49 protein-coding genes and 5 pseudogenes (1 of these 54 running past the window's edge) are annotated in these 56,798 nt (G+C 69.3%); 21 read left to right on the top strand and 33 right to left on the bottom strand.

All coding sequences use genetic code 11. The features are described from left to right. The 4 genes in view from AMK22_RS33480 to AMK22_RS33465 are tightly spaced (at most 51 nt apart) and all read right to left on the bottom strand, a layout consistent with a single transcriptional unit that may run on beyond the window. Nucleotides 1-1,573, bottom strand: the 5' portion of a protein-coding gene (locus tag AMK22_RS33480) for an aldehyde dehydrogenase family protein (RefSeq protein ID WP_242434262.1). It extends 56 nt beyond the left edge of the window; only the first 1,573 of its 1,629 coding nucleotides appear in the window; its start codon is at nt 1,571-1,573; the stop codon falls past the left edge of the window. After that, nucleotides 1,515-2,543, bottom strand: a complete 1,029-nt coding sequence (locus AMK22_RS33475; protein ID WP_073791175.1) for an NAD(P)-dependent oxidoreductase — start codon at nt 2,541-2,543, stop codon at nt 1,515-1,517. The genes AMK22_RS33480 and AMK22_RS33475 overlap by 59 nt, the downstream gene beginning before the upstream one ends. 28 nt (nt 2,544-2,571) lie before the next feature. Next, nucleotides 2,572-4,164 carry an FGGY-family carbohydrate kinase gene (locus AMK22_RS33470; protein ID WP_073791173.1) on the bottom strand — a complete coding sequence of 531 codons (1,593 nt, stop codon included), beginning with the start codon at nt 4,162-4,164 and terminating at the stop codon, nt 2,572-2,574. A gap of 51 nt (nt 4,165-4,215) precedes the next feature. Further along, entirely contained in the window at nt 4,216-5,535 is a 1,320-nt protein-coding gene (locus tag AMK22_RS33465; RefSeq protein ID WP_073791172.1) for an MFS transporter, read from the bottom strand. Nucleotides 5,536-6,064: 529 nt separating this feature from the next. On the opposite strand from AMK22_RS33465, the gene AMK22_RS33460 reads away from it, so the two are divergent. The 3 genes and pseudogenes from AMK22_RS33460 to AMK22_RS33450 all read left to right on the top strand — a co-directional run. After that, nucleotides 6,065-7,030 carry a sugar-binding transcriptional regulator gene (locus AMK22_RS33460; RefSeq protein ID WP_073791170.1) on the top strand — a complete coding sequence of 322 codons (966 nt, stop codon included), beginning with the start codon at nt 6,065-6,067 and terminating at the stop codon, nt 7,028-7,030. A gap of 19 nt (nt 7,031-7,049) precedes the next feature. After that, the gene (locus tag AMK22_RS33455; protein ID WP_073791168.1) at nt 7,050-7,685 is read left to right on the top strand and encodes a class II aldolase/adducin family protein; all 636 of its coding nucleotides are present in this window, start codon (nt 7,050-7,052) and stop codon (nt 7,683-7,685) included. A gap of 363 nt (nt 7,686-8,048) precedes the next feature. After that, nucleotides 8,049-8,351: pseudogene (locus tag AMK22_RS33450) on the top strand (helix-turn-helix domain-containing protein); the annotation flags it as partial. Between the two features lie 137 nt (nt 8,352-8,488). Here AMK22_RS33450 and AMK22_RS42500 read toward each other — a convergent pair. Both AMK22_RS42500 and AMK22_RS41490 read right to left on the bottom strand, forming a co-directional pair. Continuing rightward, nucleotides 8,489-9,339: pseudogene (locus tag AMK22_RS42500) on the bottom strand (carbohydrate ABC transporter permease). Next, complete coding sequence (locus AMK22_RS41490; RefSeq protein WP_242434261.1) at nt 9,336-9,659, bottom strand: hypothetical protein; 324 nt, start codon at nt 9,657-9,659, stop codon at nt 9,336-9,338. The pseudogene AMK22_RS42500 and the gene AMK22_RS41490 overlap by 4 nt, the downstream one beginning before the upstream one ends. A gap of 245 nt (nt 9,660-9,904) precedes the next feature. Between AMK22_RS41490 and AMK22_RS41485 the strand changes: the two genes are divergently transcribed. Continuing rightward, nucleotides 9,905-10,159: a hypothetical protein gene (locus AMK22_RS41485; protein WP_242434260.1), complete on the top strand. Its 255-nt coding sequence runs from the start codon at nt 9,905-9,907 to the stop codon at nt 10,157-10,159. 81 nt (nt 10,160-10,240) lie between these two features. On the opposite strand, the gene AMK22_RS33435 is transcribed toward AMK22_RS41485, so the two are convergent. The 8 genes from AMK22_RS33435 to AMK22_RS33400 form a co-directional block, all read right to left on the bottom strand. Beyond that, a complete protein-coding gene (locus tag AMK22_RS33435; protein ID WP_073791167.1) occupies nt 10,241-11,533 on the bottom strand; it encodes an extracellular solute-binding protein in 1,293 nt (430 codons plus the stop codon). A 233-nt stretch (nt 11,534-11,766) separates the two neighbouring features. After that, a complete protein-coding gene (locus tag AMK22_RS33430; RefSeq protein ID WP_079186545.1) occupies nt 11,767-12,486 on the bottom strand; it encodes a Scr1 family TA system antitoxin-like transcriptional regulator in 720 nt (239 codons plus the stop codon). A 29-nt stretch (nt 12,487-12,515) separates the two neighbouring features. After that, on the bottom strand, nt 12,516-12,902 hold the full coding sequence (locus AMK22_RS33425) for a DUF6879 family protein (RefSeq protein WP_338014205.1): 387 nt from the start codon (nt 12,900-12,902) through the stop codon (nt 12,516-12,518). Nucleotides 12,903-13,010: 108 nt separating this feature from the next. After that, on the bottom strand, nt 13,011-13,265 hold the full coding sequence (locus tag AMK22_RS33420) for a hypothetical protein (RefSeq protein ID WP_073791165.1): 255 nt from the start codon (nt 13,263-13,265) through the stop codon (nt 13,011-13,013). Nucleotides 13,266-13,528: 263 nt separating this feature from the next. Further along, on the bottom strand, nt 13,529-15,013 hold the full coding sequence (locus tag AMK22_RS33415) for an AMP-binding protein (RefSeq protein ID WP_073791164.1): 1,485 nt from the start codon (nt 15,011-15,013) through the stop codon (nt 13,529-13,531). Next, entirely contained in the window at nt 15,010-16,236 is a 1,227-nt protein-coding gene (locus tag AMK22_RS33410) for a thiolase family protein (protein ID WP_073791162.1), read from the bottom strand. Before AMK22_RS33410 ends, AMK22_RS33415 begins: the two co-directional genes overlap by 4 nt. Continuing rightward, nucleotides 16,233-17,165, bottom strand: a complete 933-nt coding sequence (locus tag AMK22_RS33405) for a fumarylacetoacetate hydrolase family protein (protein WP_073791161.1) — start codon at nt 17,163-17,165, stop codon at nt 16,233-16,235. The genes AMK22_RS33410 and AMK22_RS33405 overlap by 4 nt, the downstream gene beginning before the upstream one ends. A gap of 53 nt (nt 17,166-17,218) precedes the next feature. Next, a complete protein-coding gene (locus tag AMK22_RS33400) occupies nt 17,219-18,010 on the bottom strand; it encodes a cyclase family protein (RefSeq protein ID WP_073791159.1) in 792 nt (263 codons plus the stop codon). 142 nt (nt 18,011-18,152) lie between these two features. On the opposite strand from AMK22_RS33400, the gene AMK22_RS33395 reads away from it, so the two are divergent. Then, the gene (locus AMK22_RS33395; RefSeq protein ID WP_073791158.1) at nt 18,153-18,761 is read left to right on the top strand and encodes a TetR/AcrR family transcriptional regulator; all 609 of its coding nucleotides are present in this window, start codon (nt 18,153-18,155) and stop codon (nt 18,759-18,761) included. A 603-nt stretch (nt 18,762-19,364) separates the two neighbouring features. On the opposite strand, the gene AMK22_RS33390 is transcribed toward AMK22_RS33395, so the two are convergent. Further along, complete coding sequence (locus AMK22_RS33390; protein ID WP_199883381.1) at nt 19,365-20,558, bottom strand: MFS transporter; 1,194 nt, start codon at nt 20,556-20,558, stop codon at nt 19,365-19,367. Between the two features lie 145 nt (nt 20,559-20,703). On the opposite strand from AMK22_RS33390, the gene AMK22_RS33385 reads away from it, so the two are divergent. The 3 genes from AMK22_RS33385 (at nt 20,704) to AMK22_RS33380 (ending at nt 22,108) form a co-directional block, all read left to right on the top strand. Then, nucleotides 20,704-21,279 (top strand): TetR/AcrR family transcriptional regulator, encoded by a 576-nt coding sequence (locus AMK22_RS33385; protein WP_079186542.1) that lies wholly within the window; start codon nt 20,704-20,706, stop codon nt 21,277-21,279. Nucleotides 21,280-21,703: 424 nt separating this feature from the next. Next, nucleotides 21,704-21,871 (top strand): hypothetical protein, encoded by a 168-nt coding sequence (locus tag AMK22_RS39770; protein ID WP_158072112.1) that lies wholly within the window; start codon nt 21,704-21,706, stop codon nt 21,869-21,871. A gap of 15 nt (nt 21,872-21,886) precedes the next feature. Further along, nucleotides 21,887-22,108, top strand: coding sequence for a hypothetical protein (locus AMK22_RS33380; RefSeq protein WP_073791154.1), 222 nt, complete (start codon nt 21,887-21,889; stop codon nt 22,106-22,108). A 365-nt stretch (nt 22,109-22,473) separates the two neighbouring features. Here AMK22_RS33380 and AMK22_RS33370 read toward each other — a convergent pair whose 3' ends face one another. Next, nucleotides 22,474-22,707: an ATP-binding protein gene (locus tag AMK22_RS33370; RefSeq protein ID WP_338014208.1), complete on the bottom strand. Its 234-nt coding sequence runs from the start codon at nt 22,705-22,707 to the stop codon at nt 22,474-22,476. Nucleotides 22,708-23,049: 342 nt separating this feature from the next. Here AMK22_RS33370 and AMK22_RS33365 point away from each other — a divergent pair, with 342 nt between their 5' ends. Beyond that, nucleotides 23,050-23,970 (top strand): NADP-dependent oxidoreductase, encoded by a 921-nt coding sequence (locus tag AMK22_RS33365; RefSeq protein WP_199883380.1) that lies wholly within the window; start codon nt 23,050-23,052, stop codon nt 23,968-23,970. Between the two features lie 255 nt (nt 23,971-24,225). On the opposite strand, the gene AMK22_RS33355 is transcribed toward AMK22_RS33365, so the two are convergent. The 6 genes and pseudogenes from AMK22_RS33355 to AMK22_RS37890 all read right to left on the bottom strand — a co-directional run bounded on the left by AMK22_RS33355 (nt 24,226) and on the right by AMK22_RS37890 (nt 30,675). After that, entirely contained in the window at nt 24,226-25,260 is a 1,035-nt protein-coding gene (locus tag AMK22_RS33355; RefSeq protein ID WP_073791150.1) for a hypothetical protein, read from the bottom strand. Nucleotides 25,261-25,420: 160 nt separating this feature from the next. Beyond that, nucleotides 25,421-26,143: an HAD family hydrolase gene (locus AMK22_RS33350; RefSeq protein ID WP_073791148.1), complete on the bottom strand. Its 723-nt coding sequence runs from the start codon at nt 26,141-26,143 to the stop codon at nt 25,421-25,423. Continuing rightward, nucleotides 26,143-27,006: an SDR family NAD(P)-dependent oxidoreductase gene (locus tag AMK22_RS33345; protein WP_073791147.1), complete on the bottom strand. Its 864-nt coding sequence runs from the start codon at nt 27,004-27,006 to the stop codon at nt 26,143-26,145. The genes AMK22_RS33350 and AMK22_RS33345 overlap by 1 nt, the downstream gene beginning before the upstream one ends. A gap of 394 nt (nt 27,007-27,400) precedes the next feature. Next, nucleotides 27,401-27,694: a hypothetical protein gene (locus AMK22_RS37895; protein WP_079186540.1), complete on the bottom strand. Its 294-nt coding sequence runs from the start codon at nt 27,692-27,694 to the stop codon at nt 27,401-27,403. A 799-nt stretch (nt 27,695-28,493) separates the two neighbouring features. Beyond that, nucleotides 28,494-29,423 (bottom strand): hypothetical protein, encoded by a 930-nt coding sequence (locus tag AMK22_RS33335; protein ID WP_073791145.1) that lies wholly within the window; start codon nt 29,421-29,423, stop codon nt 28,494-28,496. Between the two features lie 588 nt (nt 29,424-30,011). Then, a pseudogene (locus AMK22_RS37890) lies at nt 30,012-30,675 on the bottom strand (transposase). A 202-nt stretch (nt 30,676-30,877) separates the two neighbouring features. Between AMK22_RS37890 and AMK22_RS33315 the strand changes: the two are divergent. From AMK22_RS33315 to AMK22_RS33305, 3 genes are read left to right on the top strand one after another with little or no spacing between them, the layout of a single operon-like run. Next, the gene (locus AMK22_RS33315; RefSeq protein ID WP_073791144.1) at nt 30,878-31,603 is read left to right on the top strand and encodes a FadR/GntR family transcriptional regulator; all 726 of its coding nucleotides are present in this window, start codon (nt 30,878-30,880) and stop codon (nt 31,601-31,603) included. Further along, entirely contained in the window at nt 31,594-32,847 is a 1,254-nt protein-coding gene (locus tag AMK22_RS33310) for a CynX/NimT family MFS transporter (protein ID WP_073791142.1), read from the top strand. The genes AMK22_RS33315 and AMK22_RS33310 overlap by 10 nt, the downstream gene beginning before the upstream one ends. Nucleotides 32,848-32,852: 5 nt before the next feature. Further along, on the top strand, nt 32,853-33,968 hold the full coding sequence (locus AMK22_RS33305) for a hypothetical protein (RefSeq protein ID WP_073791140.1): 1,116 nt from the start codon (nt 32,853-32,855) through the stop codon (nt 33,966-33,968). Between the two features lie 229 nt (nt 33,969-34,197). Here AMK22_RS33305 and AMK22_RS33300 read toward each other — a convergent pair whose 3' ends face one another. Genes AMK22_RS33300 through AMK22_RS33290 form a run of 3 tightly spaced genes read right to left on the bottom strand, consistent with a single transcriptional unit; the run spans nt 34,198 to nt 35,875 of the window. Continuing rightward, a complete protein-coding gene (locus AMK22_RS33300; protein ID WP_073791139.1) occupies nt 34,198-34,647 on the bottom strand; it encodes an SRPBCC family protein in 450 nt (149 codons plus the stop codon). A gap of 57 nt (nt 34,648-34,704) precedes the next feature. Then, nucleotides 34,705-35,205 (bottom strand): DinB family protein, encoded by a 501-nt coding sequence (locus tag AMK22_RS33295; RefSeq protein WP_073791137.1) that lies wholly within the window; start codon nt 35,203-35,205, stop codon nt 34,705-34,707. 43 nt (nt 35,206-35,248) lie between these two features. Beyond that, nucleotides 35,249-35,875, bottom strand: coding sequence for a class I SAM-dependent methyltransferase (locus tag AMK22_RS33290; protein ID WP_073791136.1), 627 nt, complete (start codon nt 35,873-35,875; stop codon nt 35,249-35,251). An 87-nt stretch (nt 35,876-35,962) separates the two neighbouring features. Between AMK22_RS33290 and AMK22_RS33285 the strand changes: the two genes are divergently transcribed. Then, a complete protein-coding gene (locus tag AMK22_RS33285) occupies nt 35,963-36,583 on the top strand; it encodes a helix-turn-helix domain-containing protein (RefSeq protein ID WP_073791134.1) in 621 nt (206 codons plus the stop codon). 1,029 nt (nt 36,584-37,612) lie between these two features. Here the strand turns inward: AMK22_RS33285 and AMK22_RS33275 are convergent. The 3 genes from AMK22_RS33275 to AMK22_RS33265 form a co-directional block, all read right to left on the bottom strand. Continuing rightward, nucleotides 37,613-39,229 carry a VWA domain-containing protein gene (locus AMK22_RS33275; protein WP_073791131.1) on the bottom strand — a complete coding sequence of 539 codons (1,617 nt, stop codon included), beginning with the start codon at nt 39,227-39,229 and terminating at the stop codon, nt 37,613-37,615. 18 nt (nt 39,230-39,247) lie between these two features. After that, entirely contained in the window at nt 39,248-40,447 is a 1,200-nt protein-coding gene (locus tag AMK22_RS33270; RefSeq protein WP_073791130.1) for an AAA family ATPase, read from the bottom strand. 407 nt (nt 40,448-40,854) lie between these two features. Then, a complete protein-coding gene (locus tag AMK22_RS33265) occupies nt 40,855-41,796 on the bottom strand; it encodes an alpha/beta hydrolase family protein (protein WP_073791128.1) in 942 nt (313 codons plus the stop codon). 285 nt (nt 41,797-42,081) lie between these two features. On the opposite strand from AMK22_RS33265, the gene AMK22_RS33260 reads away from it, so the two are divergent. Next, nucleotides 42,082-42,675: a TetR/AcrR family transcriptional regulator gene (locus tag AMK22_RS33260; RefSeq protein WP_073791127.1), complete on the top strand. Its 594-nt coding sequence runs from the start codon at nt 42,082-42,084 to the stop codon at nt 42,673-42,675. Nucleotides 42,676-43,084: 409 nt separating this feature from the next. Here the strand turns inward: AMK22_RS33260 and AMK22_RS33255 are convergent, their stop codons facing one another. Together AMK22_RS33255 and AMK22_RS33250 are read right to left on the bottom strand one after the other, a co-directional pair. Beyond that, nucleotides 43,085-43,744 (bottom strand): response regulator transcription factor, encoded by a 660-nt coding sequence (locus AMK22_RS33255; protein ID WP_073791125.1) that lies wholly within the window; start codon nt 43,742-43,744, stop codon nt 43,085-43,087. Continuing rightward, a complete protein-coding gene (locus AMK22_RS33250) occupies nt 43,732-44,961 on the bottom strand; it encodes a sensor histidine kinase (protein ID WP_073791179.1) in 1,230 nt (409 codons plus the stop codon). Before AMK22_RS33250 ends, AMK22_RS33255 begins: the two co-directional genes overlap by 13 nt. Before the next feature lie 222 nt (nt 44,962-45,183). Here AMK22_RS33250 and AMK22_RS33245 point away from each other — a divergent pair, with 222 nt between their 5' ends. Further along, entirely contained in the window at nt 45,184-45,423 is a 240-nt protein-coding gene (locus tag AMK22_RS33245; RefSeq protein WP_073791124.1) for a hypothetical protein, read from the top strand. A 565-nt stretch (nt 45,424-45,988) separates the two neighbouring features. Here the strand turns inward: AMK22_RS33245 and AMK22_RS33240 are convergent. Beyond that, the gene (locus tag AMK22_RS33240) at nt 45,989-46,327 is read right to left on the bottom strand and encodes a hypothetical protein (RefSeq protein WP_073791122.1); all 339 of its coding nucleotides are present in this window, start codon (nt 46,325-46,327) and stop codon (nt 45,989-45,991) included. A 239-nt stretch (nt 46,328-46,566) separates the two neighbouring features. On the opposite strand from AMK22_RS33240, the gene AMK22_RS42170 reads away from it, so the two are divergent. Then, nucleotides 46,567-47,829 carry a protein kinase domain-containing protein gene (locus AMK22_RS42170; RefSeq protein WP_073791120.1) on the top strand — a complete coding sequence of 421 codons (1,263 nt, stop codon included), beginning with the start codon at nt 46,567-46,569 and terminating at the stop codon, nt 47,827-47,829. Between the two features lie 1,441 nt (nt 47,830-49,270). Here the strand turns inward: AMK22_RS42170 and AMK22_RS39765 are convergent. Further along, the gene (locus AMK22_RS39765; RefSeq protein WP_158072111.1) at nt 49,271-49,435 is read right to left on the bottom strand and encodes a hypothetical protein; all 165 of its coding nucleotides are present in this window, start codon (nt 49,433-49,435) and stop codon (nt 49,271-49,273) included. Between the two features lie 140 nt (nt 49,436-49,575). Here AMK22_RS39765 and AMK22_RS33220 point away from each other — a divergent pair. The 5 genes and pseudogenes from AMK22_RS33220 to AMK22_RS33200 form a co-directional block, all read left to right on the top strand. Continuing rightward, nucleotides 49,576-50,076 (top strand): annotated as a pseudogene (locus AMK22_RS33220) (DEAD/DEAH box helicase); the annotation flags it as partial. Nucleotides 50,077-50,243: 167 nt separating this feature from the next. Beyond that, nucleotides 50,244-51,014 (top strand): ABC transporter ATP-binding protein, encoded by a 771-nt coding sequence (locus AMK22_RS33215; protein WP_073791113.1) that lies wholly within the window; start codon nt 50,244-50,246, stop codon nt 51,012-51,014. 3 nt (nt 51,015-51,017) lie between these two features. Next, on the top strand, nt 51,018-53,549 hold the full coding sequence (locus AMK22_RS33210; RefSeq protein WP_073791112.1) for an FtsX-like permease family protein: 2,532 nt from the start codon (nt 51,018-51,020) through the stop codon (nt 53,547-53,549). Nucleotides 53,550-53,788: 239 nt separating this feature from the next. Continuing rightward, complete coding sequence (locus AMK22_RS33205; RefSeq protein ID WP_073791111.1) at nt 53,789-55,033, top strand: serine hydrolase domain-containing protein; 1,245 nt, start codon at nt 53,789-53,791, stop codon at nt 55,031-55,033. Between the two features lie 379 nt (nt 55,034-55,412). Beyond that, nucleotides 55,413-56,267: a methyltransferase domain-containing protein gene (locus AMK22_RS33200; RefSeq protein WP_073791109.1), complete on the top strand. Its 855-nt coding sequence runs from the start codon at nt 55,413-55,415 to the stop codon at nt 56,265-56,267. A 384-nt stretch (nt 56,268-56,651) separates the two neighbouring features. Here AMK22_RS33200 and AMK22_RS42165 read toward each other — a convergent pair. Then, nucleotides 56,652-56,789, bottom strand: a pseudogene (locus tag AMK22_RS42165) (IS5 family transposase); the annotation flags it as partial. Nucleotides 56,790-56,798: the final 9 nt, after the last annotated feature.

The raw sequence follows: 56,798 nt of genomic DNA, 5'->3' as shown, positions 1-56,798 counted from the left end.
CGTGGCCCATCTCACGGCCGTAGCCTGAGGTCTTGAATCCACCGAACGGTGCTGCGGCATCAGTGGCACCGTACATGTTGATGTAGACGGTGCCCGCCCTGAGGAGTTTCGCCAGGCGGTTCGCGCGGGCGATGTCACGTGTCCAGATGCCGGCCGCGAGACCGTAGGGTGAGTCGTTGCCGCGCGCCGCGATCTCCTCGAGGGAGTCGAAGGGCTGGGCCACGACGACGGGACCGAAGATCTCCTCGCGTACCGCTGTCATCGTGTCGTCGACATCGGTCAGAACGGTGGGACGCAGGAAGTATCCGTCCGCGTCGACGCCGGCCGGGGCTACTGCACCTGCGGCGGCAGTCGCGCCGCCGGTGAGCGCGCCGTCGATGTAGCCGCGGACTCGGTCGAGCTGGGTTCGACTGATGAGCGGACCGAGGTCGGTGCTCGGATCGAGCCCCGGTCCGACGCGCATGCTGTCAGCCCGTTCGGACAGGGCGTCCACGACGTCGTCGAAGCGGGAGCGTTCGACGTAGAGGCGTGAACCGGCACTGCACGACTGGCCGGAGTTCGAGAAGATCGCCGACGCCGCGCCGGCCACTGCCTCCTCGACAGGAGAATCGGCGAAGATGATGTTCGGACTCTTCCCGCCGAGTTCCAGCGTCACGCGCTTGACCTGTGCGGCCGCCTTCTGCGCCAGGTGGATCCCGACACGGGTGGAACCCGTGAAGGCGACCTTGTCCACGAGTGGGTGTTCGACGAGTGCCTCGCCTGCTTCCGGTCCGTAGCCGGGGAGGATGTTGAGAACACCGTTGGGCAGTCCGGCCTCGAGGCCCAGTTGGCCCAGGCGGATCGCGACGAGCGGGGTGTTCTCGGCGGGCTTGAGGACGATCGCGCACCCGGCGGCCAAGGCGGGCGCGATCTTCCAAGCCGCCATGAGAAGAGGGAAGTTCCATGGAATGATCTGCGCGACGACACCAACGGGTTCCCGCTCGGTCCGCACCATGGTGTCGGGCACGGACACCGGAATGGTGTTTCCCTCGATCTTGCTGGGCCAGCCCGCGAAGTACGCGAAGTGCTTGATGGATAGTTCCACGTCGTTCTGGCGGGCGGAGCTGCGCACCTTACCGCCGTCGAGTGCCTCGAGGTCGGCGAGTTCTTCGGCGTGGGCCTCGAGCAGAGCGGCGAAGCGCTCGATGATCCGGCCGCGGTCGAGGGCGGACATCCGTCGCCACGGCGAACCGGGTTCCATTGCCGCAGCCGCGGCCCGCACGGCACGGTCCACGTCGGTGACTCCTGCCGCGGCTGCGGTCGCGATCTGCCGGCCCGTGGCGGGGTTCAGTACGGGGATGGTGCCGCCCTTGTCAGCCGGTACCATCTCGCCGTTGATGAGGAGCCGCGGTGGGGCCTGGAGCAGAGCCGAAACGGCTGGGCTGAGGTCGGGTGTCGTGCCGGCGTCTTCGATGACGCTCATGTCTGGCCCTCCTGAGGCATTGCGTTGCGGTAAGTGAGCGGGTGCGGGCGCCTCAGCGCGCAGTGGTCGGCTCGAGCACGGCGGGGTTGGCGACCGCGGGGGGCCGCTCACCCGCCACCCACGCGCGCAGGCCGCGTTCGGCGATCTTGGAGTGCTCGGTCACGACGTCGTCGGAGGCGCCGCCGATGTGAGGGGTGACGGTGACATTGTCGAGGCTGAGCAGCGGATGGTCGGCGGGGACCGGCTCGGTCCAGAACACGTCGAGCCCGGCTCCGGCGATCCGCCCCTCGGCGAGCGCGTTGACGAGCGCGTCCTCCTCCACCACCGCGGCGCGCCCTGCATTCACCAAGTAGGCATCCGGACGCATGAGCCGCAGCTCCCGGTCACCGATCAGCCCGATGGTGGACTCGGCCAGCGGGACGTGGACGGTGACGATGTCGGCCGTGGACAGCACCTCGTCGAGTTCGACGATGCGCGCCTGGTCGCCGAACGCGTCGGACGGGAGGAACGGGTCGTAGACGACGACATCCATGCCGAAGGCCCGGGCCCGCTGCATCATCCGGCGCCCGATGGCGCCACCACCGAGGATGCCGAGGGTGCGTCCGGACAGCCCGAGCCCGCGAAAGGTCGAGTAGGGCTCGAACACGTCCTCGGACTTCCATGCACCGCTGCGCAGCCAGCGTTCGGCCCGGCCGGTGTGCCGAACGGTCATGAGAAGCAGTGTGAAGGCGAGATCCGCGGTGACGTCGGCATTGCGGGCCGGGGTAGTCAGGACGGCGATCTCGCGTGCAGTACACGCTTCCACGTCGACGTTGACCGGGTTTGCACGGCAGGACACGACGACCCGCAGCTCAGGTGCCTTGTCCAAGGTGGCTTCGTCGACGACGTCGACCTCGCACACGAGTGCGGTCGCGCGGGCAAGCTGCTCGTCGAGTCCCCTGGTCGCCAGCGATGTGCCGGCCAGAGAGGGCTCGACGAGTTCGACGTCGAAGACGTCCTCGAGCAGCTCGGCTCGAGCTTGGTCGAAGGGCGCGGTGACCAGCAGGAGTGGGCGGGCCCTGTGGGTGGTCTGGTTCGACATGAATTTTCCTTGATTTCGTAGTCAGGGATCAGGTGGTGGTTACGGGGGGTGCGTCCGCGGAGAGGGCGGCCGTGGGTTCGGACGCGGGGCTCGCGTCGGCGGCGTGTGCGGCCGCCTGCACCGCCCGCAGGTCCGGCCAGTGGCGTCGCACGGCGTCGCGGACGTCGCGGAACACCTGGGCCTGGGCGTCGTGCAGGGCTCGCAGACGGGGATCTGCCTCGAAGATCTGAGCGTCGTCGCCGAACTGGGCCAGCGCGGCGGGAAGGTCGGGTGCCGCGCCGACAGCAACGAGGGCCAGCGCGCCCACACCGCGGGCGCCGAGTTCGGCGAAGGTGGAGCGGACGATGCGGCGACCGGTCACGTCGGCGACGATCTGACAGACGACCGGCGATTGCGCCCCACCGCCGCAGAGCCGGACCGTCGCGTCAGCCTTGATGCCCAGTACGTCCATGCATTCGCCCAGGGACAGAGCAATGCCTTCGTAGACGGCACGCAGCAGTTCTCCCGGGCTGGTGCGTACGGTGATGTTCAGCCATGCCGCCGAGGCCGCGGTGTCCACGAAAGGCGCTCGCTCACCGCTTACGCCCCCATAGGGCAGGTAGAGCACCCCCCGGGCCCCGGCCGGAACGGCGTTGACGAGTTCTTCGATCTGTGACCATTCCAGCCCGGCCAGGCCTGTGGCCTCTCGCGCCCAGTCGAGGTTGGGGGTGCCGTTCATCGGGGCGAGGCACTCGATGACCTGAGTTCCCTGGCCCAGGTTGAGGGTGATGACCGGTACGTCGACGGGCGCGCTGACGCGCTCCTGTACGGCACCGACGAACGCGGTGGTGCCGAGGATCGCGTACGCCTCGCCCGGCCCGACGACTCCCAGGCCGACGCCGCCGGCCGGTGTGTCGACCAGGCCGGTCGCAACGGGCAGACCGACGGGCAGGCCGGTCTCTCGCGCTGCTTTCTCCGTCACTCGGCCGCATACCGCATCGGGTGGGAACAGGGGCGGCAACAACCGACGGAAACCGCCGTGGCCCAGGCCTTCGATGAGCTCCTCGGAGTAGCGCCCCGTGGCAACGTCCAGGTAGGTGCGCGAGGCCTCGGAAGCCTCCGTTCCCACAACTCCCGTAAGTTGGAAACGGATCCAGTCCTTGCAGTTGAGCTGCGTCGCCGCGCGGGTGAGGAGTCCGGGATCACTGTCCTGCAGTTCTTCCAGGAGAACGGGCAGGGCCCCCGGGAACAGGGCCGAACCCGTCGTGCAGCGGACCAGTTCCCCGCGCCCGTCGGCCTCCCATCGAGCCACCCGCTCGGCAGCTCTGCCGTCCAGCCACAGTACGGCTGGCCCGGCGGGACGTCCGTCGGCGTCCACGAGCCACGCACCGTCGCCCTGGCCTGTCACGCTGAGCCCGAGCAGCTCGACATCACCGGCTTCGGCCAGTGCCTCGCTGATTGTCTGCCCGACAGCGGACCAGACCTCGTCCATGTCCTGTTCTGCGTAGTGCGGTTGCGGCCGCCGGATACGGACCGTCGATCTGGCGGCCCCGAGCACGTCACCCGTCGTGCTGATGACGACGGACTTCACCGACGTCGTGCCGGCGTCGATGCCCAGCACGGCCTGGACTCGGCTTCTCATCGATACCTACTCTCCCCGTTCGGGTTCTCCAGCGGATCAGTCTGCGGTGGGTTATTCAGAGATGACCCGAGTGGCCACCGGGGGAGCTGGATCGACCTGTGGACCGTACCCCGGGGCTTCGACGCCCACCTCACGCAAGAGGAAGGTGAGGAAGATGCCGACGATGTAGAGCGCCGCGAGAATCCAGACAACCGGCCCGACACCCAGCGGCCCGACCAGCGCCGCCACGGCCGGGCCCCCGAAGTTGCTGAGGCCGGCACCGAGATTCAGGACCGCGACTGCGGCCGCCTTGTGCTGCGGAGCCAGGAGCGGGACGACGGCTGACAGCGGGACGTACATGCCCAGCGCGAGACCGTAGACGATGCCCAGGGCCATGACGACGACGTAGTTCGCACCGACCGCCTGCGGCAGGTAGTAGAACCCGAGAACGGTGATCGCTGTGGCAGCTCCGCCGCCCCAGGCGATGACATTGATGCGGCCGAACCGGTCGGAGGCGTAACCGGAGATGAGGTTCGCGGCCACGTTCGCCGCAAGCATGGTGCCCCAGATCGAGGACCACTGCGACTGGCTGAAGCCGACCGTCTTGACCATGTACACGTTGAGGAACACGGCGAACGAGTAGTACGAGATCGTGTTGATGAGGCGGACAGCGCCGCCGACACCGACCTTCGGGCGTTCCTTCATGATGGTGATGCCGCGCTTGAGCCCCTCGATGGTCTCCGCACGGGTGACTCTGCGCGCGCCGGCCCGGGACTTCACCAGCACTGCGATCATGAGGGCAGCGACCGCGACGAATATCAGCGACGACCACAGGGTGGCCAGTTCCCCCAGCGGTTCGACAGCGACGGCCACGAAGTACCCGCTGATGACCCCCAGGCCCATGGCGTTGAAGAACCAGTACCAGCCGACGGCTTTGCCCATGACCGCATCAGGCGTCTCCATGGTGACCCAGACAAGAAATCCGTAGGCGAAGAACGGGTAACCGATGGCACGAATCGCGTAGGTCGCGATCATCACCGGGTAGTTCTCCTGCATGACGCCGAGGGTCAGGAACGCGAGTTCCAGCACGATCCACAGGCACGCGCCGATGAGCATCACCCTTCGCGGGCCCCAGGCCTCGGCCAGTGCGCCGGCCAGCCAGGCGGCGACCGCCACGACGATGCCGTAAGCGCTGAACAGCCCTGCGACCTGACCACCACTGAACCCGCGTTCCTCCAGGTAGGTCGACAGGAAGCTGAGTTCGATCCCGTCGCCGACCATGAACAGCATGAGGGCGATGAAACCCCAGAGCAGGACCCGGGAGATTCCTTGGTTCGTAAGGGCATGCGTCCACCGGCTCTGCGGCTGCGCGACGCCGTCCTGCGTCGTCATAGACTCCTCCTTGAGCCTGAACATTTGTGCACTCGGTGAACCGGTGCTCAAACATCATGACTCCGCCGCCTGCGCTGTCAAGGTGCTTCTTTCACTTTTGTGATGCGAGTATGGCGACCACCTGTCGGCATTCGGCAAGTATGTCCAAATTGCGAGTTGCACTCCTTCGCCGCAGCCGGGTGCGAACGCTTACAGGCGGCAACCCGTACCGGTGAAGGGGTCGTGGACCGCGACCGGGAACGCCGCTCGGGGGCCGTGACGGCGCGCGCCTTGGAGTCGACCGGCTTGCGCCGGCCCGCTCCGTCATCGCCCGTATTCATCGGCGCACCACCGGCGTCGGCATCCGCGGAGCGCGGCTCTGCAGTACCGGTCTCACGCATCGTCGGGGCGGCTGGGCCGGGCAACTCTCCCGGCTTCGCGCAGAGCCTCCTGGCTTGCGGCAGCAATGGCCCGTGCTCCGTCGAAGATCCATCGGACAGCCTTGCGCTCCGCAGTGCGGCCGGGCATCATGGTGAACGGAGGTGCAGCCGTGCGAACAAATGCTCACAATCCGCTGCTCGGCAAGGCGGCCCGGCTCTACTACGACCACGGTCTCACCCAAGCCGAGATCGGTGAGCTTCTCAGCTTGTCCCGGGTGAAGGTGACCAGAGTCCTTGCCGAGGCCCGACGCGTCGGCATCGTTGAGATCACCGTTCACAGTGACGAGCGTCCCTTCGCCGACATCGAGGCAGCCCTCGTACGCCGGTTCGGCCTGCAGAGCGCATGGGTGTGCCCCAGCCTCGGGCCCGGTGAGGAGCGGTCACCTTCGTCGCTGGGCGTGACCGGGGCGGAGGCCCTCGCCTCGGTCCTCCCGCACGTCCAGCGAGTCGCGGTCGGCATGAGTACGGCTGTCGCGGCCAGCGTCGCCCATCTGCGTTATCAGTCCGACAGCGCCGTCGAGGTCGTGCCCTTGGCGGGAAGCCGCGGCGGGCGCTCCAGTGAAGCCAATCCGCACGAGGTGGCTACCACTCTCGCCCGCGTCGTCGGCGGCACGGCATACCACCTGCCCGCCCCGCTACTGGCGACGGCCCCCGAGGCAGCCGCCGCCATCCGCGGGCTCGACGAGGTCCAGGGCACTCTCGATGCCGCAGCCGCAGCCGACGCTCTCGTCGTGGGCATCGGCGGCACGGCCCGCGTCGCCCAGGCTCTTCGCCGCTCGGTCACCGAGACCGAGTTCGCGACTCTCCGCGAGCTCGGCGCTGTCGGAGACGCCTCCGCCCGCTTCTTCGACGCGAACGGTGAAGCTGTCGACGGACCGATCGACAAGCGTGTCATCGGACTGACCTTGGAACACATGCGGGCGATCCCCACCCGAGTGGGGATCGCAGGCGGCATCGAGAAACACATTCCCTTGTTCACCGCGTTGGAGACGGGGCTCGTCAACATCGTGGTAACTGACATCGACAGCGCTCGCTCCCTCCTCACCCGCCCCGTCGCCAGACCCGTGACGGCCTGAAATACTCAGAGGAAACACGATGAAACACCCCACCACAGTCGAGGGCCTGTTCACCCAACTCGCAGAGGTAGGCCGTCTGGCCGTGGAACGCGGCTTCGTGCTGGCCAGCGGCGGCAACCTCTCCGCGCGCCTGCCCGGCAGCGACACCTTCGTCGTCACCGGCGCCGGCACCTGGCTGGACCGGCTCGGCAAGGACGACTTCACGACCATGACCCTGGCCGGGGACGTCACAGGCGGGGCCGAACGCCCTTCCAGCGAATGGAAGCTGCACCAGCGCACCTACCAGGAGTGTCCGGACGTCAATGCCGTGATACACCTCCATCCCCAACACACCGTCCTCCTCGATGCCCTCGGTCACAAGATCCGGCTCGTGTCCCTCGACCACGCGTACTACGTGCGCTCCATCGGCACCGTCCCCTACAACCCCAACGGTTCGGACGAACTCGCGGACACCACAGCTGAGCAGGCGAAGACGCACAACTGCGTCATCCAGTCCCACCACGGCTGCTCCGCGCACGCCAAGGACATCGGCATGGCGTTCCGCCGCATCATGAACCTTGAGGAGGCCGCAACCGCGACCTACAGAGCTCTTACGCTGGGTGACCAGAAGACAACTTTCCCTTCAGAGAGTTTTGCGGCTCTGCACCACGCGTAAGCAGCGCCCCACGTTTCCCACGAGGTGCGTGCCGAGTACGACGGCCGCGCCAGTTCCTTCCAGCGGGTGCGGGCCCGCAGGACGCCGTCCCGAGGCACGCCGAGTTCGGCGGCCATGTCGAGCACCTGCTGCAGCTCGCCGTCGTTGCGCCGGGTCATGATGACCACGTCGGACGCCTCAACCCCGATGAGGCCGCCGCCGTCGGCGGCCTGCTCGGCCTGCCCACCTGGGCGGTCGAGGTCGATGACCTGGGGGGTGTTGCCGCCGGTCTTCGGGGCATCACTTGACCGCTGATGAGGGGCCTGACGACCGCCTGGTCCGGCGCAATGCCGGACCGCTTTCGGGTGGAGATGTCTGCGTAACGTGGTTGCTGGCGTGTGGTGCCGCAGGGACGGCCAGGATCGGGCACGAGTGCATGCCGAGGGGGCTGTCGCCACCACCGCCCAGCGGTGGGCCGGCCGCAACCGCCAGTTCGGCGAGGCGGGCATGACCGACCGCTCCTCACGCCCACACACCAGCCCGCGCCGCACCCCGACCCGCACCGAACACCGGATCATCAAGCTCCGCGTCCTGCGCCGGTGGGGACCGGCCCGCATCGCCCACCTGCTCGGGCCGGTGCCCTCGACCGTACACCGCGTGCTGACCCGCTACCGCCTGGCGTGGAGACGGGCCTGGTGGGTCGTCAGGACGGTGCTGAAGGGGTGGTGGAGGTCAAGCTCGGAACCTGGCTCGACAACACCCGCCGGCGGGGCGACACGGGGGACAGGGTGTCGCGGACGGGTCGTCCGGGGGCGGTCCGGGGCTCAGCCCTTGACCGCTCCGGTGGCCAGCCCTGCGGCGATCTTGCGCTGGAGCACGAGGAAGAAGACCACGACGGGCAGGGCGGTGAGCGTGGCTCCGGCCATCAGCCCGCCGTAGTCGGTGCCGAAGCTGGTCTGGAAGGAGACCAGCCAGATGCTGAGGGTCTGTTTCTCCGGAGTGGACAACAGGACATAGACGAGGACGTACTCGTTCCACGCCTGGACCATCGCGAAGACCGAGGTGGCCACCAGACCGGGGGCGAGCAGCGGCAGGACGATGCGGACGAACGCGCCGATCCTTCCGCAGCCGTCGACCATCGCCGCCTCCTCGAGCTCCACCGGGACCGCCGCGACGAAGCCACGCAGCATCCACACCGTGAACGGCAGGTGAAGACGAGGTAGGTGAGGACGACGCCGGCGAGGCTGTCGGTGAGGCCCGCTTCGTTCAGCAGCAGGTAGACGGGGATGATGAGGGCCGCGAGCGGGATCATCTGGACCGTGAGGATGACCACGACGAACGCCTTGCGGCCGGCGAAGCGGAAACGGGCCAGGGCGAATGCGGCGAGGGTGCCGACCAGCAGGGAGGCCAGGACGGTGCCGACGCCGATGACGACACTGGAACGGACGTTGGGCCAGAAGGTCTCCGTGCCCATCGCCCGCGCGAAGTTGGCGAGGGTGGGATTCCGGGGCCAGAACTCGGGTGGCAGGCTGAGGATCTCGGTCGCGGGCCGGAACGCGGTGAGGACCATCCAGTAGACGGGGAACCCGACGACGGCGGCCATGGCCAGACCGAGGACGTCGTAGCGGCGACGGGTCCGTCCCGCCGGGGTTCTTCGTCGCTGTCCCGTTCTCATTCGGCCTCTCCCAGCTTCAGCATCTGCCGCAGGTAGACCACGGCCCCGACGAGCAGCAGGACGACGGTGACCACGGCGATGGCCGCACCGGTGCTGTAGCGGTTGGCGGCGAACGACTCGATGAACGAGTACACGCCGAGCAAGTAGTACTCACGCTCGGGCTGCCCGCCGCGCATCAACCAGACCTGGTTGAAGACGCCGAAGTCCCAGATGGCCATCAGGGTGGTGACCACCAGGAGCACCGGCTTGACGACCGGCAAGGTGATGTGGCGCAGGACCTGGGAGGGACGCGCGCCGTCGATAAGGGCCGCCTCCTCCATCTCCGGGGGGGATCTGGGCGAGCGCCGCCTGCAGGGTGACGGCGGCGAACGGCAGCGCGCCCCAGACGACGACCGCGGTGATCACGGCGAAGCCCTGCCAGGGGTCGGTGAACCAGTTGTGCCGGGCGAGGTCCACGCCGGGCAGTTGCGACAGCAGCCAGTTGACCACGCCGTAGTCCGCGTCGAAGAGCCAGCGGAAGATCGCCGACGCCACCATCACCGGCATCGCCCACACGGCGACGAGCATGCCGGCCAGCACCGCCCGCACCCACGGCGACGCCCGCCGCATCAGCAAGGCCGTGAACAGACCGAGCACCATCGTCAGGGTCACGCAGACAACGGTGAACAGCACGGTGCGGGCCACCACCGTCCAGAAGAACTCGTCGCCGAGGATCGTCCGGAACTGCCGCAGCCCGGCCCAGGGCGGCGTCGCACCGCTGAACAATTCCCTGCGGGTCATGTCCTGGAAGGCCAGGGTCGTCATGTCGACCAGCGGATAGCCGAGGACCACCAGAAGTGCCAGCAGCGTCGGCGCGATCAGCAGGTAGGGCAGCAGGGGGCGTAGTCGGCGCCGGGCCGGCTCAGCGCTCATTGATCACGGCGTCGATCCGGCGGTCCGCCTCCCGCGTGGCGTCCTGGACGGACGCCTTGCCGGTGGCGATGCGCTCCAGCATCTCCGGCAGGATGTTGGACTTCTCCACCGAGGTCCAGCCGGGAGCGAGGGGCGTGACCCAGCCACGGGTGGCCGCCTGGGCCGCCGGGCCGTTGACGCCGTCGGCGGCGACCTCGGTGAGCTGGGGAGTGTTGTTGGGCAGGGTGTTGGCGGCGATCAGCTGCCGCTGGGACTTCTCGTCGGTGAAGACGCGGATCCAGTCCGTGGCAAGGTCCTTGTTCGCCGACTTGGCGGGCACGGCCAGGGTGCTTCCGCCGAGGAAGGGCGGGAGCAGCTTCCCGGACGGGCCGGGGAAGGCGAAGGTGGCGAACTTCCCCTTCAGTCCGGGGTCTCCGCCGGACCTGGGGTCGGTGGCCGCCTGAGCCTCCCAGGTGTTTCCGTAGAAGACGCCGACCTTGCCCTGCCCGACGACGGCCGGCTGGTCGCCGTTGTCCTTGGCGCGGTCCCCCACGTAGTAGTCGTCCAGGAGCTTCTTCCAGACGGTGAGCCCGGCGACCGACTTCGGCGAGGAGAGGGCGCCGTACCAGCGGCCGTCCTTCTCGACCGCCATCTCGCCGCCGGCGTCCTTGACGAAGGCCATGGCGGCGGACCAGTAGCGCCCGGGTATGTAGAACGCCGAGAACCCGGGGTCCTCCGGGCCGAACTTCTCCTTCAACCGGTCGAGACCGGCGATCAGTTCGGGATAGGTGCGCGGGGCCCGGGTGATGCCCGCCTGCTGGAAGTAGTCGGTGCGGTAGACGCCGACCCGCGCGCCGGCGTAGTACGGCACACAGTAGGTCCGGCCGTCGTGACGGCAGGCGTCGGCGAGTGCCGGCAGCCACTCCCCGGAATGCTCGAAGTCCTTCGGGTCCAGCGGGGCGAAGGTGTCGTTGACGATGTAGTTGGTGGTCTCGCTGTTGCCCATCTCCACCACGTCGGGCACGTTCCGGCCGGCGAGGACCGCGTCGAGCTTCTGGTTCTTCGTCGTCCACTGCTGGTACTGGACGTCGACCTCTACCCCCGGGTGCTCCTTCTCGAACCGGCTGTTGGCGGAGGCGACCAGCTTCGGCCAGCTCTCCTTGGCATCGACCGCCAGCCACACCGTCAGTTCGTCTCCTCCTCGATCGCCGGAGGCGTCGGTGCCGCCGGAACTGCACCCCGCAACCGTGAGCAGGAGGAGGGATCCCAGGACCAGGTACCGGCCGGGCATGCGCAGTGCCATCGGATTCCTCCGTGCGGGTTCGTCGGGGCATGTGGGGTCAGCGACCGGATTCCTCCCTACCCAGCCGATCGCGGACCCGCACGACGCGAGGAGATTTCGACCGGAAGAGAGCGGTGAGGACTCCCACGCGCGACTTGGTATGTACCACTGGGCTGCGGGAACACCATCCGGCGCAGAAACACGCACGACGCACTCAAGCCACACTGACGCGAACGCGACGGTGAGCGACGTGGTCATCTCGACGGTGACAGGGCGGTGCCGCAGGTTTGCCCACAGCGGCACCGCCGCGTCTTCCGGCCGAAGGGTTTGCACGTTGACCGAGCAGCCAGCGAGACCGACGCGAGCGGCATCACCGCCAGGAGGCGGCGCAGCTGCCCGCGCATGGTGTCGGAGCCGGCGGTGCGGTAGCGCAGGACGGATTCCTCCACGAGGACGACGAAGCGGTGGCCGCCTTCGTAGAGGAAGCGGGATCGGGCGACGCGGGCGGCGACGGCTTCGGCGACGTCGTCGGGGGTGCCCTGGAAAGCGGTGATCTGTTCCATGAGGGCCGTCGCGAACGCCGGCGTCTGGAGGAAGCCCGGGGGCAGGCTGGAGACGTAGACCCGGCAGACGCGGGTGCGCTCGTGCAGGGCGTACCAGTCCTGTTGGGCCTGGCGCATGCCGCCCTGGTGCAGACGGCGCCACTCCAGGTACATGGAGTCGACCGCGCGGGCGGTGGCGATGAGGTCGTCGGCCTGGTCGTCGGCGCCGCACGCCGTGCACCAGGTGCGGATGGCCGCGTCCGAGGGCAGGACCGCGCCCTTTTGGATGCGGGTGGTCTTCGCGGGGTGCCAGCCGCACCGGGCGGAGAGCTCCTTCCCGGTGAGGCCGGCGTCCTTGCGCAGGTGCTGCAACCGCACGGCGAGCGCCTCACGGGCCCCCTGAGCGCTGGACGAGGGGGAGGCGGTCGTCATGAGATGGCGGCCCTTGGGTTGTGCGTCGGTCAGATGCGGTAGTCGGCGTGGTCGGTGGCCAGGTCCCACACGGAGCGGAACGCCTCGGCACACAGCTTGACCGCCTGCGGGTCTTCGGTGTGGTCGGGGTCGAGGGCCTGGCCGTCGCCGGAGAAGATGTTCCACCGCACGAGTCGGTCGTCGATGAGCCAGAAGTCGTTGCCCGGCAGTGCGAGTGTGGAGGCGCGGCGGCGGGGAAGCCAGCGGACTTGTTCGCCGGCGCGGAGGTTGGCGTCGGTGATGGCGTGCTCGAAGCGGATGTAGTCGGTGACGGGCTCGGACACGACCCGGGCCCGCAGGACCTTCACCCCGCGGGCGACGGTCCGCTCCACCGGCGGCAGCCACCCGCCCCAGAACGCGGAGTCGTCCGCGGGCACACTCCCGTCCTTGAGGAAGGTGTCGTAGACCTCCCGTTCCTCCCCACGGCGTAGCCGTCCCGCAGTTCCAGGTGCAGGGCGCGGGTCCGGGCGGAGTCGAGCAGGTCCTCAAAGCTGGGTGCCGGCGGCTTCTGCGGCATCACACGCCTTCCTGATCTGCTCCACCATCCGGACCGGGATCCGGATGACGCCTTCGTCGTCTGCGGGCGGACTGTCCTGGCTGCAGGCGGCACGGGTCGCCGCGTCGGCGAACTTGCCCTGCAGGACCAGTTCCGGCCCCTGGGCAGTGGTGGTGTCCACCCACACCGCGGGGCAGTTCTCTCCGCCGGAGTTCGGGTCCGTACCGAAGAAAAGTAAGGCCACGATCGGCCTCCAGAGAAAGTCAGTTGCGGGTAGTTGCGCATCGACCGTCCCGCGCTGCGGTGCAGGCGTCAAGGGCCGAGGCTGCTTGTGCAGCGCCGGGGCGCTCACCGAGCCGATGGTGGGTGATGGGCACGGAGTCCTGGGGGCCTGTCCTTTCCCGGGACGGTCCTCCCAGGGCCTCGTGCCGGTGTCGCCGGTCGGGCCGTCACCCGAGGGGGTGCGTCGGTTTACCCGCCCTCACAGGGCAATACACCTGGCCCCGTTCAGGGCTGATCGCGGAGTTTCTTCTTGTCGATCTTTCCCAGGGCGGTGAGGGGCAGCGAATCGGCGAGCCGAAGCAGTTTCGGGGCCCAGAGTGCGCCCTTGCGGGCGCGGACATGGTCCATCAGATCGGCTGGGGTGGCCTGCTGTCCGGGGCGCAGGACCACGGTGGCGGTGACGGCTTCGCCCCAGTGCGGGTCGGGTGTGCCGTAGACGGCGCTGGCGGCGACGGCCGGATGTGTGGCGAGGGCGTCCTCGACCTCGCGCGGGTAGACGTTGAACCCGCCGGTGATGACGGTGTCCTTGATCCGGTCGATGATCGTGATCAGGCCGGTGTCGTCCTGGCGGGCGACATCGCCGGTGTGCAGCCAGCCTCCCTCGAGCGCCGTTGCGGTCTGCTCGGGCTTGTTCCAGTAGCCGTCCATCACGAGCGGCCCCCGGACGCACAGCTCGCCGGGCTCGCCTGCCGGTACGTGCCGGCCGTGCGGGTCGAGCAGGGCGATCTCCACGCCGGGCATGGGCCGACCGCAGCTGCCCAGGACGTGCGGGTCGTCGCGGTGCTGGGCCGGGTCCAGGACGGTCAGCGCGTTGGGGGCCTCGGCCTGGCCGTAGTGCTGGCTGAGCACGGGGCCGAGGAGCCGGTGCGCCTGGGCGAGCCGGGCGGGGTCGGCGGGTGCGGCGCCGTAGAGGACCCAGTTCAGTCCCGACAGGTCGGCTGCGGGGAGCCGGGGGTGGTCGAGCAGGGCGTAGAGCATCGTGGGGACGACGAACGTGGCGCTCACGCCGTCGCGTTCGATCGCGTCGATGACGCGGTCCGGGTCGAAGGAGGGGTGGAGTTCGAATCCGGCGCCATGCAGCAGGCCGGGTGCGACGAGGAGCCCGGCGGCGTGCGACATGGGGGTGGTGATCAGGAAGTGGGTGTCCGGCGGCCAGGCCCAGGTGGAGCAGGCCCAGGCGTTGGCGAGCAGTGAGCGGTCGCGCAGCATCACGCCCTTGGGTTCGCCAGTCGTACCGCCGGTGTAGAAGAGGTAGAGCGCGGGGCCGCGTGGGTCGTTCGGACCGGCGGGTGTGTCGGCGGCGAGGCGGTCGAGTTCGGCGAGGGTGATCGCCTCGGTACCGTCGGGGCGGGCGCGGGCGGCGAAGCGGGCGTCGTCCACGACCAGGTAGTCGGACGCGCTGTCGCGCAGAACAGCCCGGTCGGTGTCCGCGGTGGCCAGCGGGTGCAGGGCGGTGAAGCGCAGTCCGGCCAGACAGGCGGCGGCCATGACCGTGAACGCCTGCGGATCCGGGCCGCACAGCAGGGCGATCCCGTCGCCGGGGGTGAGGCCCAGCCGTCCGAACGCGGCCGCGGTGCGCTCGATCCGGTCCGCGGTCTCACCGTAGGTCCAGGTGTGCTTTGCCCCGTCGTCGCCGGCGAAGCGGAAGGCGGTGCGCTCGGGCCGCCTGCGCAGCGCCGACAGGATCAGGTCCGCGTATCCGGGTCTCATCCGGTCCTCCCCAGGACGGTCACGGCGGCCACCGCCTCCTCGATTCCGTAAAGACCGCCGCCGTTCTCGGCGATGGCGATGCGCGCGTCGGGGACCTGGCGCTCGCCCGCCCGGCCGCGCAGTTGCGTGACCAGTTCGAAGACCTGCGCCAGTCCGGTGGCCGATACCGGGTGGCCGCGCGATTCGAGCCCTCCCGACGGGTTCACCGGAACGGTGCCACCGAGCGCGCCGGCGCCCGAGGCCGACCACGGGCCGCCGTCGCCGACCGGGCAGAAGCCCAGGTTCTCCACCTGCTGGATCTCGCCGAAGGCGGTGGCGTCGTGGACCTCCGCCACGTCGACCTCCTGCGGACCGATGCCGGCCTTCTCGTAGGCGGCGAGCGCGGCCCGGCGGCCGATGTGCCGCCCGGTGTCGTCCGCCGCCCGGTCGGTGCCCGACAACAGGACGCTGCTCAGCACCGCCACGGCCGACTCGTCACGGATGAAGTCGGCCCGCGTCACGACGGCGGCGGCGGCCCCGTCGCTGACCGGTGAGCACATCGGTACCGTCAGCGGCCACGCCACCCGCCGCGCCGCCAGGACCTCCTCCGCCGTGAACGCTCGGCGGAAGTGGGCCCGGGGGTTGTGGACGGAGTGGGCGTGGTTCTTCGCCGAGACCGCGGCCAGGTGGGCTTCGGTGGTGCCGAAGCGCTGCATGTGGGCGCGCGCCAGGGAGGCGTAGATCTCCATGAACACCGACCGGTCGCCGTCCACGAGCAATTCGGGCGGCAGGGGGTCGGTCAGGGCGGCGAGCGCGGCCAGGGTCTCCTCGCGGTGGGCGACGTCCATGGCCCCGTCGAACACCGCCAGCCCTTGGGCGGGATCGGCGCAGACGAGCTTGTCCACGCCGACGGCCAGGGCGACGTCCGACAGGCCCGCCCGCACGTGGGCGATCGCCAGCCACAGGGCTGTGGCGCCGCCCGCGCAGGCGTTCTCCACGTTCACCACGGGTACCCCGGCGAACCCGTGCGGGCGCAGGGCGACCTGACCGGGGATCATGTGCTGGCCGTCGATCGCCTTCTGGCTGACCGTGGCGTGGAAGACGGCGCCGACGTCGGCCGGGGCGAGCCCGGCGTCGCGCAGCGCCTCGTGCGCGGCCTGGCCTGCGAGGTCGCCGGCACTGCGGTCGAGGTGGCGGCCGAAGGGGGTGGCTCCGACGCCGAGGATGAGTGCTTCGCGGTTCATGACACGACCCGGTTGCGCAGCACGCCCAGGCCGGAGACTTCGAGTTCCACGGTGTCGCCGGGTTCCAGGAAGCGGCCGTGCTCCAGTCCGCAGCCGGTGGGCACGGTGCCCGAACACAGGACCTCTCCGGCGTGCAGCCGGGTCGACCGGGAGGCGAAGGCGATCATGTCGGCGAAGCTGTGGTGCATGTCGGCGGATGTGCCGCGGCTGGCCTCCTCGCCGTTGATGCGGGCGGTCATCGTGAGCCGGTACGGGTCGCCGAGCTCGTCGGCGGTGACGATCCACGGGCCCAGGACGTTCGAGTCGGTGAAGTCCTTGCTCTTGCTCAGGCCCAGCCCGGTGGCGATCTCCTCCAGCTGGGTGTCGCGGGCGCTGAAATCGTTGAAGATCGTGTAGCCGAAGATGTACGAGGGAGCGTCCGCCGCGGGGATGTCCGTGCCGCCGCGGCCCAGCACGCAGGCGAACTCCAGCTCGTAGTCCCGCACCGAGGAGTACGCGGGCCAGTGGATGTCGCTGTCGTGGCCGGTCACGGAGAGCCGGTTGGTCACGTAGTACAGCGGGCGTTCGAGCATGATGGCGGGCAGTTCGACCTGGTCGGCCGGGATGCCCTGGATCCTGGAGCGGGCGTTGCGGAAGTGATCCATGAAGCTGCCGAAGTCCCGGATCTGCATGGGCCTGGGCAGCGGGGACAGCCAGCGCACCTCGGACGCGGCGACGACCGCTTCGGGCGGGGCCTGTGCGGCGAGCCGCTCCAGGATCTGCCGCACGGGTTCGCCGCCGTCGATGATCGTCTGCATGGTGGTCAGCGCGGGGGCGTGCTCGCCGGTCACCAGGCGGTGGGCGCGGTCGAGCAGCAGCAGGCGCTCGCCCTGGTCGAGTACGAGCGCGGTCCGCTCGACGCGGTCGTGCTCCACGGTTGCGAGTTTCACGGTCGGTTCCTCTCCTCAACAGGGTGCAGGGGTCGGCCTGCGGGGATCGGGGGTCAGACGAAGGCCACGACGCGGGCCGGGGCGGCGCTCGCGCGGGCGATCTTGATCGGGAAGAACGCCACCCGGAACCCCGACGGGGGCAGCGCGGCGAGGTTCGTCAGCTGCTGGACGATGAAGACCTCCCGCTCGCGGCCGGCCCGGTGGCCGTCCCACAGCACGGAGTTGTCGCCGCTGTCGCGGAACTTGCGCGCCATCACGGCGAAGCTCAGGTCCCAGCCCGCGGCGTCGGTGCCCAGGACCTTGGCCCCGAGGTCGGCCAGGAACAACGTCGACCCGCGGCTCACGCCCGGGTAGCGGAAGAACTCGGGGTCGGACAGCCCGTACCGCTCCTGGCCGGTGCGCAGCAGGACCGCTCCGCCGGCCGGGACCGGGGCGCCGTTGTCGGCGAGGGCGGACTCCAGCGCCTCGACGGTGATCGGGGCGTCCGGTTCGCACCGGTCGCGCAGGTCCAGCACGAGCGCCTCGCACCACAGTTCGTCCAGGGCGATGTCGGTGATGGTACGGGCGGGCCTGCCCTCACAGGTCGAGCCGTAGTGCAGCGGGGCGTCGACGTGGGTACCGAGGTGGGAGTTGAAGTCGGTGAGCAGTTCCGCGCCCCAGCCCTCGCCGTCGGGCAGGTCCTCGACGCTGCAGTGCATGGCGGCGGCGAACTGCTCTCGGCCCTCGCCCGTCGGGTGCGCGTAGGCCACGGCGGGCGCGACCACCGGGGCGAGGGGGCGCAGTTGCTCGGGGAGCAGCTCGCGGTCGGCGGGGTCCAGCGTCCTGGTGAGGTCGATCAGTTCCATGGCAAGCTCTCCTTAGTTATTGGACGCTCAGCATAGAACTGGACGATCGGCATAGGCAAGGGTTCACCGGCCCCGGGCGCCGCTTGGTCGGCGTGACAGAATCGGCCGTGTCAGGCCACCACAGCGTTGGGAAGGACACCGCGTGGGTGCGACCCGCAAGCAGGAGATCTCCGCCGAGACCCGGCGCCGGCTGGTGGCCGCCGCGTGGGAACTCGCCGCCGAGGGCGGGGCCGCCGCGGCGTCCGTCCAGGCCGTGGCGGAGCGCTCCGGCATCAGCCGGGGCTCCGTGGCCTGGCACTTCGGCTCGAAGGACGGGCTGCTGAAGGCGGTGATCGAGGAAGCGTTCCGATGGGGCACGGACTTCATGAGCGAACGCCTGGCCGCCGCCGGACCGGACGCCGGAATCGAGGCACTGATCGAGGCGAACTTCGCCCTGATGTCCCGGCCCGAGGCGCACATCTTCTCGACACTCCTGATCGAGGCGGTGAGCCGCGAGTCGTCCCTGCGCGCGACGTACGCCGAGGAGTACGCCAAGATCCGCGGCCTGTACTCCGACCACCTGCGCGCGACCAGGGCGCACGCCGCCGACCCGGAGGCCGTCGCGGCGGCACTGCTCGGCGGCACCCTGGGCATCAACATCCAGCACCGTTTGGACCCGGCTCTGGACCGCCGACGGGCCGTGACCGCGATGACGGGCATCTACACCGACGCGCTGTCCGGCACCAGACCTGACACCCCGTCCGACACCTGACCCGCACCCGGCTCCGGGCCACGCCGGGCGAGGCCGGGGACCAGGCCCGCGCGGCGAGCGCCCGGGGGTCCGGGGGCAGCCGCGCGGCTGTGTGGGCCTCTCGCCCTCGGAATGCCGGTGCGGCCGGGGACCTCGGCTGCCGCCGTGCCAGCCCGGCGGCGTCCGTGCCGGGCTGGTCAAGTCCGGGTGCTCGCTGAAGTAGCCCAACAGCCGGTGAATGGGGGCGGCGGCATCGGCTCGGGCCACCGGGGAACCGTCTGGATCGACCGCGGCCCGGTCCGGGAGAAGGAGCAGCCGGTACGGCGCGTAAGGAACGAGAATGGGCGGCCGAGACCACCGCCGCGCACCACTTCCACGCCCGGGAAGGGCACCTGCGGCCGGCCCAGGCGAACCAAGCGGCCGGAGGCACGTCGTTCCTCTTCGAGCGTCGACCGACGGCCCCGGCGTCCGGCGGAGTCCTGGGCGCCGGCCGGCATCACCACCCCGCAGTATCCGAGGCTTCGGACAAGTCCGGGGAAGACGATCGTGCAGTCCTCGTCCCGAACCGGCGGAGCCCGCGTTCGCTCGCGTCCGACGGCGACCGGGAGCGCGTCCGGCTCGACTTCAGGCGGCAGGGGCGCGTCGGAGGACCACGACGGGGAGGAGCAGTACCGCGCCCGCGACGACCGCGACCCAGAACCCGTTGCCCGCGCCGAGGCCGTCGATCACGGGCCCGGCGGCTGCGGGACCGATCGCGGTGCCGAGGCTCAATCCCGCGGTCGACCAGGTGAGCGCCTCGGTGAGCGAAGCCTGTGGGACGTTCTTCTCGATGAGCCGGGAGCTGAGAATCATGGTGGGGGCGAAGAAGACTCCGGCGACCAGGACCGTGACGGACAGCGCGCCGATCGATCCGACGAACACCATGGGTACGGTGGTCAGCGCGGTGGCTATGAGCCCGGCCCGCAGGAGCGCGCCGATCGGCAGCATGATCGTCCTGCTGCCGAACACGAAGCCCGAGAGGCACGATCCTGCCGCGTAGGCGGACAACACGATGCTCGCCAGCGCCGCGTTGCCCCCGGCCTCGGCGAAGGCGACGGAGACGACATCGACAGTACCGATGATCACTCCCATCGCCGTCATGGCGACCACGACGACGGCCACGGTCGGATCCGAGAGAACCCGGAACAATCCCGACCCACCCGGCAGTTCGCCGGGCAGCGCCCCTGCGATCGGCGGCTCGGTACGGCGCTGCGCGGTCAGCCACAGCATTCCCGCCAGCGAGAAGACGCTCGCGGCAACAAGTCCCGCCTGGGGGAACAGGGCGACGCCGAGACCTATGGAGAGGGGAGGTCCAAGGATGAAACAGACCTCGTCGAGCACGGTCTCCCAGGAGTACGCGGTGTGTACGTCGCCCGCGTCACGAAGGATGTGACTCCAGCGGGATCGCACCAACGCCGGGGCGCTGGGCGTCACTCCGGCCAGCAGGGCGAACACGAACAGGAGCACCTCGGGCCCGTCGGACGCCGAGGCGACGGCCATCGCCCAGATCCAGGCAGTGCCGAAGAGCGCGACGGGGACGACGACGCGGCGCTGCCCGTACCGGTCGACGAGACGGGCCACCTGCGGTGAGGCGACGGCGGCGACCAGGGTGTAGCAGGCGGCCAGCGCGCCTGCCAGGGCGTAGCTGCCGTGGGTCCGGGAGACCATCGTGATGATGCCGATACCGACCATCGACAACGGCATGCGCGCGAGCACCCCGGCGGTGGTCATCGGGGTGGCACCGGGATGCCGGAACAGCGTCGCATAGCGAGTGAACACGATTCTCCTACCTGCCGGACCGAACGCGAGCCATTCACATACGCCACGTATGCGAATGACGCTAATTGACATACGCCGCGTATGTCAATTACGTTGTGCCTCACCGAGGAACGGAGAAGCCGTGGGGCGCAGGACCCGTACGGAGATGCTGGATGCGACCCGGCAAGCCCTGATCGATGCAGGCCGGCGCCACTTCGGCGAGGTCGGCTACGCGGCGACGTCGATGGACGATCTGACGGCCTCGGCTTCGTTGACCAGGGGCGCGCTGTATCACCATTTCGGCGGCAAGAGCGGTCTGCTGGCGGCTGTGGTGGAAGCGGTGGACGCCGAACTGGGTGTGAGCCTGGACGCCGCGGCGGCCGAAGCCCCGGACCCGTTGGGCGCGCTGACGGCCCGTTGTGTGGCCTATATCGAACTCACCCAGGCGCCGGACGTACAGCAGATCCTCTTCCACGACGCCCCGTCCGTGCTGCCCGCCGCGGTCGAGTCGTCCACCGCTTCCTGCATCCGGTCGATCACCGACGCGATCGACCGCGCACAACGCGCCGGGGAGGTATCCACACAGGTGCGCGCCTCGACCCTGGCCGTACTCCTCAACGGCGCACTGGTCGATGCCTCGCGCTGGGTCGCGGCCGGCCGCTCGGAGGATCACGCGGCCCGGCAGACGGAAGCGATCGCCGCGGCCCGTCTGATCGTCGCCCGTCTCGGCAGTCGGCGATGACCTCCCCGCTCCTGCCGGACCTGCCCCCGCGGGAACTCGAGTGCTTCTCGGTGCTGTCCGGGAAACTCCATTTCGGTCGCACGGCCGAGCGGCTCGGGGTCTCCAGGGGCGCGTCTCACGGATGATCAAACGGCTGGAAGGCCGGGTCGGCGCTGTTCGAGCGCACGAGCAGGCGCGTCACGCCGACTGCCGTGGGCGCGGCGTTGGCCGCCGATGCGAATCCCGCGATCGACCGCCTGCGGCACGGGTTCGTCGACGCCCAGGCCGGGGCCCGCTCTCCGGAGCGTCCGCCGCGGATCGGCTCGCTCGTCGCGAGCAACCGGCACGGGGTGCTGCTGCCACCGGGTCGGCGCGGTCTCCCGGCGGCGAGTGGACTCCCCACCCGTCTCCCGCCCCTCACACACAACTCACATACGATCGCCGGATGGACGATTCCCGGTTCCTGGATCTGCTGGAAAGCCTGTGCCGCCGGCCCGCCATGTACACCGGCGAGCGAACGGTCGCTTCCGTCGCCGTCTTCATGAGTGGCTACTTCACCGGCGCATCTCATTCCGAACCCGCGTACCCGGATCACCCGCCGTACGGGGTGTGAAACAGGTGGGTCGAGATGCGCTACGACGTTTTCGACCCCGCATGGTCCTGGACTCGGATCCTGCTGCACCATCACGTCGACGACCAGGGGGTCCTCAAGGTTCTTCCGTCCTTGTTCCACCAGTTCCTCAAGGAGCGGGACGCACACGGCGTCGAGGAACTCGCAGCACGTCACAGCAATCAGTTCGCCGAGCGCCGGCCGGCACCCGAGCGCACGCACACGAAGGACCCGCACTGAACGCGCCCGATCCGAACGCACACCATCGAATCAGTCCCGACGCGCCGCTCGACGCTGCTCTTCAACGAACATCAGGTGACGAAAAGACTGATCACTTCCCACAGGTGACAAGTAACCCGAGCAGATGGTGACAACCGTCGTGCTCCATCCCGGGGAGTCGCCCGGACCGAGCGGCGTCCCCGGTGACGAGTACCGCGCTCCGGCGCACCTCGTGCGTCGTCATCATGGGCTCGACGCCGGCGGTGTCTCGCCACGGCAGGCGCGCTGGGGCTCCGGTCTCCTGCTCGGCCCACGTGACCGAATCCGGTGGGGCCGATGTGGACACCGTGTGGCCGCCGGCCACGGGGCTCCGGGGCCAGGGACCGTTACGCCGCGCCCGGCAGTGACACCTGGACCGTGAGGCCGCCGCCCGGGTTGGCGGTCAGGGCCAGGTCGCCGTGGTGGGCGCGGACGATGCCGGCGGCGATGGTCAGACCCAGACCGTGGCCGCGGCGGGTGGGGTCCTGTTCGGCCAAGCGGCCGCTGCCGCGCAGGAAGGGCTCCGTGAGCCGGTCGACGGTGCCGGACAGCGGTGGTCCGGTGTTCGTGACGGTCAGCAGGGCACAGCCGGGGTGCGCCGGATCGGGGCCGCTGGTCAGGGTGAGCGATCCGCCCGGCCGAACGGGGACCGGTCAGGACATCGCGTACCGCAGGGTCATCAATCCCGACGAGCTGCTGCGCGTCCGAGCTGTCACACCTGGAGGGGCTGCCCCGTCTGCTTGATGAGAAGGCAAGACGGGCGAAGGAAAGCGCGAGCAGGTGAAATCGATCGCGCGGAACGGCATACATCCCCTTGCTGCAGCTCCCCGATGACGAGCCGCCATGAGCCCTGTTCGTGACATGGGCCCTGTTCGTGAACGGGGTGCGCGTTCGAGTCGCCCCTCCCAGTAAGGACCACGTATATGCAAGCCATCACTGTGCGAGACCGTGACGCCGGTCTGGCCGGGATGTCTCTGACGGACATGCCCTACCCTCACGCGGCCGAGAACGACGTCATCGTGCGGGTGCACGCCGCGGGCTTCACCCCTGGCGAGCTGGACTGGCCGGGCACGTGGGCCGACCGCGCCGGCCGCGACCGGACGCCCAGCGTGCCCGGGCACGAGCTGTCCGGTGTCGTCGTAGAGCTGGGGTACGGCACCACCGGCCTGAGTGTCGGCCAGCGGGTGTTCGGCCTGGCTGACTGGAGCCGCAACGGCTCGCTCGCCGAATACGCCGCGGTGGAGGCCCGCAACCTCGCGCCGCTGCCGGCGGACATCGACCACACCCTGGCCGCCGCACTGCCGATCTCCGGGCTGACCGCCTGGCAGGGCCTGTTCGACCACGGCCGCCTTACCACCGGTCGGACGGTCCTGATCCACGGTGCCGCGGGCGGCGTCGGCTCGATCGCGGTCCAGCTTGCTCGCGAGGTCGGCGCCCGCGTCATCGGCACCGGCCGGTCCGCCAGCCGGGACAGGGCACTCGCCCTGGGCGTCGACACCTTCATCGATCTGCAGGCCGAGAAGCTGGAGGACGCCGGCGAGGCCGACGTCGTGTTCGACGTGATCGGCGGCGACATCCTGGACCGCTCGGCCGCTCTGGTCCGGGCCGGCGGCACGCTCGTCACCATCACCATGCCGCCCAAGGTCCAGCCCAAGGACGGGCGGGCGGTCTTCTTCGTCGTCGAGCCCGACCGCGCCCGGCTCACCGATCTCGCCACGCGGCTGAGGGACGGCCGGCTCAAGCCGGTCGTCGGTGCTGTGCGGCCGCTCGCCGAAGCGCCCGCCGCGTTCGCCCCCGGCACGCGCGCCCCGGGCAAGACGATCATCCGCGTCGCGGAAGACTGAAGAGGGGACCCATCGTGATCGGAATGCGGATCGAACGCATCGATGAGCTCGACATGGGTCGCACCGAGCGTGGGGCGGTTCTCGAACGGCACGATGGACTCTTCGGGCCACGGGCCGCACACCGGGTCCAGGAGCAGGTCCCGCATCCGGTTGAAGCCGTGCTCGACCGCGAGGACCTGATCGAAGTCCGTGTAGTCCCAGTACCCGTGAGGACCGCACGCGACCGGGAGTAGTCCCGGTTTGCCAGGTCAGTCATCACCGAGCAGGCGGTCGGTGATCTCGAAAGACCTCGGACTGCTGCCGGGCGCGGCTGAACTCGCCGGCGCCGACCCGGGCAGCGAGGGTGTCGTCGGTGCCGGACAGCAGGGAGCCGTAGCCGGTGGCGGCCCACAGGCTGCGTTCGGCGGGCACCTCGAAGTAGGGGACGGTGCGGCCCTGGTCACGGACCGCCAGCACCTGCGGCGCGCGGCGGGTGCGCAGGGCCTGGCCGCAGTCCTCGCAGACCGCGACGTCGGCCCGCTCCCGGCGGCCGAGCGGGCGCCAGGTGGTCCGGCGGACGGCGGTGCCGTGCCGGGGGTCGAAGAAGCACAGCGGGATTCCGGGGGCTGGGTCCAGGGCGGAGCGTCCCTCGGCGACCAGGGCCAGCACTCCGACCAGGTCGGGCAGGCCACGTGCGGCGTCCAGCACCCGGTCGGCCGCGTCGTAGGCGTCCAGGGCCCGGCTCAGTCCCGGGGTGGCGGCGCCGTCGGCGTGCTCCACGGCCTCGCCGAGAGCGAGCAGTTCGGCGGCGGCCCGGCTGCGCAGCCCGGCCTCGTCTGCGGCCTCCTCGGCGGCGAAGACGGCGTCGGGGAAGGTGAAGGCGGTGTGCCGGGGCGAGCGGCGGCGTACCAGGAGGGCGGCACCGACGACGGCGAGAACCAGCACCGCGGCGAGCGCGAGCAGGGTCCCGGAGCCGCCGGAGGAGCCGGAGGCCTTCTCCTCGGCCCGGGGGCGGGCCGAGTACTCCTTGTCGATCCTGGCGGTCTCGGCCTTGTAGACCTCGGTGCCGTTTCCGGCCTTGATGAGTTCCACGGCCTTGCCGACCCGGGCAGCCAGTCCGGCGTCGTCGAGTTCCTTCAGGAAGCCGACGGCGGAGGCGGCGTCGCGGGTCTGGTGGGCATCGGTGGGCCACTCGGTGCCGGTGAGCCACTTCCCGTACGCGTCGTTGGTGATCAGGATCAGCTGCTGCCGGTCGAGCCGTTCCTTGAGCACCGCGGCAAGGGTGCGGGGGTCGCCGTAGAGAGTTGACACAGTTCCAGGTCTGTCAACCCATCACCAGGCCATAGGGTACGACGCCTCCTTCTCACCCGATCTGCAGCACTCCAGCTCACACACCCGCCAGCGACCGCGAGGCAGATCCCGGAGACCCCGGCGCCGGTGATCGCAATCCGGGCCTTTCGCCGACCTCTCGTCACTTTCGCCCTCCGACGTCGCACGCTGACGCCGTCAGTGACGTCGACAGCAGCTCCCGAGTCTGCTCCAGCACGGTTTGACGATTCGCCTGGCGGATTCCGAACCACTGGGCGGCCTCACGAATATGGGGGTGCGGCTCGAACAGCAGCGACAATCCGGCGCGGTTCAGCACCTCGATGTCCGGCCAAGAGTTTCCCAGCGCGTACGCGACACTCCAGTCCACCGCCCTGGGCTGCACCGCCTCCTCCAGTACAGCCCTTTTTCCTCCCGGCAGCGCAGGAGCCAGTTCGATATGGCCGGTGTACTGGCCCTCGGCGCGGACGAGTCGAGTTCCGCTCCCGGCATGGACGCCGAGGTCCCGGGCGACCAGACGCACGATCTCGTCCGGACTCCCGGAGACGAGAAGCGTGCGGTACCCGGCCAGATGGAGTGTGTCGATCAGTGGCTTCGTATGGGGGTAGACGGATACCTTCTCGCGCTGCCACACCTCCTCCGCCAGCTCCTGTATCGCCGACTCGGGCAGGCCGGCCAGCGTCTGAGCGTATTTTTCGTAGAGCGCGTACATGCCCGTGACGGAGCTCCGGGCATCCTGGTAAAGCCGTCCGAGGTCCTTCATCGCCGCAGGGTTTATGAGCTTCGTGGCACGTTGGGATCCGAGCATGGCCATCCCCAGCGCGGTGGGCGTGAGTGTGCCGTCCATATCCAGTAGCGCGATCTTCATCAGAGTTCCCGTCTCCCGGTGCGCTGGTCCCTCACCATCGAATAGTCACGCCTCGACTCACCGCTGAGCTGGGCGAGCCACCTCAGCTTTTCCGGCGCGAGCGTGTGAAAGGCCGCGACGTACGGCACGTAGGCGGGGACGTTCACCACAGGACGTGGTCGAACCAGGGACTTGGCGATACTCCGTGCGACCTGCTCCGGTGTCGCTGCCGGGAAGATGTCGCTGAGCCGCGACATTCTCCGGGAGGACACATGACGGAAAAAATTCGTACCAGCCACCGCTCCGGGGCGCACTAGCGTCACATCGACGGGGGTAGAGGCGAGTTCCAGGCGCAGTATCTGGCTGTACGCCTCCGCTGCTGCCTTGGCCGCGGCGTACGCTGCAGCGGGGCCGCGGACGTAGACGCTCCCTGCCAGCGATCCCATCGTGATGATCTGCCCGCCTCCGCCGGCAAGCATCAAAGGGACCACCGCGCGGGTCGCGTGCACCATAGCGTCAAAGCTGGTCCGCATGGTGCGTTCGATGTCGTCATCACTCATGTCGGCGTCGTCTACCCAGCGGCTGTACGCCGCATTGTTCACGAGTACGTCAACACGCCCATGGTGGCCGTGCGAAGCGGATATCCACGCCTCCAGGGCGTGCCGGTCGGTTACGTCCACCTGCTCGAAGCGGAAAGATCCGGACGATGCCATGGAGCGCGCAGCCTCGATGTCACTCCTCGATATGTCACAGACGTGGACCATCGCGCCATGCTCGGCCAGCAGGCGTGCCACGGCCCAACCGATGCCTTGGGCACCTCCGGTGACGAGGCAGGCCGCGCCGGTCAGGCGGTCACGCAGGGTCTTGTTCAGCCGGGATGCCATCTCCGCTCCTTCAGTCGGGCCTTGGGGACGGGCGGCCAGGTTCCGGGCAACCGCTGTCCTGCCTGCTGGTAGTTGTGGCTCGACCCGGTCATCGATCGGAGACGGGGCCGGTACGGGACGTCGGCTCCGCGAAGGGGTTTGGCATGTGCTTGACGATCTTTCTGACCTGGACGGCACTTGTCAAGTAAAATGAGATGTTTATTCGGCTACAGGCGATTTGGTCTTAGTTGCACTATTTTGGTGGGGTCGTTGATCCGGACCTGCAGGGCCATCTCGGGTGGTTTCGGCCGTCGGGCACAGCGCTCCGAGTGGCGTTCGCAAGCCTCGGCGAGGGCGACGGCCCGCTGGTCCCCCACTTCGTAGGCGGTACCGAAGTGGACCGAGGCGGGAGCGTTCAGGCCGATCCCGGAGTGCCGGTGCTCGTGATGGTCTCGCGGATCAACTCCTCGGCCTGTTCGGCGGTTTCGGCGCGTTCGACCGTGTGACCGACGATGCAGCGGCTGAAGATGTCGGTGATCACATAGGCGTGGAACCAGATGCTCTTGGCCGGACCGGGCAGCCGGGTGATGTCCCAGGCGAACACCTGAGAGGGCCCGTGCACGACCAGTTCGAGGATCGTTCTGGGCGGGTGGGTTACCTGTCGGCGGCGTTCACCGTTCTGCCCAGCGGCGGACAGGATCCGGTACATCGTCCGCTGCGAACACCAGGAGATTCCCGCGTCCAGCTCACGTGCCCGGACCTGGACGGATGGCAGGTCGGCGTACTCCGGCCGGTTCAGCAGCGCCAGAACCCACTCCCGCCCGGCCGGTGTCCGGGCCGAGCGGGCGTGGGTCTCGGGGACGCCGGACGCTTCGGTTTCGGGCTGAGGTAGGGGTGGCGCGTGAGCGTCTGGTCGGCCGGCAGGCCGCTGCGGTGCCCAACTGCCCCTGGACACTTTCGCAACGGTCCCCGCCCAGCGTTCCGGCAGGGCGTCAGTCGGCGCCGCTATCACGAACCGCGCGGCCGTACCGGTAGGTGGTGTGTCGATCTCCGCACCCATGGACGCGCTACGCCGACGCGATGTGTTCGACGAGTTGGTGTAGGACCTACTGCTGGTGGCAACGACCACCGGCCGACGGCTACCCCGTCCAACGGAGTGATGACGCAGACCGGGCACAGGCATCCACCGCAGTCCCGAGGCGGGGACGCGGCTCCGGCCCCACCGTTCATGACTATCTGAGTTCTGGGGCCAGCATCAAGGTATCTGTCCGGTCAAGCCGAACGGCCCGTTGGTAGTGGGGTGAGCGAGAGCGACCCTCGTCACGGGCGACCTCCGCCACCTGGTCGGGCGTGTGCCCAGGGCTGTCGGCCTTGCCGGACCGGTAGCCGCTGTGGAGTTTCTTCTCCCCCTCTCAGCCCGGCAGGTGCTCGACCGGCCACGGCAGGCTTCTGGCGTACTCCTCGTAGCGGCAGCCAAGCGTTGGAAATTCGGCGCATCTGGTGCAGGGTCAGACCCCTGCGGACGTCCGGGTGTCCTTGGCGGGTGTCACGGGCGCCGCCGCAGGGTCGCTGTCGTGCCCTTTCGGGGACCCGAACCAGGCCACTGCCACCGCGCCCGATACGGCGAGCACGAACCCGGTGATCGCCGCCCAGGCGAAGCCGGGCCGGGAGGCATCGCCGAGCCACAGCACGCCGATGATGCCCGGCAGGACGGTCTCGCCGACGACCAGCGCGGCGGTGGCGCCGTTGACCGAGCCGATCTGCAGGGCGACCGTGTGCAGGTACATGCCGCCGATGCCTGCCACCAGGATCGCGTAGAGCGCCGGGTCGCAGAGCAGCGCTCCCGGGTCGAAAGGGTCGATGCCGTTCAGCACGCGGACCCCGACGCCGAGGGCGCCGAAGCCCAGTCCGGACAGCAAGCCGGCCAGGATCGCGGCGCGCGCCCCCAGTAGGCGTACGACCACGGTGCCGCCCACGATCAGGAGCAGCGAGATCCCCAGCAGCCACCAGTGCGTGGAGATCGAGGTGTCGCCGCTGCCTTCCGGGCCCGCCGCCGTCGCCAGAAGCACCAGCGCGGAGCAGACCACAGCAATCGAGGTCCGCTCGGCGCGGTTGAGCCGGATGCCGAGGAGCTTGATGCTCAGCACCGCCGTGATCACCAAGTTGGCGCTAATCACGGTCTGCGACAGGAACAGCGGCAGGAGGCGCGCCGCCAGTGCGCCGAGCCCGAAGCCGACGAAGTCCAGGATGGTCCCGACGATGAACTCCCAGGTCATCGCCGCCTTCGCAGTGGACGACAGGCTCGGGCCACCGTGCTGGGTCACGCTGCCCGCGGCGGCCTCCCGGCGGGCTGACTTCTGTGATCCGACGGCCTGAAGGACGGAGCCCGTGCCGTAACAGATCGATGCTGCCACGGCGGTGAGCAGTCCTATGAGCACCGAAAGCTCCGTTCATGTATGGGTCGGTGGGGTTCGGTCCCGTTCCCACTGACAGACGTGGGTTTCGGCGCGAAAGTTGCTTCCGGCGAGTCAGTTACCGGCGTATCTCCCTCCACAGGCCAACTACGGTCAGCCACATTGCCCATAGCACACTGCGAGTGCAACAGGTCTTGGCCCAGCGTCACGGACTGTCCCCCTTTCGCTCGTATCTCCTCCGCGCCCCAAAAAGGAGCCCGCACCCAGAAGCCGCATCACGGAGATCACCGTCGCAGCCCCGGTCCAGCGAAGTTGGTGACAACCAGAACGGAAAACCCCAGATGGTGGCAACTGGAATGCCCAAACGGTGAAAGGTACCGCACTCAAGTCCACGTTCGGTGCCAGCCCACCGACCCACCTTGGTGTCACCTAGTGCCGCTCCCGGCAACGTTTGCCCCGTCGCACCGCCCGGCACGCACGCTCGCGGCGTTGGCCGAAAGCCCACGTAGCCCGCTACGAAGGCTTTCGGCCGCCTTGCGATCGCACGCACCGGACGCCACTCCTTCCGGGCAAACCTTGCCGGTCACGGCACTAGCATGTCCTGAGTCGTGATCAAGGTGTGGGGCGGAGGCTGCGTATCCAGATCACCGCCCCGCGCAGGTGGAGGCCGGCGAGATAGCTCTCGGGTGTCTTGTCGTAGCGGGTCGCGCGATGCCTCGCTGTTGCTTCAAGCGGTTGAAGCAGCGTCCGACCACGTTGCGCTGCTTGTAGAGTTGCTTGTCGAAGGCTGGCGGGCGTCCGCCTCGGCTGCCGCGTCGGAGCCGATTGCGGATCTGGTCGGCCCGCTCCGGGACGGTGTGGCCGGTGCCGCGCCGTCGCAGCCAGGTGCGGGTGGCTTTGGAGCTGTGGCCCTTGTCGCCCAGGACATGGGCAGGCCGCCCGCTCGACTTCACCGTGACGGGCGGGAGCACCAACGACCGCACCCGGTTCACCGCCGTGATGGAAGCGATACGGGTGCCCCAGATCGGTCCGGGACGGCCCGGAGCATGCCCTCGAACGTGCCGTCCAGATTCCACCGGCGAAAGCGGGTGTGCAGCGTGGCCCATGGGTCGTACCGCTCGGGCACGTCCCGCCAGGCCACCCCGGTGCGGAACTTCCACACGATCCCGTTGAGCACCGTTCAGTCATTCAGCCGCTTCCGGCCCCGCAGTGACACCGGCAGCAGTGGCCGGACGAACTCCCGCTCCACATCGGACAGTTCATGGCGACGTATCACCCGACCCTGATCCACTACTCGGGATCATTTGAGGGCACCGCCCAGTCCCGGGAGCATCGCCGATTTTTTTCCGAAGCAGCGATAGGGCGCGATCTGCGCACTTAGGAACATCCATGTGGCCTGCATCACATAGTGCTGGCGCGGTGACGCTGCCTCATGTTTCTCTCTAGATGTTCTAATGTCCAACATTTGGAGGTCTTTGATGGAGGGGCTGCGACAGCCGCGCCGGGCGTCGACTCTGGCTGCGCAAGTCGCTGACCAGCTGCGGGAACAGCTGGCGTCCGGGCGGTGGCCGGTGGGGACACGGATCCCGGGCGAACAGGAACTGGCCGAAACACTCCAGGTGAGCCGAAATACCATTCGCGAAGCATTGCGAGCACTTGTCCATCTCGGCCTGCTGGAGGCGCGAGTCGGGGATGGTACCTACGTCCGGGTCACCAGTGAGCTGGAGGCGGTTCTACTGCGCAGGGCGGCCGCCACGGCGCCGGCGGACGTCCTGGAACTGCGGGCGGTTCTGGAGGAGCACGCCGCCGGACTGGCCGCCGAACGACGATCGGAATCGGACACCGCTCGGCTGCAAGAACTCCTCGCCGCGGCCCGCGAAAGCAACCGCTCGGGATCGATGGCACAGGTCGCCGTCGCCGATGTCGCCTTTCACCTCGCAGTCGTCCAGGCCAGCGGCAACGAGCTGCTCGTGGAGCTGTACGAATACCTGGGCAGCGCCCTGTCAGCTCTCCTGACGGTGCTGCCATGGGATGACGACGTTGCTGCCAAGCACGATCACTGGCACAGCGCACTCGTCGAGGCGATCAGCGCAGGCGATGTGGTCGCTGCCCGCCATGCGGCATCCATGTTGGTGCACATGACCGCCCGGCTGGCCGCAGGGCAGGACAGCGCGGTCGAACGGGACCGGTCGGCATGCGAGTGAGCCACTCCCACCACTCCCTGGACCAGGCGAGGCAGACTGCGCCGGGCAGGCGGTCCACGGTGTGGCTGCTGATAGGTGTTTTGCTGGTCGCGGGGAACCTGCGCGCCGCACTGACCGGCGTGGGACCGTTGCTTCCCAGCATCGAGAAAACGACCGGCCTGTCCGGTACCTGGGCCGGGTTGCTCGGCACTCTTCCGCTGCTGACGTTTGCCGCAACCTCCCCGTTGGTCGGCCGCACCGCGCACCGCTACGGGGCACCGCAGGCTCTGGGCGCGTCGCTGACAGTGCTGGCAGCCGGGCTGCTGGTGCGCTCCCTGCCCGGGGTGGTCTTCCTGTGGGTGGGCACTGTGGTGGTCGCAGCCGCGATCGCCTACGGCAACGTACTGCTGCCCTCGGTCGTCAAGAGCACCGTGCCAGAGGACCGGATCGGCCAGGTGACCGGCCTCTATGTCACCGCGATGGGCCTGCTGGCCGCCGTGTCGTCCGGGGTGTCGGTCCCGCTGGCCGACCATCTGCCCGGCGGATGGCGCACCGCCCTGGGCTGCTGGGCCGTGCTGGCCGTGCTGGCCTTCGTGGTGTGGGCGCCGCAGCACCGGCGTACGGACTCTCCGGCACCAGCACGTGCGTCGCGAGAGCGCATCCCCTGGCGTTCCTCCCTCGCATGGCAGGTCAGCGGCTTCATGGGGCTGCAGTCACTCGGCTTCTACACCACGATCGCCTGGCTGCCCAGCATCGTGCACGATCACGGGGTGGGGGAGGCCGCAGCCGGATGGCAGTTGTTCCTCTTCCAGATCATCGGCCTCCTCTCCAGCAGTGCGCTCCCCCTCCTTGCCCGCAGGTGGAAGGACCAGCGGATCCTGGCAGCATCTGCATCGACGATCGGCGCCCTGGGCTTCGCCCTGCTGGCGGTAGCCCCCCAGTGGGCCGTCGTATCCAGCGTGCTCACAGGCTTGGGAGGCGGAGCGTGCCTGGTCCTGGCCCTGACCTTCCAGGGCCAGCGTGCGGCGGACGCATCACAGGCGGCCGCCCTGGCCTCGATGGCCCAGTCCGTCGGATACCTCGTGGCCGCCGCAGGGCCGCTCCTCCTCGGCGTCTTGCACGACCTCACCGGCGGATGGACGCTGCCACTCCTGCTGCTGGTTGCCCTGACTCTCATCCAGGCCGTCGTCGGCTTTGGCGCAGGCCGTGACCTGCGTCTGCAAGCCACCTCGCGAACTCACACACCTACACGCACCGGAGAGTGAATGTCATGACCATGACCGCCCCCTTCAGCTACCTCGACACACCGACGGCAGCACCGCTGTCGATCAGCGAACTCATGCCCGGCGTCTACAACCTGCTGGAATACGCCGCAGTCGCGGCGGGCGAGCAAGTGCTGATCCTGGCCGAGCACGGCACCGATCCGGTGGTCATCCAGGCCATCGCGGCGGCGGCCGCCTACCGCAACGCCGAGGTGCATGTACTGTCCCTGCCGCCGTTCAGCGCCGGCGGGTGGGACGCCGCAACGCCCTCACCGCTGCCGGCCTCCGCACACGCCGCCGCCGACGTGGTGATCTCGCTGACCTGGTGGGGCGAAGTGCACACAACCCAGCTTTTCTTCAACGAGATCGCCAAGCAAAAGGCACGGTTCGTCTCACTGCACCAGACAGCGACCGCTGCGGCGCTGGCCACCGGGGCGCGGTTCCCACTTGAGCTGTACTTCGCGCTGGAGGCCAGGGCATACGCCCGGATCACTGCGGCCCAGGAAATACGGGTGACCACCACCCTGGGGACAGACGTGACTTTCCGCGCCTTCACCACCCCCGGTCACCCGAGCACCCCCCTCACCAGCGGCATGTGGCGGCCCTTTCCCTACGGAGGCGCCAACTTCTACCCCGACCAGACCGACGGTGTCGTCGTGATAGAGGAGTCCACGGTCACAGGTGTACCCGCCGAGCGAATCACTCTCGAACTGGCCGGCAACCGCGTGACCGCCATTGAAGGGAGCGCGGCGGCCGCCGAACTGCGCCGCTACGCACCGAACGGCTACTACATGCGCCACGCTCTCATCGGCCTCAACCCCAAGGTACGGTCCGCGGGCGGCACCCAGTTCGAACGTGAGAAGCATGCCGGAGCGTTCTACTTCGGCCTCGACGGCCTCACCACACAGGGCACGATCGACCGCAACGGTCCCGGACACGCGCACTGTGACTGCCAGTTCGATGCGCCCACCATCACCCTCGACGGCGAGCGTTTCGTCGACAACGGTCACCTGCTTCTCCTCGATGATCCGGAAATCCACCAACTCGCCCAGAAGTTCGGTCCCGCAGAGGTCCTCCTCAATCCCAATCCGCGGCTCGTCCTGCCGCCGCGCTACAGCCGCTGACCCGGCTGCGGCTAGTACTGCAACGGTCTTTGAGGTGACGGTTGCAGTACTAGACCGCACGCGGGCACAGTGACCGCTGAGGTGATCGGGTTCACCGTCGATCAAGTCGGGGTCGTTCCGGTGTGCGCACCGAGGTGTCTGACCCGGTCCAGGCCGTGTAGGAGACTCCCGGGTGATTCGCCGCGATGCTCGGGCGGGCCCTGGCTGATCGCGCGCTGCGGCGTAGGCATCACTGAGCCGGCTGGCACTCCTCGGCGTAGCGGGCCAGCCCTTCCGCCGTGCCCTGCATGAACTTCTGGAGGTATCGCGGCATGACCCAGCCCAACAGCCAGCTCGTCTCGTACTCGCCGTACCAGTGGATGACCGTGCCCGAGTTCGCTGTCGGCTTCAGCTCGATGCGCGCGTGATAGTTGTACATCGACGAGTTGAACGCGTCTTCGTAGGCCAAGAGGCGTCGCTCGATCTTCTCAGTGATTCGCTCCCCGGTCACGATGCGTCCCGTCCGGAAAGCCCGGACGGCGCCGACGCCGTCATCGCCGCCGGGGTCGAGGTCGACTGACCGTGTCGTATCCAGACTGTCCACCTTGGACCACAGCGGCCAGCTTGCGGCATCGACCAGCAGCTTCCAGACGATTTCCGGCGAGGCGCGGGCAGTCACTCCAACGTCGTATTTTTGCATGGTAGAGGGCTCCTGTGAGTGGATGCGGTCGGCGTCCCCGGCCAAGAAGACGCGGTATCAGCGGCCGGTCGTGCCGTCGATGAGTTCGCGGAGGATGTCCGCGTGGCCCGCGTGTCGGCCGGTCTCCTCGATCATGTGGGTGAGTGCCCAGCGGATGCTGGGAGCGGGGCGGTCCGGCCGCGGTCGGGGGACCGGGGCCCCGAGATCGGTGCACTCGTCGAGAACGTCGTTCGCGCGCTTGACCGTGTCTCGGTAGCGGGCGACGACATCGGCCACGCTGTCCACCGGTGCGGCTTGGAACGTCGCCTGCCAGTCGGTGACGTCGTCCCCGAGGAACATCGAACGCTCGACGAAGGTCAGGTGGTTGAGCAGGCCGAGCAGGTTCGTGCCCGACGGCACCGCGGCTGTTCGCACCTGCGGTTCGGGGGCGCCGTCGACCTTTGCGGCGATCGAGGTCCGGAGGTAGTCGAGGAATCCGCGCAGAACCTCGGTCTCGTTGCTTCCGGTCCGGGGCGGCGGAGTGTCGCGGCGGCGGTTGCGGCGCGTGGTACTGGGCACCGTGGTCTCCCTTCCTTTGTCGGGGCGGGCGTCGGCCGCCGTGTCAGACGGTGCGGCGGATGAGGAGGACGTGGTCGGTGACCTCGGCGGTACGCCCGTCTGGTCCGGTCGCGGTCCAGCGGGATGCGTCGGCCCGCTCGACCGTCCATGTCTGCGGAGCCAGGTCGATACCCGCGGCGACTTCCTGCGGGCTCGGGTAGCAGAGGTCGGGATCCCGGTTCCACGACCACGGCGCGGCCGAACCGTGGTCGACGACCAGCAGCCGCCCACCCGGGCGCAGTGCGTGCGCGGCCGAGCGCAGGACGGTTGCCCGGTCCAGGTCACATGGGGTGTGCAGGTAGTGGGCGCAGACCAGGTCAAATCCGCCGAACGCAAAAGACTTGTGCAAGTCGGCCCGCACGGTGGTGACGCTGTCGCCCAGGCCGTGTGCGCGGGCGAGGGCGGCGAGCCGCTCGACCGCCACGGCCGAGACGTCGACGGCGGTGACGTGCCATCCCAGGCGGGCGAGCCACAGCGCGTCGCCGCCGTCGCCGCATCCGAGGTCCAACGCGTCACCGGGCGGAAGGCCCGCCACCGTCTCGGTGAGGCGGGCATTCGGCTGCGGCCTGCTGGCTGCCGGTCGGGCCGCGTAGACGCCGTCCCAGAACGCGACCGCATCAGTGGTGCTCATCAAGGCTCCTTGTGTCGGTATGAACTCAGTCTTGCCAGCCACCTCACGACCTGGCACGGAATCTTGCGGTTACGGCAAGATGGTCTGATGGATCGCAAGACGGACGACGACGTGCTCGACGCGGTGGGGCCGCGCCTTCGCGCGCTGCGTCGTGACCGCGGCATCACCCTCGCCGGCCTCGCGGCGACGACCGGCGTGTCGGAGAGCACTCTGTCCAGGCTGGAGAGCGGGCAGCGCCGGCCGAACCTGGAACTGCTGCTGCCGCTGGCCCGTATCTATGACGTTCCGCTGGACGATCTCGTCGGTGCCCCGCGCACTGGCGACCCCCGGATACACCTCAGGCCGATCAGGCGGTTTGGGATGACGTTCGTGCCCCTGTCCCGGCGACCGGGCGGAGTGCACGCGTTCAAAATGATCATCCCCGCCCCGCCGGAACCACTCGAACCGACCCCGCAGACCCACGAAGGCTTCGAATGGCTCTACGTGCTCAACGGACGCCTGCGGCTCGTGGTCGGCGAGCGCGACCTGACACTGCCGCCCGGTGAGGCAGCCGAGTTCGACACGTCCCTGCCCCACTGGCTGGGCAGCGCCGACGGTGGCGTGGTTGAGCTTCTCATCCTGTTCGGCCTGCAAGGGGTGCGTGCACACGTACGCAACGACTCTCACCGATCGCCGCAAGCCGGGAGCCGGGAGCCGACGGTGAACTGAACGAGAGATTCTGTATGCGCGTCGATGACGCCGACCTGTCGAGGAAACTGACCAGTCCTTGGTCGCTGTAGGCCACGCCCGGGGATCTCACGCGGAGCAACTGGCCACAGCGATCGACAACGCGCCGCGGCCTCCCCGGTGACAACAAGCCTGCCTATGTGACAGCTATCGTGCTTCGGCTCGCACCGGGTGTGACCGAGTGCTCAACTTGGCGAGTTGAGCATCGATCGGGGAGGATATCGCCAGATTTAGGACAGATAGTCAGGGTTAGGTTATTTTGCCCGCTCGCCCAGGACGTGCGATCTCCTGGGCGCCGTGGACGGCGTACACGGCGAAAGCGCTCGTACGGGGCCGGTTTGGTCACATACCTGCTCGTTGGATGATCTTCTGGTTCCGCACGGGATTCCTCCCCGGGACATGGCGCATCTGCTGCCGGTAGTGCTGCGCGAGATCGACGTGTCGCGAAGGGACCCACCAGGGCAGAGGTTCACATGCCTACCGTTGCATCAGCATGGCCAGCAGCACGCCGGCAGATGCCGCTAGGAACGCGATGGCCGACGCCACGTAGAGTCTTGGGCGTCGTCGCTGGGTTTCTCGTTCGATGCCGGCGTTCGGGAACGCTTTCTCGATTGGGGTCAGGTCGTCGGCCCAGCGGTCCCGGCGAGCTGGGGCATCAGGGTGAAGTAGAGATCGGCTTTGGCCGCCGGGGTGTTGGTGGGACGGAACCGTGAGACCACTCGGTGCCGGATTGGCACGGTACCCGGCAAGGCCGCTTCGGCGGGTAATTCACCCAACGAACCCGTTCTGGAACCAGAAACGTACGACCCGCACCTGGATATCGACTTCAACCTGATACGCGATGACGCCCGGGACGACTACGGCCTGACCACCTGCCGCCGCTCGGGTCAGGTCCTGCGCGGGTGCAGTTGGGGCGAGGAACGGTGCTGGCAGGAGCCTGGTCAACTGGTCCGACCGCGGGAGCAGGCCCTCCTCCATGTCGGGGTTGTGGAGGAGAAGGAGGAGGTCGGGTCAGATCAGGCGGAAGAGGTCGGCGGCGGCGCGGGTGTCGGTGAGGTCCTCGATGGAGCGGAGGTTGTCGCACAGGACGTCCAGGACCGAGCCGGCTCCGGCGGCGGGCAGGGCGCCGATAGCGACGCCGAAGACGCGGAAACCCAGCCGGTGTTTGGTGTCGTTCCAGCCGCGCATCCACGCCTCGGTGACTCCGCATTCGTCGTCGGTGATCATCACGATGTCGCCGCGTGTTCGGGCGGTGTCATTGAACTCCTCCTCCAGCAGGTCACCGGCCGTCGTCAGGGGCGTCTGGTAGCTGGTACCGCCGCCGAGGAAGGTCTCTGCGAAGTCGAGAGTCCGGGCGATGTCGGCGGGCTGGTCGGCCGGGAAGCGGAAGACGTGGAGCTTGTCGGCGGCGGAGAACAGGACACCGACGAAGTCACGCCCTGCGTGGCGGGCCTGATCCAGCAGGGCCAAGGCGCACGCCTTGGCCCATGCCTCCCGGGTGACTCCGCCGGGCCCTTCCATGTACATGGAGTGCGAGGTGTCTACGCACGCGATGATGGCACCCTGACCGGTGGTCTGCTCGCCCTGGCTGTCATAGAGCATGAGCTCCCCGGTGGCGTAGCGCGCGGCGAACACCGCACGCAGCTCGGGCGAGCCGAGACTGGCCAGCTCGGAGGGAATGACGCGGGAGAGATCATTGCCAAGGGTGATGCCGACCAGCTCCCCGGTGGCGTTCTGCACCTTGCGGGCTCGTTCACCGTCGGCCATCTGCCGGAAGCGGCCGATCAGCTCGGCCCACTGTGCGAGACGGCTGGTGCGCAGCCGCTCGGCAAGTAAGGCGCGCTGGTCGAACGGCATCCTCTCCAGCTCGCCGGGACCGACGCCCCACGCCCGCATCAACGCGGCCTCCTCCCGCACCGCCCTCGCGGCCTTCGTCACCGCGTTCCGCGCGGCGGCATGGATGCCGGGGGCCGCCGCGGCGAGGGCCTGCGCGGCGCCCTGGGCGGCCTGCCGTGCAGCGGCTGCGGCGGCCTCGGCTGCCTTGATCGCCTGTTGTACGGCGTCTGCGGCCGGGGCCGGGACGGTGCAGCCCTCGGCGGCCTCCTCGGCGGGCTGTTGGAGTGCCTCGGCCACGGCGGTCGCCGCGCCTTCGGTGTTCTCCTGGGCCTTCTTTGCTTGCTCGGCCTGTTCCTGGGCGTCCTGGGAGCGCTCAAGGATCCGGCGCAGCGCGGTGCTCTGGGCGAGCACGGCCATGGCGGCGGCGTAGGGGTCTCCGACCGTCTCCCGGCGCAGCTCGGCGAACTCAGGTGAATCCACCAGCGCGGTGACGATCTGGTGGTTGACCAGTCGGCAGGGGTCCATCTCCGCGCGCCCGCGCAACCGCGGGTTGCCTTTGTAGGCGGCCAGGAACGTATCGGTCAGAAGGTCGGTGGTGCAGTCGTAGCGCGCGTTCAGTTCTGCGTCCAGCTCGCGCAGCCCGGTTGACTGCTCGTAGGTGTCGCGCCATGTGATCCGGTCGAACCGGTCCGCGACCACGACCGTGTGCCGTCCGGGACCAGCGGCGGACAGGCCCAGGCACGTCCCGGCCCGGCTCCCCAGCTCGTCGAGCCTGCTCGGTGCCTCACCCATGGTCCTGCTCCTGTGTGTTCAGAGCTGGGCCTGCACCGTGCTCGCGTCCATGCCGAGGGCCTCGGTGAGGACGCGAGCACGGACGGCCCGCTGGCGGCCGGTGATTCGATCGATGGCGGCGGTGGAGCGGCCGGCGCCCGCCGCCTCTTCGCGCAGCCTCTCCAGCCGCTTCCCCGCCATGGCGAGCTTGTTGTGGGCCTTCTTGATGACCCAGTCGCTCAGCGCCTCGCGGGACTGCCCGGCCATGGCGTCGAGCTGTGCCTCCAGCTCGTCGATGGTGTCGGCCAGATCGAGCGCCTCCTTGGCGTCGGGGTTGACCAGGTGCAGCACTTCGCGCTCGACGGCCGGGCGCTGGGCCGGGGAGTCCCACAGCACATGGGTCAGCACCGACAGGTCGGTCTCGGTGACCGCCGGGCGGCCGTCGAGGTACGCGGATGCTTGGAGCAGGCCTACCACCTGCCGCCAGCGGCGGTCGGAGGCGACGAGCTCCTTGCGGCGCAGAGCGGCGCGCAGCGTGCACACGGCATCCACGATCGCGTCCGGAACGTCCACGGCCGGGACGGCTTCGCTCACGGCGTGCTGCAACGCGCGCAGTTCGACGGTGGTCCGTGCCGGCGCCACCGTGCGGCTGACGGCGGAGCGGACCAGCGCGGCGAAGTTCGAGGGGTCCTCCAGGTACCCGACCTCGATCCGCACCAGCAGCCGGTCGTAGATCGCGGCCGTATCCTCCCCGCTGGGAAGTTCGTTGCTCGCTGTGATGGCTCCGATCAAGGGGCAGCGGATCGGCTCGCCGCCGCTCTCGGGGTGGTAGATCCGCTCGTTGAGGTAGCCCAGTGTCTCGTTCAGCGCCGCTGTGGAGCACTTGAAGATCTCGTCGATGAACGCAATGTGCGCGGTCGTGGCACGGCCGTCGTAGATCTGGCGGTACTCGCCCCGGGCCAGGGCGGCGACGTCGATGGGACCGAACATTCTCGTGGGCGCGGTGAACTTCGACAGGAGGATCTCCCAGTAGGCGGCACCCTCGATCCTGCCCGTGAGTTCACGGGCCATCTCGGACTTGGCTGTTCCGGGCGGGCCGAGCATCAGCGAGTGCTGCCCGGCCAGCAGCGTCACCATCAGGATCCGCACCACGTCGGCCCGTTCGTAGAAGCGGTCCGACAGCTCGCTGCCGATCGCCCGCAGTCTCGTAGCCGTATCCTGCGAGTCCTGCGCTCCCATATTCGGCTCCTGGCCTGTAACGCCCTGTCGGGCTGGCGAGACGCCCCCAAGGGACACGACGAAGTGACGAGCAGCTGAGGGCGAGGGCGGTTGCCCGTGAGATGTTCTCAGAAGCGGTGCTTGCCAGAACGAGATCACTTGAGGACCTGGAGGTCAACACCGTTGTGTTTGCTTCCGTGGGCGGTTCGCGAGCCCGTGCCCGAAGAACGTGATGGCGGTATGGGTGGTGTGGTTCAGGCCGGTCGTGGGGGGCCGATGTTCGGCCCGTATGTGCTGGTGGGGTTCTTGCGACCTGGGGAGCAAGAGGGAGCGGGCTCCCGGCGCCCCGCGCCGCCTCCCTCCCCCGCCTCGGACTCGAAGCCGCACGACCCCGCTCGCTGAACCACTCCCTATTGTTCCCCAGGACGTTACTTGCTCTGCAGCACCCCCAGCGGGTCGGGGGCTTCCTCCAGCGCGGTGGCGTCCGCCTTCCAGTCGCCGTCCTCGCCGAGGAGGGTACGGCGCAGGAAGGCCGTTGTGAGGTGCTGGATCAGGGCGACGCGTGCGGGGTTCTCGTCGGTGGTCTCGGCGACCTCGTAGCCGGGGATGCCGCCCAGCGAGTGCTCCGCGCCGAACAGGGTGAGCAGGCTCTTGGGGCCGGGGCTGAGGGTGTAGGGGTCGGTGAACCAGTCCGGTCCGCGCGTGGACAGGTGGGACTGGTCCTTGTCGCCGGCGACGACGAGGGCGGGGGCAGTCATGGTGGCGAAGGACGGCTTCATGAAGGGGAAGTGCTCAGCGGCGAACGGCGTCAGGTCGTCGCCGAGACCGGTCAGAGCGAGCAGCACGCCCGCCTTGGCCCTCGGGTCGGACATGTCCTCGCCAGGTGCGCCGTCGGCGTCGAGGACGCGTGCGCCGAGCAGGACACTCGCGCTCTGGGCACCCCAGGAGTGGCCGGCCACGGCGATACGGTCGCGGTCGAGGCGCCCGGCAAGGCCCGGCACGGCGGCCTGGAGGGCGTCGAGGCCGTCGAGCACGCGGGTGAGGTCCTCGATGCGGTGGCGCCACATCCGGGGCGTGCGGGGGTCCTCGGCGGGGATGCCGAGCCTGCGGGAGTCGAGGTGGGTGGGCTGGACGACCACGAAGCCCTGCGCGGCCCAATGGTCCGCGAGCGGGGCGTAGCCGTCCATCGACCAGCCATAGCCGTGGGAGAAGACAATCACGGGCAGGTCGCCGCCGGTCGCCGGGGCGGACACACGGACCTGGAGGTCCTCGCCCCGGCCCGGGGCGGACAGGACGACCGGCCTCGCGGATATCACCGTCACCGGCGCACCCGCGGACCTGTGCTCGTTCGGGATGCTCGATTCGGACATGGAGGTGCCTTCCGTTCAGTGCCTTCGCACTCTGGGGTTCGTGGGCCCGGCCGTCGGTGTCGCCGAAGGCCGGACGGGATGGAGAAGGAGCGCCTTCTCGTGTGGGGCCGGAGCGGCTCCGGGTACGGCCGGTCGCTCTCTTCGTCCCGGGGTGGAGCGGGATGACGGCAGCGGGCAGCCGCCAGCCGTCCGGTCTGTCATCATGAATGAAACGGAACCTTGTTCCACTTACGATACGGAACACAGTTCCGTATTTCAAGGTCGGTCGATGGAAGGAGCGCCGCGGTGAACCACAGCGGCCAGACGGCGGGCAGTTCGGCCCGGTCCAAGCGCAAGGACGCACGGCGCAACCAGCAGGCTCTGCTGGACGCGGCTGCCACCGTCTTCGTCACGTGCGGCGTGGAGGCGCCGGTCCGCGACATCGCGGCCGAGGCCGGCGTCGGGGTTGCCACGATCTACCGCCACTTCCCCACCCGGGCGGAACTCGTCATCGCCGTCTACCGCCACCAGGTCGACGCCTGCGCCGAAGCCGGTCCGGCCCTGCTCGCGGCCGGCCCGACACCTCACGCCGCGCTCGCGCGGTGGGTCGACCTCTTCGTCGATTTCCTGGTCACCAAACACGGGCTCGCCGCCGCGATGCAGGCCGACAACGTCGGCTTCGAAGCGCTGCACACCTACTTCCTCGACCGCCTCCTGCCCGTGTGCACCGAACTCCTCGACGCCGCCGCCACCACCGGCGAGATCCGCCCCGGCATCGACGCCTACCAGCTCATGCGCGGCATCGGAAACCTCTGCATCGGCGCCGAGGACGATGCCCACTACGACGCGCGCCGACTCGTCGCGTTCCTCGTCGCCGGACTCCGCGACGACCCCCGCTGACGGTGACGCAGACGGGACCTCGCACAAACGGGTGGCACCCTCAAGTGATCGACGCACCGCCGGTCTTGGGGGCACAGGCGCGTGACTACGCGTTTTCGCCGGCGGCAGCAGGATGAGATCTTGAGGCGATGGCGGGAGGGGCACTTGATGAGGCGGGCGCTCAGGACTCCGATGCACCACGTCCATGGCTACCGCACTCCGGCAGAGGTCCACGTCGGCGTCCTGAACAGCGGTGATGCGCTGACCGCTTGAACTCGCCCCTTGCCGGCGCCGGTCCTTGCGCGCCAGGAACGTAAGGACCTCGGTCACGAAATCTCCGAGGCTCCCGCGGAGCTTCTCCACCTCACCGAGATCCACGAGCCGCGCCATGCACCGCCACGACTACCAAGAACCGTGCAAGGGGCTGGTGTCAGACCCGGCGGCGAGCGTCCTCCAGGTAGTGCAGTACGGCGGCGACGCGCCGGTCGACCTGCTGGGTGGGCGCAAGGTCGAGCTTGGCGAAGATACTGCGGATGTGTTTGTGGATGGCACCGTCGGTGACGACGAGCCGTTCGGCGATGGCGCTGTTGCCCAACCCCTCAGCCATCAGGGCGAGTACGTCCACCTCACGTGGGCTGAGGCGTTCCAGCCGGGCGTCCCGGCGTGAGCGCGTGAACAGCTGCGCGACGACTTCGGGGTCGACGGCGGTACCACCGTCCACGACCCGTCGCAGTGCGTCGAGGAACTCTTCGACCCGTCCGACACGTTCCTTGAGAAGGTAGCCGATGCCGCTGATGCCGCCGGTGAGCAGTTCGGTGGCGAAAGTCTGCTCGACGTAGGCGGAGAGAACGAGGACGGCGAGACCGGGGCGCCGACGCCGGGCCTCGATGGCGGCGCGGATGCCTTCGTCGGTGTGGGTGGGCGGCATTCGCACGTCGAGGATGGCGGCATCGGGCCGGTGCGTGTCGATGGCGTCCAGCGCCTCGTCGGCCGTTCCGGCCTTGGCCACCACGTCGAGCGACTCCGCGCGCAGCAAGAGAGCGAGGCCCTCGCGCAGCAATGGGTCGTCCTCCGCTATCACGATCCGCATGGAAGATTCACCTCAAGGGTTGTTGGTCCGCCGAGCGGACTGGTCAGCTGAAGAGTCCCGTCATGGGCAGCGACGCGGCGGCGGATGCCGGTGAGGCCAGAACCGCCCTTCTCGTCGGCACCGCCCCGGCCGTCGTCCTTGATGCGCAACAGGAGTCGGCCGCCCCGGCTTCGGACGGTGACGGTGGCCTGGGCGGCGCCGCTGTGCTTGGCAATGTTGGTGAGGGCCTCGGCCGTCACGAAGTAGGCGGTCGCCTCGACAGAGGAGGCGCACCGCTCCGGCAGACGGGCGTCGGTCCGGCAGGGCACCGCGCAGTGTGCGGCCAGCCCGGAGAGCGCGTCGGCCAGGCCGCGGTCGGCGAGCACGGGCGGCAGGATGCCGCGGGCGACGGTCCGTAATTCGGCCAGCGCCTGTTCGGCGGCGGACTGGGCGCGTTCGAGGAGTTCGTCGGCGCCGACCGGGTCGCGGGCCACCATACGGCGGGCAGCACCGAGCAGCACGGTGACGGTGACGATGCGGTTCTGGGTGCCGTCGTGGAGGGAACGTTCGATACGGCGCAGTTCGGCGGCGTGGGCGTCCAGCGCGGCGGCCCGGGTTGCAGTCAGCTCGATGATGCGCAGGGGGAGATCGGTGTCCGGCCCGGCCGTCAGGAGGCGCACACCGGGCCATGCCTGGAGCCGGGCCAGACTGGGGCCGAGGCCGAGGATGATGGCGATCCAGCCCACGCCGAGCAGGCACACTGCGGCGGCATCCAGCCAGGATTCCGCTGTTCCGAACCCCAATGCGGTGCTGGTGGCATCCGCAGGCGCGAACGGCCACAGCAGCGGGAAGGCGGTGTCGCGGACAGCGGCGATCGGCAGCACAATACCGAGCAGCCCGAGGAACAGGCCGAACGTGGCGTGCGTCACCAGCCAGCCGGCCTCGCGGCGGGTGGTGACATCGACGAGGGCGAGACGCAGCTGGGTGGGCGGTGGGTCCGGGGCGACGACCTCGGCACCGTGGTGGCTGAGCCGGTCGCGCTCATGGCCGGCCAGCGTGTGCAGCGCGCGCAGCCCGGCCGGCGCGGCGAGCAGGCCGATGCCCACCAGACAGGCCGCGGCCGTCAGGGCGAGCCAGCCCAGGACGGCCAGCGCGAGCAGGGCCGTCCCGAAGCCGCTCGCAAGCTGTCCCAGCGCGGCGGAGGCAGCACCGACGACTTCCTTGACGAAGCCCGTCACACCGGACCCGGCCCGCTCGTCGGCCCTGAAGTTCTGCTGGGTGGTCACCCCACTCCTCCTTGCCTCGCTTTCCGGATGTGCCAATCACCCTATGCCTGGGCCGACATGGCGGGTGTCGGTGGTACAGCCTGCTGTACCACCGATACGGCGGTACGAGGGATGGGCCGGGGAGAGACCGGTTCGTAATGTCGATGACACCGCAGACTTCTGGAAGGAGCTCCCGTGGCGCACACGGACCCCTACCGCCTCACCCCGGCCGACAGCCGGGACGGGGCACAGGCCGGCATCAGCCCTGCGGACGTTGTCGACGTCCTGCTCCGGGTGGCCCTGGTGATCAGCGTGATCGGCAACATGGTGGTTTCGTACGGTGCGGTGGGCAGCGGGGCACACCTGGCCTTCGGCGGGGTCACCGCAGTGTGCGTCACCGTGCTGTTCGTGCGCCATCTGCGGAGCCGTCGATGAGCTCTGCCGCCTTCAGCCGCCGCGAAGTCGTCCGCGCGGCGCCCGACGCGTCGTCAGGCCCGGCGGTTGTGCTGACGCAGGTCGGCAAGGTGTACACGGGAGGGACACGCGTCCTGGACGATGTGCCGCCGACTGTGTGGCACGGCATGTTCCTCGCCGTGATGGGGCCATCGGACTCCGGCAAGCGCACCTTGATGCACTGCGCTGCCGGACTGGACTTGCGGTCGCCCACCCGAACCCCGGCCGTGGCCGTATCGATCGCGGGGCAGCGTCGCGTGAACGCCCGGAACCGCCGCGTACCTCGTCGCGGGCGGCGAACCGTCGTGACACCTCGGTTCGCGCCGCGACGACGCGGGCCGGAGGCGCTCGCGGTGGTCCACTCAGGACCACGGCGAGCGGACATGTCGGCGAACTGCGCAGGTCAGACCACCGGCGTGGGTCGCGCAGCCTCAGCGACCGGTGCGGGCTCGTAGCCGAGCCGACCGCGGGTGGCGATCAGCAGGACCACGGTCGCGACGACCGAGCTGATCAGGAACGCATGCGTGGTGTTGTCGGAAGAAAGTCGTCATGGGAACCTCTCCGACCAGACGACGGAGAAGCAGTTGTTGACGCTGACGTGCAGCAGCATGGCCAACGGCAGGCTCTCGCCGGTGCGGTTGAACACCCGGGCCAAGCTGAAGGCGATGGTGCTGGCGACGAATTCCGCCGGCTGCCACCGGGACACGTCCGGCCGGCTGCCCCATTCCGTCAGGAACAACGACAGATGCCGTACGCCCCACAGCGGGCCGGTGATCAAGGCGCCGGGCAGAACGCCCAGTGGCTGACCGGCCGTGCCGGCTGGGAGCGCCGGGTCATTGTTGTGTTCCGGTCCGGAGCCCGTACTGAGGGATGTGCGCGTACTCACCGGAGCATCCCCTCCGGTGTGTATCAACTGACCTGGCCAGAACACCAGTTGTGGGAGTCCGGGCCATTATCGCGCACACCCCGAACCGGGGTACAGCAGGCTGTACCCGCTGAATGAGGCCGAGAGGCGTTCGCGGCCGGGACCACTCTTCCGGAAGCTTTCTCCGCGAATTGTGGGACCAATAGCCCGGCCAACGGACTTGAGTACGAGAAAGAGAGAGGGCGGGCAGGAGCACCACCATGATCGAGCCTTTGGGGCCGGGGGATCCGGCCGAGATCTCGGGTTACATGCTGCGTGGAAAACTCGGCGAGGGAGGGATGGGCAGCGTCTATCTGTCCCACACCCGAGGCGGGCAGCCCGTTGCCCTGAAGGTGATTCGGCGTGAGTTCGCGCAGGACCCCGAGTTCCTGCGGCGTTTCGCCCGCGAGGTGCGGGCGGCACACCAGGTGCAGGGGGCATACACCGCCGCAGTGCTCGACAGCAGCATCGACGGGCACCAACCGTGGATGGCCAGCGCGTATGTCCCCGGCCCTTCGCTGGCGGATGCAGTGCTCGAACACGGGCCGCTGCCGTTGCAGACCGTACTGCTGCTGACCGCGGGTGTGGCCGAGGCGCTCCAGTCCATTCACGCGGCCGACGTGGTGCACCGCGACCTGAAACCGACCAACGTGTTGCTCGCCGCGGACGGCCCCCGTGTCATCGACTTCGGCATCGCACGGTCCGCCGAGGCGACGGCGCTGACTGGTACCGACGTGCGCCTGGGCACGCCCGCGTACATGTCGCCGGAACAGGCGGAGGGCAAACCCGCGACATCGGCACTCGACATCTTCGCGCTCGGCCTCATCGCATATTTCGCGTCGACCGGTGGTCATGCGTTCGGCGAGGGCGACGGGCACGCGCTGCTGTACCGGATCGTGGCCCGGCAGCCGGACCTGACCGCGTGTCCCGAGCCACTTCGTCCCCTGATCACGCGCTGTCTGGCCAAGGACCCGGAGGAGCGGCCCGTGCTCTCAGAAATCATCGAAGAATGTCACAGGATCGCGGCGGCGAAGGGCATGACGCTGGCCCGGGGCGAGGGCTGGTGGCGGCCGGTCACGGCGGCCGAGGATTCGACGGGACCGGCCGGATCCATACCAACGGCGCAGCCGTCGTACGAGCCGACCGCACCGAAGTCGCCGCAGGCATACGGACCGAACGCGCTCGATCCGCGGATGTATTTCGTACAGCAGGCGGCATCCGCCCAGTTCGCCCCACAGCCATCGGCCCCGCACTCGGGCAAGGACCGCGGCGCAGCGGCAGTCCCCGCGGTGTTCGGGGAAGGCGACGGCTCCGAACGGACCGACGTGACTCCGTCCGATGGCAGCCGTCACCGCCTGATCGGTTACCTGCGCCGTCTGTTCGACGGCCGGCACCGCCGGGTGGCGATGGCTGCGGCAGCAGCACTGGTGCTTCTCGTGATCGTGACCGGGCTGCTGAACGGGCTGGGCGTCCTGAAAGACTAGGGCCTGTCCTGAGTCGGGAATTCTGTTCAGATGTGCAGGCCTGCTGCATGGCGCGTACGGGGCGGCCGACGGCCGAGTTGACGTTGTCGGACGAGGAACGGGCCGCGCTCGAGGGGTGGGTGCGGCGGTGGAGACGCGCGTGGGAGACCGGCGGGGCCCAGGCGCTGCGGCGGCGTACTGTGCCCGGTCGTCGGCCGAAGTTGGACGATGCCCAGGTCGAGGAGGTGCAGGCGGCTTCGGTCGGCGGAGCGCAGAGGTTCCTGTCCGCTTTCAGCGGCATCTCACCCCCGCTTCCGGCCCCGCCGCCACACGATGACTGCCACCCGGCACCGCCTCGATATGAGCGTTCGTAGAGCACGGCGTACGCCGTGTGGGCAGTGGGAAGTATCAGTGCCGCGGTCAGCAGCACGGCGGCGGCGATCGGGGCGAGGACACCCGCGGCGCATGCGACATACGGATTGTCGGTGCCGTACGTCAGAACAGCGGACCTGACCCCGTCGCGCAGCGGCCCTCCGGCACGGTGCAGAACCCCGTACGTCCCAACGATGATCACGCCTGTCGGCGGGACGACGGCCACGGTCCGCAGCAACCGCGTCCGACCCCACACCAGTGACCACGACCGGCGCAGCGCCGCCACGGGGGTGAGCCCGTCCCCTGCTGCCGCGGCCGGAGCCAGGGCCAGGCCGAGCCGGAGCAGCAGGGCCACGACGACGGCGACACTCGGAACGACGACGCGCACGAGATCGGAGCGAACCGAGTCGAACCGGAGCGGGGCCGGGGCCGTGAACGTGGTGGAGGTGAAGTACTCGGTCACCAGCACCGCGCACATTGGTATCGTCCACACGGCCACGCCGCGCAGTACATAGACCGTGGAGACCCGGCCGAGCCGACGGCACGTCCCGCGTGGCGGTCGCTCCTTCCCTTTCGCTCTGCTCCGACCCGCAACCGCAGCGGCAACCACTCGCGAGTGGACCGTCTGCAGCGCCGCGCATCCGAGGCACAGGATGAGCAGTAGGACAGGGAGCCCGCCGAGGAGGATCACCAGCAAGTGGGATACGTCGGCGGCGTACGAGTCCTCGTCCTCACGGGCCGCCAACGCCCCGTTCCACATCTCGGTGAACGCCGGCCGGGCGAAGGCGAAGGCGGCGGCGGTCACCGCCAGGCCTCCCAGTGCGGCCAGGCCGGTGACGCACACCGTCCGCCCCAGCAGGGCACGCCAGTTGCGTCGCATGACGGTCACGGTGGCGCGGGCGACGCCGCTGTCCGAGCCATCGTGCCTGCCGCCCTCGTCCGCCTCCGGACGGTGTGCGCCGGCCGCTTCGTCCTTCATGACGACTCGCTCTCGTTGTGCACCAGGGCTGAGGCCCGGAGCGCAGGCCCCTCACCCGTCAGTGACGATCGCGGGCAGGCGCGGGTTCCGGGCGAGCCTGCCCTCGCCCGTTCAACACAGCCCGGCGGCCATGCGGACACAGGCTATGAGTATCTCTTCCTCCCAGGTGCGTCCCCTCTCCAGGCCCACGGTGCCGACCGCCGTAGCGTCCCGACAGAGCGGCATGCTCTCGGGCTGGGCGTCGTGGGTGTCGTCGCCGGGGGCTCGGCGCAGCATCTGGTCTCCGACGGCATCGACGCCGTCGCCCGGAAGCAGGTCCGACGGGCCCGTCGGACCTGCTTCCGGCAACCGTTTCCGGTACTACTCCATCACCGGTCTCGTTCCCGAACGCGACGAGACGAACTACCCGCGACCCCGCCCGGCCGCAGAAGGGCGCGGGCGGCCAGGAGGTGGAGCTCGCGGCCATGGGCCAGGACTCCAAGACCTACGGGCCGTGGCCGGCCGAAGAGGAGGCGTGGCGCGGTCGGCGCCTCGCCCTGTTGCAGACCGTGCTCCTGGAGCACGCCGCCGCCCACCGCCTCCGCACGGTCATGACGCCCCATCAGAAGGTCGAAGAGACTGTCGGATTCGCAAAGACGGCACCTCGGACCGCTGTGGAAATGTGCGCCGACGACGCCTCGGACGACGATCTGGCGGCCGTGGACCGGTTGCCGAAGTCGTCGATCGGCGCAGCGTTCTACGCGCCGGAGACAGGCCGCCACGTACCCCCGGGCGGGATCTGGTCGGCGTGGCTGTGCGGCGACTGGCTCGTAGTCGAGCGGCCCGATGTCCTCTGCCAGTTCGCCAACGGCATCGATGCCGCCGGCCACTGTGTCCACCGCGCGTTCCTCGCGAGTGTTCGCGTCCTTGATGAAGGCGACCACCGTCACCCGCTGTGTGCAGCGCTGATCGCGGTCGGCGTCGGAAAGAGGCGTTCGGTGGTGCCTGCACTACTTCGCATGGGCAACTGGCTGCATTGATGGGACCGGGCGCTCTTCCTACCGTCGAAGGCTGTCGAACTCAGGCTCCTGGAAGGTGCCCGCCCATGTCAGTGCCCCTGCCCACCGACGCCGTCCGCCTTGAGCGGGTCAGCAAGACCTACGGAGGTGATCAACCGGTCACGGCGCTGGCCGAGGTCGATGTCCGGTTCCTCCGCGGGACGATGACGGCGGTGATGGGGCCGTCCGGTTCCGGTAAGAGCACCCTGCTGCACTGCGCGGCCGGACTGGACCGGCCCACCTCAGGCCGTGTCATGATCGGCGCCGCCGACCTGTCATCGATGTCGGAGAAGCGGCTGACCGAGCTGCGCCGCGACCGGATCGGCTTCATCTTTCAGGCGTTCAACCTGGTCGGCGCGCTCACCGTGGAACAGAACATCCTGCTGCCGTCCCGGCTGTCCGGCAGGCGCCCGGACCCGGCGTGGCTCGCGGAGGTGATCGGACGGGTCGGGCTGGGCCACCGGCTCGGGCACCGCCCGGCGGAACTGTCCGGCGGCCAGCAGCAGCGGGTGGCGATCGCGCGGGCACTGGTCACCCGACCCGAGGTGATCTTCTGCGACGAGCCGACCGGGGCACTCGACACGCAGACAGCCGCTGAGGTTCTGGCTCTGCTGCGATCGGTGGTCGACCTGGCCGGGCAGACAGTGATCATGGTGACCCACGATCCGGTCGCCGCGTCGTACGCCAACCGCGTCATGGTACTGGCCGACGGCCGGATCATGCGGGACATGCCGCAGCCAGGCGTCCAGCGGATCGCCGAGCAGCTGGCGATGCTCGACCGCCGCTGGCGGCAGCCCGTCGCGAGCCGGGAGGGCTGAGCGGTGCTCGGACTCGCCGCACAGATGCTGCGGTACCGCAAGGGCACTTTCATCGCGACGTTCATCGCGCTCGCCGCCGGGGTCGTGATCCTTACGGTGTGCGGGGTGCTCGTGGAGTCGGGGCTGCGGTACAACGGGGAGACGCAGCGGTACGGCGCGGCATTCGCCGTCGTCGCCAAGCACGAGCTCACGGTGCGGGGGCCGGAACGGTTCGGTGAGCGCGAGACCAGCACGGTGACACTGCCCGAGCGCGGCGGCGTCCCGGAGTCGTTGGTCGGCAAGGTCGCCGCAGTCCCTGGCGTGGCGCGGGCGGTGGGAGATCGGACGATCAGCGTCGCGGCGGCGGTCGCGCCGAAGGTGCCGGTCACGGGCCACGGCTGGGGAAGCGCGGCGCTCACTCCCTACGAAGTGGTGGCCGGCACCGCGCCGCGGGTCGAGGGCGAGATCGCCGTGGACCAGCGGCTCGCAGCGGCGGGGAAGCTGCGTCCCGGCAGCACCACGACGATACTCACCGACGGTGCCGCCCAGCGGGTCCGGGTGAGCGGCATCGTCGGGACGTCTGGCGCGCGTGGGCCGCAGGCGGTGGTGTTCTTCACCGACGTACAGGCGGCCCGGCTGCATCCCCGTCCTGGCCTTGTCGACGCGATCGGCGTTCTTCCCGCGAAGGGCGCCGACCGGGCGGCCGTCACTGCTGCGGTGAAGCGCATCGCGGACGGCACCGGGACGAAGGTGTACGCGGGTGACGAGCGGGGGCTGGCAGAACAGCCTGAGGCGGCCGCCGCCAAGAGCTTCACCGTGGAGGCCGGCGGCGCGTTCGGCGGCTACGCCGCGCTCATTACCAGTTTCGTGGTCGCCGCGACGGTCGGCCTGTCGGTGCGGCACCGTCGCCGCGACTTCGCCCTGTTGCGGGCGGTCGCGGCGACCCCCGGCCAGGTGCGGATGCTGGTCCTCGGCGAGGTGGGCATGCTCAGCCTGCTCGCAGCGGTGGTGGGTGTCCCGCTCGGCCTGCTCGCCGGCCTCTGGGTCAGGGCCGAGCTGGTGACCCGCGGCTTCGTCCCGGAGACGTTCACCATGAACGGCGGCATCCTGGCCGCGCCGGCGGTGGCCGGTGCGGTGGCCGCCGTCGCACTGCTTTCCGGCTGGATCGCCGCCCGGCGTACCACCCGCATCCGTCCCACCGAGGCGCTCGGAGAGGCGTCCGTGGAGCCGACTCTGGGAGGCAAGGTCCGGATCGTATCCGGGGTGGCGCTGCTCGGCGTCGCGTTCGCACTGATCGCCCTCACCGGCAGCACCGGCGGCCAGACCGCCATGGGCTCCGCGGTGGGCATGCTGTGCACGTTCGTTCTGGCGATCGCGCTGCTCGCCCCCTGGATCAACCGGGCCGCCGCCGTGGCGCTCGCCCCGGTTCTGCGGACGGTGTTCGGCGACAGCGGGTACCTGGCCGCCGCGAACCTGCGGGCAAACGCGCGCGGCATGGTTGCCGTCCTGACGGCGCTGGTGCTCTCCGTGGGGTTCGGCGGCACCATCTGGTTCCTGCAGGACAACCTGGAACGCCAGACTGTGATCCAGAGCAAGGAGGGCACGATCGCCCAGTACGCGCTGGTCGGCGGCGCGGGCCTGCCCGCTGCGGCGGCCGCGCAGGCCCGGCAGATCCCCGGGGTGCTCGCCGCGACCGGGGTCCGCCGTACCTCGGTGCTCGTGCCCTTCATGGACGAGGCGATGGCGGTGGTCGCGCAAGGCATCGATCCCCAGGGTGCGAGCAAGACCATGAACCTGAAGGTGACGTCCGGGAACCTGGACGACCTGCGGGGCCGCGACACGGTGGCGATCTCCTCGTCCCAGGCGGACACTTCGGGCTGGAAGGTCGGCAGCACGGCCAAGCTATGGCTCGGGGACGGCACTCCGGTCGCCCTGAAGGTCGTCGCCGTCTACAGCCGGGGCTTCGGGTTCGGCGACGTCACACTGGCCAACGAAACGCTCGCCGGACACACCGCGACCGGCCTGGACGACCACGTGCTGATCCACAGCGCGCCGGGCGCCGACGTGGGGCCGGCCCTGGCGAAGCTCGCGGGCGCGTACCCGGCGAGCACCGTGACCGGCACCGATCAGTTCACCGGTGAGCTGGCCAAGGACCTGGCGATCAGTTCCTGGCTCAACCGGCTGCTGGTCGCCGTGCTGGTCGGGTACGCGGTGCTCGCGGCCGCCAACACGCTCATCATGGCCGCGCTGGCCCGGAGCCGGGAGCTGTCGCTGCTGCGTCTGGTCGGGGTGACCCGCCGCCAGGTGAGGTGGATGGCGAACTCCGAGCAGGCCGCTTTGCTGGGCGTGGCGCTCACGATCGGCGTCGCGGTCGCGGCGGTCACGCTGTCCGCGATCGTCAACGCCGTTGCCGGGCAGCCCGTCCCATACGTTCCGGCGCTGGGCTTGGTCGTCATCATCGGCGGCACGGCCGCGCTGGCGCTGGTGTCCACGATCATCCCGATCGGGTGGCTCCTCCGCACCCCGCCGGTCGAGGGAATGGGCATCCGCGAATAGCACCGCCCACCGCTCCCCATCGGTCGGGTGCGCCGCCCGCCGGGCGGCGCACCCGACCGATCTGTGCCGGATCAGTCGGTGGCCGGCCCGTCGTAATCGCTGTACCGGGACGGTAGCACTGGCTACACCATGTTTCTTCCCGCGTGCGTTATGGAGCCGGATGCTCGTGATCGAGATTCTTGAGGCGTTACTGAGAAACGTCCCCCACACCACTTACCAGGTGGTTTTGAGGAGCAACGGTGTCCGAGCACTTCCAGCCCGCCACCCGTCCGAACGTCCCGTCCAAGCGCCGCCGGAGGCCGTCACGGATCACTGTGGCGACCGTGGTCGGCGTCCTCGCCGTGGGCGGCCTGACGGGCTGCAGAGACGGCGACGCGTCCGACGCCGAGGCGGAGATGGGCACGGCGAAGAACGAGATTGCCCTGCGGAAGGCGATGCGGGAGCTGGTGCAGGCGGGATTCCCCGGCGTGCTGGTCTCCGTCAAGGGCAAGGACGGCAGGACCCGCGACTACACGGCCGGAGCCGGCAACCGCGAGACTGGCGCCGCTCCGCCGAAGAACGGGCACGTGCGGATCGGCAGCAACACCAAGACATTCGTCGCCGCGACCGTCCTGCAACTGGTCGGCGAGGGCACGGTGAAGCTGGACGAACCGATCGACACCTACCTGCCGGGCGTCGTCGAAGGACCGGACTACGACGGCAAGCAGATCACCGTACGGAACCTGCTCGGGCACACCAGCGGCCTTCCCGACTACACCGAGTTCGTGGAAGCGAACACCGCCACCGTCCCGAGCCGGACCTACACGGCGAAGGAACTCCTCGGCCCCGCACTGCAGCACAAGGCGGTGTTCCCTGTCGGGAAGAGGCGCCAGTACAGCAACACCAACTACATCGTCGCGGGGATGCTCGTCGAGAAGGTCACCCGCAAGCCGGTGGGCGAGGCGGTCACCGAGCGCGTCATCGAACGGCTCGGCCTGAAGCAGACCTACTGGCCCGAGCCCGGGGACAAGAACGTCCCGAAGCCGCGGATGGAGGGTTACATCGCGCCGCCCGGAGGCGAGTTGAAGAACGCCACCGAGATGGACCCCTCGGTCTCCGGAGCCGCAGGCATGGTGATCTCCACCCCGCGCGACCTCAACCGCTTCTTCGCGGGCCTGGTCGGCGGCAAGGTGGTGCCCGCGGCGCAGCTGAAGGAGATGCAGAAGACCGTCGAATCACCGGACGAGGAGCCCAACACCGTTTTCGGTCTCGGCCTCGACAAGATCACTCTGTCCTGCGCCGCGATGTGGGGCCACGGCGGCGACATCCACGGCTACGAGACTCGCGGCGGTGTGACCAGCGACGGCCGTGAGGTCACGGTGGCCGTCAACGCCCTGCCCGGCGCGATCATCTCGAAGCAGGACTCGAATGAGGCGATGACCAAGGAGGCCATACAGAAGATCGAGAAGGTCACGAACCTGGTCGACACGGCCATCTGTGGGTGACGAGACCGTTGCAGCGTGGCCGGAAGCTCCCGGACAGTGCGGACCAGAGCTGGTCCTCGTGACGGAGAGCACTCCGGCTTCCTGATGCTGTCGTCAAGCCGCCGCGACCGGCGGTGTCACTTCGGAGCACCGTCGGTCACGGATCAGAGCCCGGGACGTGGTTCAGGCCGCCGTACATCGCTCCGTGTCCACGACGGTGCTCGGGCAGCAGCGTCAGGTCCACCGGGGACTTCACCGCACCATCCGCACACGATCAGTGCGTGTTTCCCATCTGCTCAGGCTGCGGCATCACCGGATGTCCAGGAAGTCGGAGGCGCCGCTGCCCGCACGTCTCATACCATCGGCCCGCACCGACCCGTCGAGTATCACCAAGGACTTTGTGAATCACTCCGATCTCCGCGCCAAGGCCCCCTCGCTCGCGGCCGGCATGGCCGCCGCCGATCACAGCCCGGACATCCAGCTGTCCCAGACCCGCCACCGCGCCGCGCTCGTGGCGAGCTGGCACATCGCACCAGGCTCAAGCGTCCTCGAACTGGGCTGCGGCCAGGGCGACATGACCGCCGTTCTTGCAGAGGCGGTTGGGCCCAAAGGGCGCGTGGTGGCCGTTGACGTGGCCGAACCCTCCTATGGGGCGCCGGTCACGCTCGGAGGATCGGCAGCCCGGCTCGCGGAAGGCCCTCTCGGGCCGCGCATCGACTTCCGCTTCGGCACCGACGTCCTCGACCCATCGGTCGACTTCCCCGGAAGTACCTTCGACCACGTGGTGCTCGCACATTGCTCCTGGTACTTCACATCGCTCGGACAACTGCGAGACACACTGGCCCGGGTGCGGCCGTGGGCGCGGCGACTACGGTTCACCGAGTGGGATTTGACGCCTGCCTCTGGCGACCGGCTGGCGCACCTGCTCGCCGTGCTGATCCAGGGGCAGATCGAGGCGGCGGGATCGCATGGCCAGGGCAACGTCCGCACGCCTTTCTCCCGTGAGTGCCTGCTGCGGCTCCTGCCTGAGGCCGGCTGGACGGCCGACGGCAGCAGGTCGGTCGATACCGGAGAGCTTCAGGACGGCGACTGGGAAATCGCTGCTTGCCTCGACCTGGTCGGAACGGAGGAGCGTTTGGCCGCGCTGCCCGAGCCGGTGCGACAGCTTGTCCTGAGCCAGGCCGACGTTCTCCGGGCCATTGCCAAGCCGCGCGGCAACCGCGGGCTCGCCGCGTATTCAGTCACCGCGCGCTGACATACGACCCCAGCGGCCGGCCCGGTCAAAATTCAGTGAGATCGGCCAACCTTCGCCCACCTCCGCTTCCAGGCCGGGATGTGGAAGGTGTCCGCCGGGCCCTCGGCCGGGCCGAGGTGTCCGTGATCGAGGTCCAACAGAACATGTACGACCTCCGCGTCGCCATCGGCGGCGCGGACGAAGAAGGGCAGGAAAGGCGGCCGGAGTCCGGGAACATCCCGGGGTGATGTGGGCGTCGTTTCGTCCGGTCCTTGGGTGGAGCGGACCGCCGATGTTCACTCGGCCACGCCGCCTGCTGCGGCCAGTGGTTCCCACGCGCACAGGACACGTGAACCGCCCCGGGTTCCATAGTCTCCTTCGCCCAGTGACCAGGCGGCCGGTGTAGCCGCCGTCGGCCCACACCAGCGTGATCTTGTGAAACCGTGCCCGCAGACGGGGCAGCATGACGCGGGCGGCCTGGCGGTCGGTGACGTCGGCGGCACACACCAGCACCATCAGCAGCAGGCCCAGGCAGTCCGTGATGACGTGCCG

Origin of the sequence: Streptomyces sp. CB01580, from assembly GCF_001905795.1 — a bacterium.
Taxonomy (GTDB): domain Bacteria; phylum Actinomycetota; class Actinomycetes; order Streptomycetales; family Streptomycetaceae; genus Streptomyces.
This window is presented reverse-complemented; position numbering and strand designations above follow the sequence as displayed.

What these genes read in the sequence shown, in the direction of transcription:
- AMK22_RS33475 (WP_073791175.1), bottom strand. Translation starts at nt 2,543, where the DNA reads ATGTCGAACCAGACCACCCACAGGGCCCGCCCACTCCTGCTGGTCACC.
- AMK22_RS33470 (WP_073791173.1), bottom strand. Translation starts at nt 4,164, where the DNA reads ATGAGAAGCCGAGTCCAGGCCGTGCTGGGCATCGACGCCGGCACGACG.
- AMK22_RS33465 (WP_073791172.1), bottom strand. Translation starts at nt 5,535, where the DNA reads ATGACGACGCAGGACGGCGTCGCGCAGCCGCAGAGCCGGTGGACGCAT.
- AMK22_RS33455 (WP_073791168.1), top strand. Translation starts at nt 7,050, where the DNA reads ATGAAACACCCCACCACAGTCGAGGGCCTGTTCACCCAACTCGCAGAG.
- AMK22_RS41490 (WP_242434261.1), bottom strand. Translation starts at nt 9,659, where the DNA reads ATGGAGGAGGCGGCCCTTATCGACGGCGCGCGTCCCTCCCAGGTCCTG.
- AMK22_RS41485 (WP_242434260.1), top strand. Translation starts at nt 9,905, where the DNA reads ATGCCGGCCAGCACCGCCCGCACCCACGGCGACGCCCGCCGCATCAGC.
- AMK22_RS33435 (WP_073791167.1), bottom strand. Translation starts at nt 11,533, where the DNA reads ATGGCACTGCGCATGCCCGGCCGGTACCTGGTCCTGGGATCCCTCCTC.
- AMK22_RS33430 (WP_079186545.1), bottom strand. Translation starts at nt 12,486, where the DNA reads ATGACGACCGCCTCCCCCTCGTCCAGCGCTCAGGGGGCCCGTGAGGCG.
- AMK22_RS33415 (WP_073791164.1), bottom strand. Translation starts at nt 15,013, where the DNA reads ATGAGACCCGGATACGCGGACCTGATCCTGTCGGCGCTGCGCAGGCGG.
- AMK22_RS33410 (WP_073791162.1), bottom strand. Translation starts at nt 16,236, where the DNA reads ATGAACCGCGAAGCACTCATCCTCGGCGTCGGAGCCACCCCCTTCGGC.
- AMK22_RS33400 (WP_073791159.1), bottom strand. Translation starts at nt 18,010, where the DNA reads ATGGAACTGATCGACCTCACCAGGACGCTGGACCCCGCCGACCGCGAG.
- AMK22_RS33385 (WP_079186542.1), top strand. Translation starts at nt 20,704, where the DNA reads ATGCTGGATGCGACCCGGCAAGCCCTGATCGATGCAGGCCGGCGCCAC.
- AMK22_RS39770 (WP_158072112.1), top strand. Translation starts at nt 21,704, where the DNA reads ATGGACGATTCCCGGTTCCTGGATCTGCTGGAAAGCCTGTGCCGCCGG.
- AMK22_RS33380 (WP_073791154.1), top strand. Translation starts at nt 21,887, where the DNA reads ATGCGCTACGACGTTTTCGACCCCGCATGGTCCTGGACTCGGATCCTG.
- AMK22_RS33365 (WP_199883380.1), top strand. Translation starts at nt 23,050, where the DNA reads ATGCAAGCCATCACTGTGCGAGACCGTGACGCCGGTCTGGCCGGGATG.
- AMK22_RS33350 (WP_073791148.1), bottom strand. Translation starts at nt 26,143, where the DNA reads ATGAAGATCGCGCTACTGGATATGGACGGCACACTCACGCCCACCGCG.
- AMK22_RS33345 (WP_073791147.1), bottom strand. Translation starts at nt 27,006, where the DNA reads ATGGCATCCCGGCTGAACAAGACCCTGCGTGACCGCCTGACCGGCGCG.
- AMK22_RS37895 (WP_079186540.1), bottom strand. Translation starts at nt 27,694, where the DNA reads ATGTACCGGATCCTGTCCGCCGCTGGGCAGAACGGTGAACGCCGCCGA.
- AMK22_RS33315 (WP_073791144.1), top strand. Translation starts at nt 30,878, where the DNA reads ATGGAGGGGCTGCGACAGCCGCGCCGGGCGTCGACTCTGGCTGCGCAA.
- AMK22_RS33310 (WP_073791142.1), top strand. Translation starts at nt 31,594, where the DNA reads ATGCGAGTGAGCCACTCCCACCACTCCCTGGACCAGGCGAGGCAGACT.
- AMK22_RS33305 (WP_073791140.1), top strand. Translation starts at nt 32,853, where the DNA reads ATGACCATGACCGCCCCCTTCAGCTACCTCGACACACCGACGGCAGCA.
- AMK22_RS33300 (WP_073791139.1), bottom strand. Translation starts at nt 34,647, where the DNA reads ATGCAAAAATACGACGTTGGAGTGACTGCCCGCGCCTCGCCGGAAATC.
- AMK22_RS33290 (WP_073791136.1), bottom strand. Translation starts at nt 35,875, where the DNA reads ATGAGCACCACTGATGCGGTCGCGTTCTGGGACGGCGTCTACGCGGCC.
- AMK22_RS33285 (WP_073791134.1), top strand. Translation starts at nt 35,963, where the DNA reads ATGGATCGCAAGACGGACGACGACGTGCTCGACGCGGTGGGGCCGCGC.
- AMK22_RS33275 (WP_073791131.1), bottom strand. Translation starts at nt 39,229, where the DNA reads ATGGGTGAGGCACCGAGCAGGCTCGACGAGCTGGGGAGCCGGGCCGGG.
- AMK22_RS33270 (WP_073791130.1), bottom strand. Translation starts at nt 40,447, where the DNA reads ATGGGAGCGCAGGACTCGCAGGATACGGCTACGAGACTGCGGGCGATC.
- AMK22_RS33265 (WP_073791128.1), bottom strand. Translation starts at nt 41,796, where the DNA reads ATGTCCGAATCGAGCATCCCGAACGAGCACAGGTCCGCGGGTGCGCCG.
- AMK22_RS33255 (WP_073791125.1), bottom strand. Translation starts at nt 43,744, where the DNA reads ATGCGGATCGTGATAGCGGAGGACGACCCATTGCTGCGCGAGGGCCTC.
- AMK22_RS42170 (WP_073791120.1), top strand. Translation starts at nt 46,567, where the DNA reads ATGATCGAGCCTTTGGGGCCGGGGGATCCGGCCGAGATCTCGGGTTAC.
- AMK22_RS39765 (WP_158072111.1), bottom strand. Translation starts at nt 49,435, where the DNA reads ATGCTGCGCCGAGCCCCCGGCGACGACACCCACGACGCCCAGCCCGAG.
- AMK22_RS33215 (WP_073791113.1), top strand. Translation starts at nt 50,244, where the DNA reads ATGTCAGTGCCCCTGCCCACCGACGCCGTCCGCCTTGAGCGGGTCAGC.